The following is a 57,671-nucleotide window of genomic DNA, read 5'->3' as shown; positions in this document are numbered from 1 at the left end:
CTGACCTTGATCGCCAGGCCCGCGATCTGTTCATTCAATGGTGCGAAGGAGCCGGGTGCGTGGTCACGCGCGATGCCATAGGTAATCTCTTCGCGCGGCGGCCAGGCCGCAATCCAGCTCTTGCTCCTGTCATGACGGGTAGCCATATCGATACCCAACCCACAGGAGGCAAGTTTGATGGCTGTTTTGGTGTCATGGCGGGCCTGGAGGTCATTCGTACGCTTAACGACCATGGTATTGAAACCGAGGCACCACTTGAAGTCGTCGTCTGGACCAACGAGGAAGGATCACGGTTTCCCCCTTGCATGATGGGGTCAGGGGTGTTTGCTGGGAAGTTTTCCGTAGAAGAGACCTATTCCAGGTGTGACGCCAGTGGCATCAGCGTCAAGCAAGCACTGGAAGCCATTGGCTATGCTGGCCCGCGTTCCGCTGTGGGTCATCCGGTGGGTGCCTATTTTGAAGCACATATCGAACAGGGTCCGATCCTGGAAGACCAGGGTAAAACCATTGGCGTGGTAACAGGGTGCCTGGGACAGAAGTGGTTTGACCTCACCCTCACGGGTGTCGAGTCCCACGCAGGTCCTACGCCCATGCACCTGCGTAGAGATGCTCTTGTTGGAGCAGCGGCTGTCGTGGAAGCGGTAAACCGTACAGCACACCTGCATCTCCCCCATGCATGCGGTACCGTAGGATGCCTGCAGGTGTACCCCGCGTCGCGTAACGTGATTCCAGGGCAGGTTCAGATGACGATTGATTTCCGCCATCTAGACAGCACTCACCTTGATGCCATGGTGGCCGACACGACCGAGGCGATAGAGAATGCTTGTCAGCGCCATGGGCTGAGCTACACCCTGACGCCAACAGCGGACTTCCCTCCCTTGCACTTTGAGCCCGGCTGTGTAAACGCGGTTCGCAGAGGCGCGCAGCACTATGGATACAGCTATCAGGATATCGTCAGTGGCGCGGGCCACGATGCCATATTCGTAGCGGAGCTGGGTCCGGCTGCCATGATCTTTGTACCGTGTGAAAATGGAATTAGTCATAACGAGATTGAGAATGCCCAGCCAGAACACCTGGCTGCTGGTTGCAACGTGCTGCTGAGCGCAATGCTGGAAATGGCTGGTTGCAGCCAACCTGTGTTTGAGGCCTCCGTCTTCCCATACCAGTAGCGCGAATCTGGAAAGTCGAACGTCTTTCCCTATCGTGCACTGCATCCTATAAGCCGGGCTAACCCGGCAATGTGACAGGCCTTTATCCATGGCCTACCTACCCGCTATGCGGGATGACCTGCCCCAACCTTAGCAGCAAGGGTTCGATCTTATGTGTTTAGCCTTATCAGGTTTTAAGGGCCGCTTGAAAACCTCATTTGCCCTCACCGCGACAATCGCTCTCTTCAGTGGCGCAGTGGCTGCGGACACTACCCTTCGCATTGGCATGACGGCGGGCGATATTCCCCTTACGTTCGGTCAGCCCGATCAGGGCTACGAGGGCAACCGTTTCACAGGAATTCCTATCTATGATGCGCTGATCGAATGGGATCTTTCGCAGAGCGAAAAGCCAGCTGCGCTGATGCCGGGCCTCGCCACCAAGTGGGCGGTCAGCCCAGAGGATCATACCAAGTGGACTTTTACGTTGCGTGAGGGCGTGAAGTTTCATGACGGTACATCAGTAAACGCTGATGCCATCGTCTGGAACGTCCAGAAGGTATTGGACAAAAATGCTAGACAGTACGCCCCGGCGCAGGTAGGCAATACGGTGTCACGCATGCCTACCCTAAGATCGGCCGAGAAGATAGATGATCATACGGTAGTGCTGACTACATCCGAGCCAGATGCGTTTTTGCCCTACAACCTGACTAATTTATTTATTGTCTCCCCAACAGCCTGGCAAAAGGATTTTGATGCCATACCGGCCTCTGTGACAGACGCAGCTGAGCGTAGCAAGCAAGCCTGGTCGAATTTCGCGTCCCACGCCGTTGGCAGCGGTCCGTTCAAGATAGAAAGGCTTGTCCCGCGTCAGCAGCTTACGCTTGCCAGAAATCCTGACTACTGGAACCCCAGCCGCGTCCCAAAGATCGACCACGTAGTGCTCCTTCCACTGCCAGAGGCCAATGCACGGACCGCCGCCCTGCTCTCTGGGCAGGTGGACTGGATAGAAGCCCCTGCACCCGATGCCATTGACCAGATCAAGAGTCGTGGTTTCAAGCTTTACGCCAACGCACAGCCTCACCTCTGGCCATGGCAGTTCTCCTTTGTCGAGGGCTCGCCCTGGTTGAACAAGGATGTACGTCATGCGGCAAATCTCTGCCTTAACCGTGCCGAACTCAAGGAGTATCTGGGTGGCTACATGGAAGAGGCAACCGGCACCTATGAACAAGGCTCACCGTGGCGAGGAAATCCTGACTTCAAGATCAGTTATGACCCTGATCAGGCTCGGGCGCTGATGACTAGGGCCGGCTACAGTGAGGCCAAACCGGTCAAGGTCAAGGTGCAAACCTCGGCGTCTGGTTCGGGGCAGATGCAGCCGCTGCCGATGAACGAGTATATCCAGCAGAGCCTCAAGCAGTGCTACTTCGATGTCGAGCTGGACGTGACCGAATGGAATACGCTCTTTACCAACTGGCGTCTCGGTGCAAAGGATCCTGCGGCTAACGGGGCGAACGCTATTAATGTGAGCGCTGCGGTAATGGATCCCTACTTCGGCATGGTGCGCTTTACCAGCTCCAAAGCGTTTCCTCCGGTATCTAATAACTGGGGCTACTTCAGCGACCCAGAAATGGACGCGCTGATTACCAAGGCGCGTAACGCCTTCGACCCCAAGGATATGGACGCCGCCGCAGCGCAGTTACACGCAGCCCTGGTAGATGCAGCGCCCTTCCTCTGGGTGGCGCACGATGTGGGTCCGCGAGCGATGTCGTCCAGGATCAAGGGTGTAGTTCAGCCTCAAAGCTGGTTCATCGATTTTGCCACCATGTCCATGGAGTAACGCCGTATGGGTGCCTATATCCTCCGCCGGCTGTTGCTGGCCATTCCCATCATGCTGGGCGTCGCACTGGTCTGCTTCATGCTGGTCCAAATCGCTCCAGGTGATCCATTGGTCTCGGTTCTGCCACCGGATGCCTCCCAGGAGCTTCGTGCACAGATGATTGCCGCATACGGCTTTGATCAGCCGCTCCCGGTGCAATTTACGAAATGGCTATGGCATGCCGTGCAAGGTGATCTGGGCACCTCGATAGCAACCAGCCGGCCAGTGTTCTCCGAGGTGATGACAGCCGCAATACATTCGCTGCGGCTGGCTTTTCTGGCCACACTGATTGGCTTCTTCTTTGGATGCCTGTTTGGTTTTGTTGCGGGCTACTTCCAGGATACATGGCTCGACAAGCTCGCCTCGGTTTTCTCGGTCGTCGGGGTCAGCGTACCGCACTACTGGCTCGGCATGCTGCTGGTGATTGTCTTTTCCACACAGCTGTATCTGCTACCGGCTACGGGGGGTGGCCCGTTGGGCTCTAGCAGCTGGGCATGGGACTGGGCACATATCCAGTTCATGATCTTGCCGGCTATAACCCTCTCGGTGATACCAACCGGCATCATTGCCCGAACCGTTCGGGCCCTTGTGGCCGAAACGTTGGCCCAGGAGTTTATTGTTGGCCTTCGCGCCAAAGGCATGAGCGAATCTGGCATCTTTCGGCACGTGGTCAAGAACGCCGCGCCCACCCCCGGTATCCATCAATTCCTCGATCCGCAAGGGGAAAGTCGCCCTGCCAAGTGTTAGCTTGTGGATGTTCATGATCCAGTGGTTTGTCACCCCAAGCGTAGTCCGCTTCCACTAGGCCGCCGCGGGCGGCGTACTCCAACTGCGCCTCGCTTGGCAATTCTCGCCCCAGCCAGGTGGCATAGGCCAGAGCATCATCAAAGCTGACATGAACCACCGGATGATTGAGTCGAGTTTCGATGCCTGAGCGAGGGCCCTCCGGGTGCCGCCAGTTTGCTCCAGCAATAAACTGCCATCCCGGATGCTCTTTTGAACGGACAAATACCAGCGAGCCGGGCAGACGCACCGCCGGAGGAAGTCCTCTGGCCGCTTCGCCACTGAGCCCGCGCTCCGCCTGCGTCTGATAGCCGGTTGCCCTTACAAATGCTGCGTACTGCGCATTGGTGACAGGGTGACGGTCTATCCAGAAACCTTTGATGCCAACGGGGACCGCTGGCCGCTCTTCGGGATAGAAGCGCTCGGACCCCATCGTAAACCGGCCTGCGCTTAGCTGGATCATTCCATGCTGCTCTCTGCCCTGCCGCGTCAGGGGCAGCCCGTCGTAGGTTTCACACAAATAGCCTGGCACTGGCGATGAATCCGCCACGGCCAGGTAGCGCAAAAGCCCTCCGGTCATAATCGCGAGCAAAAGAGCGCCGATAGCGATCAGGTGATTACGCCGCACGCTCACAGGTCTGGTGCGCTGTCGGCCGGGCGCTGCAGTGCAGGAAAGCGCGGCACTCCTGCCTCGTCTATAGAGATGTTGTTACTGCCTGCATACTGCCGCCAGTCCATCAGGAGGTCCTTAACCTGCTCAGGATGTTGCCCAGCCAAGTCCTGTTGCTCGGCGGGATCGGTGGCCAAGTCATATAGACGCCAGGTTGCGCCTGTTATCTTGGGCGCATAGACCAGCTTCAGGTTGCCTCGACGAAGCGCTGCTGCACCGTCCTGCTCCCACCCCATCGGCTGCGCGGCGGCATGAATCCGCGGCTCCTCTCCACTAAGAAACGGCAATATCGTGCTGCCCTGTGACGGGATGACCGCCCTACCCTTATAGCGAATACCGGGATGTTCTATACCGGCTACCTGAAGAAAGGTCGGCATGACGTCACGGACACTGGCAAACTCCGTTGTCTGGCCCTTGAGGACCCTGGCCGGAAAATGTACAAACGCAGGTACCCGTATTCCACCTTCAAAAATGGTCTGCTTATAGCGCCGTCCCGGCTGAGCACTAACTTGCGCCCAGGCCGGACCGTAGGTCACAAACGAGTTGGCTCGCCCCAAATTATCCAGACGATTATCAAAGTGTTCGGCTACCCACTCTTTGATTGAATCCTCTCGGTTCACCGACTCCGGGCCGTTATCGGACATGAACAGGATAAGTGTATTGTCATACTCGCCCAGGTTTTTAAGATGAGTGACGAGGCGGCCAATCTCCTGATCCAGAGACTCAACCATTGCCGCATAGGCCTCCATTGAGCGTGCTGAGCGCATTTTTTCTTCCGCGCTTAAGGAATTCCACTCAGGCACGCCTTCCAGTACCGCCCGCGTCTGGAAATCGGCTGGAAGCAGGCCCAGCTCTTTTTGGCGAACCAGGCGTTGATCGGCAATCACCTGATATCCCCTGTCATAGAACCCACGGTACTTGGCAAGATAGCTATCCGGCGCCTGGAGCGGCCAGTGAGGCGCCGTGAAGGCTGCAAATGCAAAGAAAGGCTTGTTTTGCTCATGCGCCGCCCGGGTCGTCTCGATCAGCCGATCGGTAAAATAGGTGGTCGAGAAGTAGTTTTCGGGCAGAGCAAGCGGTTCCCCATTATGGACAAAGGTTGCCGAGTAGTTGGCCAGGATAGACATTTCCTTTTGCTTGAAATGAGCAGCCCCTCCCTCCAACACCACATAGGACTCAGCAAACCCTCTATTCTGAGGCTGTTGTTCCGGCAGCTTGCCCAGATGCCACTTCCCTGCAATGGAAGTCTCATAGCCGGCGTCTCGCAGTAGTTCAGCCAGCGTAACAGCCTCACCTTGTAATACGCCCTCATAGCCAGGACGGATGGCTTGGTGAGCAAACAGCCGATTACGTGTCTCGGCACCTGACAGGTGCTGGTCGTTGCCAGTAAGCAACATGGCACGGGTAGGAGAACAGCTCGGCGCGCTATGAAAGTCCAGCAAGAGCTTTCCACCAGCAATCAACTGATCGAGGTTAGGTGTGCTGATTTCACTGCCCATTGCGCCAAGGTCTGCATAGCCCAGGTCATCAGCAACCAGCAGAGTATATTAGGCTGATGAGGTGTTTGGGCGTTTTCAGCGAACGACGTTGTGCTCGATAAGAGACAAAGACAGGTGGCAAATACACCTGGTAGAAGTTTCATGGGTTTTCCTTGTTGTTGTATGCCCATTTTTTGAGCTTGACCTCGATATCGGCCAGCATCTAAATAATTATGATAGTTAACTTTGTTTGTCAAATCGGTCTGCGTCTCGACGCAATACTCTGACCGCTCCTTACAGGCTCAGCCGTAGCTTTTCAACCAAACGCAATGTGGTGCGATGGGGGTAGGCCTTATCGATTTAAAAGTTGCCAGTCAAAAGTTCCGTCTGCCGATGGTTCTAGCTAGATAATCGTAGCCTACGAGACAGGTTGCTATCCTTTTGCTAGCCTTCAAAGGTTTGAGTAAGGCGAGACTCCACGTTTGTATTCGGGGCAAGGCTGGCAGTATTAGATGGCAAGCTTTGGTCCGACTTTGGCTTCTAGAGCAATAGCGCTTAACACAGCATTTCACGACGCTGCGACTGCTGCGTCATGCCGCCACTCGACGTTTTTAACCGTGCCAATTCCGGGCTGTATTACCAGAAGTCTTTCAACCATTCGACCTAGTAGAAAAGTGCTGCACAGCTATAGTCACGCTTGCAGTAACTAACGCCTAGATTAGCAATTGAAGATTTAAGCCCTATGGATTAGAGGCTCAAACACAAAGCTGCCTCGTCGATCGGCACCCCAGTAGAGCATCTAATCACAGCTGATTCAGTCCAGGCCATAGGCAGGAACTTTTGTTAGTAGAAAACCACGCAGGAACTTTCTCTATATCCAACAGGCCTGTCCATCATGTATCCGATTGGTACTCCTTCTGTTGTTACCATTCACTCTCCAACACCTGAAGAGGATGTTCGGAAGAGTGAAACTGCTCCGCTGCCTCCTCAGAAATTGCCAGTAAAACCGCCTCGGCCAGATGCTCCACCATCAAGTCCGCGTGCCTCTTCGCTGCAAGTAGCACGATTTTCAGGTGCTTGGAAAAAGGCCAATAAGGATATTGTCAGCGAGGTGGCAAAGCACTTGGCTTTCCCTGATCGCTTGGCATTGTCACAATCTAACGATGCCTTATGTCAAGCCATGATTGAGCACAATGACATCAAGGTTCCTGACAACGTTGTAGAGGCTTGGACGACCTTACAAAAAGCTCCAAATATCAGGGCGATGGATACGTTACTTCAACATCTACCCAACGCAAATAATTTAGACAAATCGTCTATAGCAATGGAATTTGTTAAATATCTAATTAATTTTCAATCAGAGTCTGAATCCAAACTTGAGCAGTTGGATCATTTATATAACGCACTGCCAGATATAAATGTCGAAAATCCAAGCATCGCGATGACGCTTAGTGAAGCCCTTTTCGTTTATGGAATCGCTCGATTACCGCAGGAGAAACATACTGCAGGTTTAGAGCGCATAACGAACACTCTTTATGAGATGGCAGCAAGGCCAGATGAACTTACTACCTTTGGTGATTTAGCAGCAAAGCGCGAAAAATCTAAAGCGCTAACAAACTTGATAACTATTGCATCGAATAAGTTTAGTGTCATGCCGCTCACTGGCAACGATAGAGAGGCTATTGGCAAAAAAATAGTCGAGACGTTTCATCTTGTTCAGGCTGGTGACTGGCTGCATGATTTTTCACTCGTCGATAAGCGGCCTGATTTAAAATTACCAAACCAGCAGGCTGAAAGCGTTTTGAATACTATGCGTGCTTTAGAAGATGTTCAAACCAAGCTGGGGCTAGCGAGGGAATGCATCGCTCACTTTAATAGATTCGAGCTAAAAGACGCCCCAAAATTTATCTCCGACTTAGAGGAACAATTAAGCTCCTTACAAAGCTGCGAAGAGCAGCATAGTGCCGTAGGCAACCTTTTAAATGAGCTCAAGAAATTAAGTTCTGTCTTAAAAACAAGCTAATAGAGTGGCATCTTGTATGCTTTCTAGCAGAAATCAAAGATGAACAAAGGCGGCGTAGTATCCTACGAAAGATCGACTGTAGAGAATAAATCAACCATCGAAATGATTTATTTAATAAGGTTGATTCAGCTATCAAGATGTCAGGATCAAATATACCTTTTGCCTTACTCTGCAAAGCTTCCTGACAGGAATCCTTGACAAGGACTACGATAGTGAAAATTTACGTCATTAACACAACCGCTATAGTATGCGATCGGTAATCATTCAGCGCATCATGTGTCTAGGCGTGCCTCAACGGTTTGACATACACGTAAACGAGCTGCTATTCAGCTAGTTGAAGAAAAACACCTGCTTTGACAAACTGGCCAGTAGCTTCGAGGCTGTGGTTATTCTGGCTTGTATCGAGCGATGCATGTGGATGGACTGTTCAGACAGACCCTAGAGTTCAATTTAAGAAAGCGTTATAAAGAGACTACTTACAGTTAGGCAACGAACATTTCAGGGGCCTTATAGCGAATGGAATCTATAAGCACTTCGGCTGGGTTATCCGAAGCAATACTACTCGTGTATTGGTTCATCCGCACATATCTTCCAAGACGAGGCAAATCAAAACAAACTTTTTTCCATATTCCTGGGCATAAGCAAACCTTATGACCAGATCACACAGATAGCTGTGTTGATCAAGTATCTGGAAACGCGACATGCCTCTTATGACAGGCTTGAAGCTCAGAGAGAGGCCATGAGAGCTCAAGGTTCTCATCGCCTACTTTGTTGGCTTACTGCTGAATAATGGCCGCTGTATTCATCATGCCTGTTTGAGATACCGTAGCCTGATTACCCTGGCCGGTACGCTCAAGTGTTACAGACAAACCTGAGCCTTCCTGGGTGAGCTTAAAGACATCGTTGACAGTCTGGCGCTGAGTAATACTCATGTAGTTATCGTCACCTAACTGAGCGACTTCCAGTGAGCTATCGATCACTCCGTCTTGTACCAAATCCATGGTATTGCCATTGCCTTCCTGATTAGAGGTGATTTCGTTAGAGCCTTGTGAAGATGATTGATCAACATTTAGGATGTTGTTGTTGCCCGTTTGGTCTGCCCTAAGGCTAACTTCAGAATTAGCAAACAAGCCTGCTGTGCCTGACTGATTGGCCGTAATACTATTGTTATTCCCATTCTGAGTAAGCAGAGCACCTGTGTTCAAACTTTGCTTAATGGATATACTGTTAGCATCGCCTTGTTGAATAAATCTAGCACCGTTACCCCCAACATCCAGTTGAGGACTACTACCGTCCTGATCAATGACCACAGTATTCGCATTACCAACTTGCTCGCCAGTAATAGAATTATTCATGTAGCGCTGGGTGGCAGTAATGGCATTATTATCACCATTCTGAGTGACGGAGAATCCACTACCCACACCTCCCGTGTCCTGCTCTACCGTGATGTTATTCGCGTTGCCAGTTGTGTAGGCAAAAACGGGAGCATAGTACAGCCCGGTCTGGACAATGTTATGTACGTTGTTATTACCAATCTGCTCGCTGGACGCTACGCCTATTAAGCCACCTGTACCGTCATAGTTATAAACGTTTGCATTACCATTTTGCGTTACATCAGCATAGCTACCGCCTTCCTGGTAAATGGTCGCAAGGTTATTGTCACCCGTCTGGTACACCCTTGATTCAGCGTCGTTGGTACTTTCTGCCTGAAAAACAGTAGCCGAGTTTGTGTTCCCATTCTGCTCGACGATCTGCCTGCTATTGATGCCCATTTGATTCTGTATTGCCTCATTAGAGCTTCCGGTTTGGGTAAGCTCAGCAGTATTGCCATCCCCAGCCTGGTTAATCTCAGACTCATTCATTTCAGCCATTGCAGTAGCAGTTGCAAGGGTTAGGGCTGTGGCAGTGAAAAGGTGGTGAAGACGCATATCGATTTCCTTGTCGTTATACCTAATATATGGCCTTAAAGATGGCAGTAGGCCAGTTAACCAGAGAGACCGCATCCTTCTTCTGATCTTGATAGTTACCAGTTGCACTGGTAACAACAGCGTAGATTCAGAAAAACTGATTGCCATCAAATCCGACAAATGGATAGGTACGTTTATTACGTCATGAAACCCTTAGTTTTTTTATAACCAGATCAGCCACGACCAACCTTTTAATAACTGCAACAAGATTCTTATAAGTCTGCAACACAAGTTATGAAAATGCGGATTTAATCGGTATCTCAAAAGCAATAACGTTATGACCCGCCAATGTCATAATGTCCTTCCCAGATATTGCAAGGAAAGATAAAAGCGCTGGCAAGTCGAATCATTTAGTCCGTTATGCGTTACTAATTAAAGCCAAACGCTTAATCTTCAAGTTATCATCCAACACGCTAGACGCTACAAAGATGGAACTATTCCTCCTTCCTATGAATATTTAAGCTATTTGTTTCTATAGCGGTACCGAGGAATCTTAAATGTTGGAAATCTAGCCGGATCTTGTTAATCCTTTAGTCCAGCATATGATCAAACTTACACCAAGTAGTTTTTTCAATCACCTCAACAAAAGCTACTCCTTGCTATAGACCTACAAATTTAGGCGATTTGATCCTACTCTTATAGCCGATCCGCATGCTTCGAATGCTCTACGTGGTATAGCCACTACGCGACAAATGTACTCAAGCGTGAACATTCAGAACTGATGTATTCCAGCATTCTCACTCACAGTTACGGATCATTTGGGAGGAACGCCTCAACTAACCTAAGGGCGAGAGGGTTAGCACATAACGGCGCGATTAAGAGCTGCATCAAATTATGCCCATAAAAGCGGTTTGCCATATCTATATCCGATAATATATGTCTATTACTCAGCACAAGTTATGTGAGTACGATGGCCGTCAACTTCGACCTAAATGATCTTCAGGCATTTTGTGCTCTGGTTGAGCATAAGAGTTTTCGTGCTGCTGCCGATGCGATCTACATCTCTCAACCGGCTTTGAGCCGTCGCATCGATAAACTGGAGGGGGCGCTCGGGGTAAAGCTGTTCGAGCGAACCACACGACGAGTAAGCCTTACCATGGTAGGTCGGGCATTTGCACCGCGGGCCGAACGCCTCCTCAATGACCTGGATGATGCGCTGCTGGGAATAAGCGAAGTGGCTTCCAACCGTACGGGGCGGGTAACCGTGGCCTGCGTTCCTTCTGCGGCGTATTACTTCATGCCAAGTGTTATCGCCCGCTACCATGCTATCTATCCCAAGGTACGCATAAAGCTGATTGATACCAGCGCCAACAAGGTATCTGCGGCTGTTATCAGCGGTGAGGCTGATCTGGGCCTAAGCTTTTCCGGCAATCTTGATCAGGACGTAGAGTTTGAATGGCTGGTACAGGAGTCTTATGTCGCGGCCTGTCGGTGTGATCATGCGCTGGCAGGTAAAAAAACGGTACGTTGGGATGAGTTCTACCGCTACGACTACATTGTGGTCGACAAGACATCAGGTAATCGTTTTCTGCTGGACCAGGCACTTGCTCATATTGCACCGGAGCGTCTTAGTATTTGTGAGACCCGTCATGTGACGACCATGCTGGGTATGGTTGAAGCAGGACTTGGCATCGCAGCGGTCCCTGCCATGGCCCTGCCGGCTGGCCATCATCCGGTTCTCACCAGTGTGCCGCTTATTGATCCGGTTGTGGAACGTCACGTAGGTATTATCAAACGGCGCGGCCGCGCCCTTTCCCCAGCCGCAGCCGCTTTGGAAAAGCTGCTTATCGATATGAAAGCGCAGCCGTAAAACAGGCCGGCCTAAGGTACTGAATCCAACCCCGTCGAGCGGACCTGCTGCTGAACCTCCTTGGATGAGAGGTATTGCAGCAATGCTTTAGCCTCCTCTGGATGCGCTGCGCCTTTGGGAATAGCACCTGCAAAACGGGTAACCGACTGAACCGATTCAGGGATTTTCCCTATAAAGGTTACGCCAGGCACAGGCAATAGCTCACTCACCTGTTGAAACCCCAATTGGTAATCTCCCCTGGCAACCATGGAACCTACCGGATCCTTTTCAATCATCTTTGCCTTCGGTTTTACCTGGGTTTCAATACCGAGTTTCTTGAACAGCTGATTTTGAATGTATACACCACTGGCGCTATCAGAATACGCGATAGAGTCGGCCTTCAGCAGTGAGGCTTTCAGCTTTTCCACGGTATCGATCTCAAGCTTGGGGGAGCCCTTTCGAACCACTGCACCTATACGGGAATCGGCCAGCTCAACTCGAGAGCCCTCCTGAATCTTGCCCTGTTTGATCAGCTCATCAAGAGCATATCCGACCATGATGACTACATCGGCCTGTTCACCTCTTGCCAGGCGATTTGGAATAGCCTCGGGAGACTTGCCCATCGAAGGACCGCGGCTCGTTTGTAAAGTATCCCCGCGCTGGGCGGCAAATTCTGGTGCCAACTGTTGATAGGCGGCAGTAAACCCACCGGATATCATTACCTTTAGATCTGCTGCCTGAGCCGTTCCCACTAGGCTATATCCCAGCAGAGCTACTGCGAACACACTTCTCTTGATAAATCCCGTCATGATTATTCTCGCTTATAGACGATACAGGGGTATTTCAGGCGGTCTGCAGCTGCAGGGAGCTGCGGCGATAAAGGTAGCACGTCGCCAACAGTGCGCAGATAGCTGCAAAACTCATCCAGTAACCAGGCGCGGCCCTATCGCCCGTCGCTTGGATCAGAGCAGTTGAAATGGCTGGGGTAAATCCTCCAAACACAGCGGTAGCCAAGCTATATGCCAGCGAAAAGCCTGCCACCCTGACCTCAACCGGCATAATTTCGGTTAACGCAGGAATCATGGCGCCGTTATATAAGCCATAAAGAAACGACAGCCACAGCAGAACGCCTAACATAAGCCCAAAGCTGGGCGCATCCGCCAGATATGATAGGGCTGGATACGTGGTCACGATAGCAAGTGCAGTCATCGCAATGAGTAATGGCTTGCGCCCGAACCTATCGGATAGCGCCCCGCCAATAGGCAGCCAGATAAAATTTGAGACGGCGACGAGCAGCGTTACCAGCAAGCTGTCCGAGGCACTTAGCTTGAGTACCGTCTTGCCAAACGTAGGCGCATAAACGGTAATCAGATAGAAAGCCGTGGTGGTCATGGCGACCATCAGCATGCCAGCTACTACTACCGTCCAGTTATCCAGCAGAGTCCTTAAAACCTCGCGCATTGCAGGATGATGACGGCGGGTGTTGAACTCCTGAGTTTCCTCAAGCTTGCGTCGTAACACGAAGATAAACGGAACGATCAAACAGCCCAGCAGAAACGGGATGCGCCAGCCCCAATCGGCAATTGCAGACTCGGAAAGCCAGTGGTTGAGTCCAAAACCCAAAGCCGCAGCCACTACGATGGCAACCTGCTGACTGCCTGACTGCCAACTTGTATAGAACCCCTTTTTACCTGGAGTCGCAATCTCGGCCAGATAGACCGATACACCACCGAGTTCGGCACCTGCGGAAAAGCCCTGGAGTAGACGGCCAGCTAGCACGAGCAGTGGGGCCCAGAACCCTATGCTGTCATAACCCGGCACCAGGACGATCAAGAAGGTCCCGGCAGCCATAATCGAAAGGGTTACGATCAAGCCCTTGCGACGCCCTACCTGATCGATGTATGCACCCAAAATTACAGCCCCCAGAGGGCGCATTAGAAAGCCAGCGCCAAAAACTGCAAAGGTCATCATCAGAGAGGCAAATTCGCTGCTAGCTGGAAAGAAGGCCTTGGCGATATAAGTGGCGTAGAAGCCAAACAGGAAGAAATCAAACTGCTCAAGAAAGTTGCCCGACGTCACGCGGAATATTGCACCAATCTTTGAGCCAGAAGCGGCACGGTGGCCATGAGCAGGAACCATAGAACACTCCACGTCTTGTCTCATATGCAGAAGGCATATGTCTTTTTGTAACAAGAAGAGTGGAGAAAAAATATTGATTTGATAAGTGCATATTAGTGATCGACTAATGCATACATCGCATTAATGGCATTGCACTGGAGCACACATCTTTAACAGTGCATTACCTGCTAAGCGATGCGCCAGAGGATCAGAGTGGTAGATAAAGGATAGATAACGAGACGTATCCGCTGACTGCCCCTGATATTTCCTTGGTGGGTACGGACGGCCCTATAGGACCGTCCTGCGCAGAACCAACTACTGCGTCCGCGTCACCCGCCATACGGTGTTAGACAGATCATCAGCGATGATGAGCGCACCGCGCGGATCGACCGTTACGCCCACCGGACGGCCACGGGTTTTCCCGTCATCTCCACGGAACCCTGTTGCAAAATCAACAGGATCACCGGACGGGCGTCCGTTGCTGAACGGTACGAAGACCACCTTGTAACCGACCGGATTCTTTCGGTTCCAGCTGCCGTGCTCGCCAACAAATACGCCATTGGCAAACTTGTCACCCATTTCCGGTATTGAGAAATCCACACCCAGCGCGGCGACATGGGAGCCCAGCGCGTAATCTGGCGCGATGGCAGAAGCAACTTTTTGCGGATTCTCTGGCTTCACTCGAGGATCGACGTTCTTGCCCCAATAACTGTAGGGCCAGCCATAGAATTGGCCCTCACGAACCGAGGTCAGGTAATCCGGAACCAGATCAGGGCCCAGCTCATCCCGTTCGTTCACCACGGCCCATAATTGCCCCGTCTCCGGCTGAATGGTCAATGCTGTCGGGTTACGCAGACCGGTCGCATAGGGTTTGTGAGCGCCCGTTTCAGCGTTGACTTGCCAGACCATTGCGCGATCTACCTCGGCTTCCATGCCGCGCTCGGTAATATTGCTGTTGGAGCCGATGCCCACGTAGAGAAAACGACCATCGGGACTGACCGTCAGCGATTTAGTCCAGTGATGGTTAATTTCCGCAGGCAGATCGGTAATCTTGGTCGGTGGACCGCTGGCCTTGGTTTGACCATCCACATAGTCGAAGCGCACCAGCGCATCCTGATTGGCCACGTACAACTTGCCCTCAAATAAAGCCAGACCGTACGGTGCGTTCAGGTTCTCGGCAAAAACCTCTTGAACCTCGTAGGTACCGTCACCGTTTGCATCGCGCAGTAATGTAAGGCGATTGCCCCCCTTTACCTTGGTATTGCCTTCCGCCTTGATGACCCCGGCAATAACATCTTTTGGCTTGAGTTTCGCTGCGTTACCGCCCCGGCCTTCCGCCACCAGGATGTCCCCGTTGGGTAGTACAAGGGTTTGCCGTGGGATTTTAAGATCCGTTGCGATCGCTCTGACGTCGTAACCCTCAGGCACTTTTGGCTTTTCATCACCCCAGGGTGCTGGGTCAGCAATCTTCATACTCGGCAGCAGGCCGCGCTCGGGATCAGGTAGCTTTGGATCACCGCCGTGTGATTGGGTGGCTTCCCCCTCGCCACCGCCACACGCGCTTAGCATTACCGCCATGCTCAGTATCGTCAGTGCATTCGAATTTCTCATCTTGCACCTCCTGAGCGCAGGTTGGTCAGGCCGATCCAGGCTGCAACAACGCTAAGCAGCGTTACGACTACCGAGAGGGTCAGCCCCATAGGCATCGACGCCCAGGCATCCTTTGCATGCTCGAAGGCATTAACCAGCCCTAGTATCCAGGTAATCAGCAGGAGCAGGAAATACATCAACGGCCGCCCGGCCTTACGGTCGGCACGGATCAGATTGACCAACGCGAACAATAGCGCCAGCCCGCAGAAAAGTTCACCTCCGGCAATCAGCCAGGACGAAAAGTTGTTCCACTGGATCTGGTATGTCTTGGAATAGGCAATGTCGCTGAGCAGTGCGCCAAGAAACAGCGGCACGGTTCCGGCAAGCAGTATTGCATGCAGCGGACCGGGTGTAACTCTATAGGTCGGATGAAGTGCAGTGGTCACGGGAGCTCCTTTTCTCTGTTATGTCTTGCAAAAGCCGTATGCAGGTGTACCGGTGGTCAGATGCCTGCCGGCGATGCCATAGCAAGGGAACGCAGCGCTTATGTGTTAGTTCACGGCAGCCCATTGAATGAAACATATTGAAACCTCTGAAGGCGCTCTACGCCGGGGCTTCTGCCGATCCGACCCTTCGACATGCTCCAGCAGAAGGAGGCGACCTATACGACAAGAAGGATGTTCTGCACGGCCTGCTTCATCGCAAGTTTCGAAACACACATCCTGTAATCAATGGTCGGAAAACGTATGACTATTGCCGGACCTTTCTGTCCTGAAGGCGGTCCGTCTAAAGCGGCCTTGCTGACGCAGAAGCGGTGAGCCGTCTGTGACCACTCCTGAATGGGCGTGCCCGTGATCGCTGCGAGCCAGCCCCGTCGGCAAATGGATAACGCATGTATCAGGCATGCGCGGCCGTTTTCGAGCGGGTCGAGTCTTGTGGCGAGACGGAACGTCCCAACGATGAGGACTTCCATGAGCGACTCGATATCCCCCAACCGCCGCAGCTTTCTTAAGTCTGTGGGTGTATCCAGCCTAGCCGTCGCCTCGGCTCCAGTTTGGGTTCAGGCCATTCAGGCCGCACCTGTCGACGATACCCAGCAACCTCTACAACCTGGCGAGCAAAGGATCACCCTGAAGGTGAACGGCCAGGCTCACACACTTAATGTTCCTGCTAACGCCATACTGCTTGATGTACTGCGTGACCGTCTGCAGCTGACCGGTACCAAGAAAGGGTGTGACCACGGTCAATGTGGTGCCTGCACCCTGCATGTGAACGGGACGGCAGTGAATTCCTGCCTGTCGCTGGCTGTCAGCCATGACGGTGATGAGATCACCACTATTGAAGGTCTAGAAAAAGACGGCAAGCTACATCCGGTCCAGGAAGCTTTCTGGGAACACGACGCTTATCAGTGTGGCTATTGCACTTCCGGGCAGATCATGAGTGCCGTGGCGATCCTGAATGACCCTTCCATTGGCAGCGACGATTCCAGCGTCCGCGAAGCCATGAGCGGCAATATCTGCCGCTGCGGTGCCTACAAAAACATTCTTGCGGCCATACAGTCGGCCCGCGGCAAGGTGAAGGGGGCCAGCTGATGCGTAGCTTTCAATTTGATCGTGCAACCAGCACCGAGCAAGCGCTAAAGGCTGGCCAGTCAGACCAGGCGATGTACCTGGCTGGCGGCACCACGCTCCTTGATCTCGTGAAGCTTGACGTTATGCAGCCCGAACGGCTAGTGGACATCAACCGTGTAGGCCTCAACAGACTGGAGCGCCAGGACGATGGCAGCGTGCGTATCGGTGCCCTGGTCACCAATACAACGTTGGCTCAAGACAATTACATTGTCCAGGCCTATCCCGTGCTGTCTCAGGCACTGTTAGCAGGCGCCACTACACAATTACGTAACAAAGCCACCACGGCTGGCAACGTCATGCAGCGGGTGCGCTGCCATTATTTTCGCGATAACGTTTCGCCCTGCAACAAGCGCAAGCCTGGCAGTGGCTGCTCGGCGATCGAGGGTGACCATCGTTCGGTCCACGCTGTCCTAGGCACTAGCCAACACTGCATCGCTATGCATCCATCCGACATGTGCGTGGCGATGGCGGCTATTGGTGCGACTGTTCATGTACAAGGTCCCAAGGGTGAGCGGACGATCGACTTCCTCGATTTCCATCTGCTGCCCGGTGACACCCCCGAACGTGAACACGCCTTGGCGCCCGGCGAACTGATTACTTACATCACGCTTGCACCGCCACTGGCCAGCAGCCGTTCGGGCTACCTAAAACTGCGCGATCGCGCCTCTTATCAGTTCGCGCTGGCGTCGAGCGCCGTCATCGTGCAGATGCAGGGTGATCGCATAACCGACGCGCGTATTGCGCTGGGAGGCGTCGGCACCAAGCCCTGGCGAGCCCATGAAGCGGAACAGTCATTACGCGGTCAGCCCGCCAATGACGAGACCTTCCGCCGTGCAGCGCAGCTAGCGCTACAGGGTGCCACGCCTTATCGGCACAACGCCTACAAAATCCCCCTGGCTCAGCAGGCCATCGTACGTAACCTGCAGACACTTACCGGAGGTATGGCATGAACGACATCATCGGCGCGGGTCCCAGGCGAGTCGACGGGCGACTCAAGGTCACCGGCCATGCCCAATACACTGCCGATCATGGACTTAAACGCATGGCGTATGCCTATGGCGTCTACAGCACCATCGCCAGCGGCCGTGTCACCCGTATCGATACCGATGAGGCTCAGCGCATGCCGGGCGTACTCGGGATCTTCCACCACGGCCATTTCACTGAACTCTATCGCCCGCCCAAGATGAAGCTGAACCCAGCTAAGATTGACCGGCTTGTGAAGGTTGATGAAAGCCGTCTGCCGTTCGAGGACGACCGCGTTTATTACGCCGGTCAGTTCGTGGCCATGGTGGTAGCCGACTCCTTTGAACAAGCCCGCGCAGCGGCCTACAGGGTCAAGGTTGAATATAAGGAAGAACCCACCTTAGCCACACTCGCGCAAGCAAAAAAGGAGCAGTCGCCCAAAACTGCCGGCTCGGATTACTCACGCGGAGACCCACAGGCTGGTTTTGACAAGGCAGCCCATCGCATCGATTTCACGTATACCACGCCTGTCGAAACCCATAACCCAATGGAGATGCATGCCACGACTGCTTATTGGGAAGGTGATCGATTATTCGTGTATGAATCCACGCAGTCGGTAATCGTGCACCGCAACACCTTAGCCCGTATCTTTGGTTTGAGCCCGGACAAGGTTGAACTGCAATCGCCCTTTATAGGCTCGGGCTTTGGCAGCAAGCTCTGGGCGTGGCCGCACTCCCCTGCTACTTGCGCTGTCGCGCGACTTGTAGGTCGTCCCGTACAGTTCGTGGTGCCACGTCCACAAATGTTTACTACCACCGGCCATCGTCCAGCCACCGAGCAACGACTGCGGCTCGCCACGGACGACCAGGGAAAGCTACTGTCGGTACGACATGAATCGGTCAACAGCACGTCCTTTACTGACCAGAACACTGAAAGCTGCGGTAGCGTGACCAAGAGCCTCTACAGCTGCCCGAACCTGGCTGTTACCCATGCGACCTTGCAGGTCAACCACGGCACGCCTACCTCCATGCGTGCACCGGGCGCTGCACCGGGTCTGTTCGCACTGGAGTCAGCCATGGATGAAATGGCGGAGGCCGTTGGCATGGACCCGCTGGCATTTCGCAAACTCAATGCCTCGACTCGGGACGAAAGCAAGGACATGCCTTGGTCCAGTAATCACCTTCAGGAAGCCTTCGACAAGGCCGCAGCCAAATTTGGTTGGGACAAGCGAACCCCAGAGCCCGGCTCGATGCGAGACGGCCATGAGGTAATCGGCTATGGCCTGGCGGCCTGTAACTGGGATGCCATGCGCTGCGCCTGTGAGGCCCGGGTATCACTGCGTGCCGATGGGACGGCTTACGTCACTTGTGGCGCGCAGGATATCGGGACCGGCACCTATACCATCGTTGCCCAGGCCGTGAGCAAGATCACCGGCCTGCCACTGGAGAAGATCACTGTACAGTTGGGTGACTCATCCTTTCCGCCCGGCCCCGTTTCTGGCGGCTCCTGGGCAACCGCCAGCGTTCTACCCGCCGTGGCGGAGGCTACCCGGGACGCTATTGAGCAACTAAAGAGCTTTGCTATAGAGGACGGGCCATTCAAGGGTGCCGACCCCAAAGCATTGGAGTTCGCTAATGGCCGGCTGGTCAAGGATGGCGACGCGCTGGATTTTGCCCACCTGCTTACTACACGGCGTTTGAGCAGTGCTGAAGGCGAAGCCCGAACCGAGACAGCGGATAAAAGTGATGTTTCGATCCGCTCCTTTGGTGCTCATTTCGTGGAGGTACGTTGGGACCCGGGTATCTCTCGTCTGCGTGTATCACGGGTGGTCAGCGCGATAGATGTCGGTCAGGTCATTAACGCCAAGGCCGCTGCGAATCAGGTGGAGGGTGCGATCGTAATGGCTATTGGCATGGCAATGTTCGAGGCTACCAGTTACGACGAGCGCAACGCCATGCCCACCAACAATGACTACGCCGAGTACATGGTGCCGGTACATGCCGACCAGCCGCCGGAACTGGACGTGATACTGCTTGATTATCCTGACTATGCCCTCAACGAGTTTGGTGCACGCGGTATCGGTGAGATCGGCATTACAGGGTTGGCGGCTGCTATCGCCAACGCGGTGTATCACGCTACCGGCAAACGCATCCGCGACCTCCCGATTACCCTAGACAAGCTGATGGATGAGATTCCCCAGGCTGTATAAGCCGCCACGGCCCAGGGATGGGCGCCGGGGTTACGAAATAAGGTATTTCCTGCACGCAGTCGGATCAGCTCTTGCCATCAATACCAAAAACCTTCTATCTCGTACCCATTAAGGTGGTAATAAATAGGCGGCATTATTCATCATCAGTGCGCACGGCTCTCTGGCGAGACAATCAATCTTTACCTTAGACTCACGTCTTACTAAAGCTATGTGCAATCATTGCTGAAAGTATGCGATACACCGCGGTTGCTTTTAAGGTAGTCTTAGACCATAGGCTTTAAATAGACGACTCCGCGCCCTACTTGATGATGTTATTTTTGCCTAAAAATAACTAACCTACCCTGATGACACACCATCGACTTCAAAGCAGCTGGGAAACAGTGGCAGGCGCTATTGAGTAATCAGCTCTCGCCTGAAACGGGTCGCTGATCCGTGCTTTAGTGACTTGCTTCAAAAAGATGTTCATTAATCAGGTGAGCAAGCCGGTTACTTAAGTTTGAACGACTATACTTTTGACCACATTAATCGCGTAGACTAGCGCCAGCTTCTTATTATATTTTAAGTCATCCAGACGTGCCGGCTAAGGCGTATCCGGGTGAAACTTTCACATCATAAACGTTAAGGTATTTATGTCCAAGCTTGCAGAATTTCGTGCTGCCGAAGAACAATTAAAGGCCCAGCTACAGCTACTCGAATCTCTCAAAAACGATGAATCTCTACAGCGTGAAATCGAGTTTGAATCCAAGCTTCAAACATTGATGAGCGATTATGGCAAAAACCTGGGCGACATTATTGCCATTATTGATCCGGGTTATTCTCGCAAACCACATGGCTTGGTTGCGCACCCAGAAAAGGCACCCCGCCGTGCACGCTCCGTCAAGCGTTACAAGCACCCGGAGACAGGCGAAGTGATCGAGACCAAAGGCGGCAACCACAAGACGCTCAAAGCCTGGAAGGCTGAGCATGGTGCTGACGTGGTTGAAGGCTGGCTTCAGTAAGTACCACGCTTATACGGCTGCCTATTCAGCAACCTGCAGAGTAGGCGGCCGTAACGCCCTATAGTGCTACTGCTAGAGCAAAGAGGGGTTAATACAAGGTATTTTCGCAAGCCGGCCAGGCAACGCACGGTCATAGACGTCGCCATCAATTTCCGACCTGGATAACACTTTCAATATTTGACCCAGCGTTGGTAATGTGGCCCGGCCGATATGGCTGGCATCGTCCCAAAGCCCAGAGCGAATAATAAATCTACTGTACTGAAAGTAGACAGCGTTAACGCTGCCCCGGATTACTGTTTTGGGTGCCTGGTTGTTTACAGCAAAATGCGAAAGAAGATCAAGCTAAATAGTGATTTGAGCTGTCCCGTTTACACGAAGGGTCTCGCCTACACCAGGGAGAAGAAAAAGTAGTGCTACACATGGATCCTGAATGATGTTGCGCAAGCTGTCGATTCGGTTATTCCCTCTTCGGTCCGGTAGTAATGGCGTTCAACTATCTTCAATATGTGTGACTCTGCGCGGTGAGGCATCAAGCCCCCAGGCACGGCAGTAGTATGGTTCGAAATAGATATAGCACTAGCGGCTTCAAAGATGGACGTAGCTCGTCCGAATGAGCACAGAACGATTTGAACACGCTATTAGAACCTAATCGACAGACCACCAAAGTTCTAGACAATAGAGATTGTTTTTGGCCTGCTGAATCATTTCAATCTGGACCCTCATTCCATAATCTTCGTCCTCAACCTGAAGAGCAGCAAATTGGAATTGGAGGTCATGCTGAAGGTGCTCAATTAAAGCATTGGCAACTGCTAGTGCGTTTCGAGATGGTTTTCCTTTAGTGTACTGACCAAGCGAGCCTTGGAAGAAACGCGCCAATTCTTCGATAGCCTCATCGCTTAAGCCTAAGCAGCGCACACTTGAAGACTCATCCAAACCTCTATGCGCCTGTTGGTGAGCGAACTTGAAGGTAAACAGAAGACCGCCTTCTTGATATACGGTATTAGACGCGGCTGCTAAACCTTCCAAAAAACCAAGCGTACGGTCGCTAAGCATAAAATCTCTAATGTTTTGGCTAAAGGGCGAGCTTTAGCCCGTCCTAGTGAGCGAAGCGAACGACCTTGAACATTGTTAGGCTAAGCTACCGCCGTGTGCGATAGGCAAAGACAAATAGAGAAATTCCGATTGCAGACCAGATAACTCCAACGACATAAGCACCTGTTTGAGGACCGAAAACTAGAGAAAATATCAGTCCTAAGCCACAGACACTTCTACAGCTTGAGTCAGAATCTGCTGGTAGCGCCTGCATACCAAAAATGAACTTGGCGCCTAAGAGCAGGAACAGTCCGCCAAATAGGCAAATGAACAAATATGGGCTCATTTTCATCTTTTTGCCTAACGTTTGAGCTCAGCGGCCCGATTTAGCGGGTCCGCTGCAGTGACTAGTTAGGTGGTACGCATCACTGTCGTTAGGAAACAACGGTTCATACGCAACACCCGCCTTTTGTAGGGCGGACATTGATCTAAAGGCGATATCGCTCCAGCATTCCTTTACTTCCGGCGACGCATTGTTGGGAATTTTTCGCCATTCATTAGCGATAAAGGCGATCTGCTGTGGGGAAAGCCAGAGAGCAATTCTGCCTTTTGCAATTTCGTCATTGGGATCTATCGGGTCCATGCTACGTACACCTAACTATTACTAGACGTCATGTGAGGGATAACACGCTAGGCGCGTTTGACGGATAACCATCCTTGTCATCTTCATTATTTCTGTCTAGGGAGAACGTTCGCGAGGTGCGCAGACTGTATAAGGGGATTATCCATCATGCAAGAGGAGCCCTCCTCCTGTAGTAAATTACCTCACTCAACCGGAACGAAACGTGTCTATAGCGACAAGCAGATAGGCGTTCGTTTAAAGCAGAAGCACCTGAACATACTGCACGGCTGGTTCGTGATGTGTAGATTTACTCAAACGAACTGCTTAGCCATACCTACTCAACGCAGTGCCCTAACCCTAACGCACTGATCGTCAGGTTTGTGTCGAAGCGTGGTGCAGGTTATCTGACTAATCTGCACCAGCATTTCTTGCGATACGAAACGGACAGTCTTTATCGCATCGCGGCCAGGCTTTTAAACCATGTTGCCTTTTACTTACCCAACACAACGCTACGCGCCGCGAGCCTCGCTTTCCTGAAGTCAAAGTGGATTCCCAAGGCTTTTGCCTTGGCCCGCGACTCTTCCATTAGAGCATTCAACTGTTCACGGCGCTGCTGGAGGGTAGTTGTCATTATTCTCACCTCTATTGATGTTATCCATTCCCTTGGCGACTTTTGCTATCCCTACGTTCAATAGATAGGTAATTAGTGACTGGCCGCTAGATGGTAGGACAGAGCCAAATTAAAAAGTTGCCTTGCTGAAAAAATAAGTTACGTAGCCTTTGATCGGAACCTGTACGAGTAAGCAGCTAAGGCTTACCTGCGACTGACTTTAAAGTTGTCAAATAGGGTCATGACTTTGCTATCAGATTTTCTATTTGGCTTATGGCCAGCGCTTAACGTCACTTTTAAGTCCCTTCCGTGACTGATTGTTCCTCCTCTTGCATTATCCGTTTGCCGGTTCACAAATGCTGACACGAAGACTTGAGCAAATCAGAGGTTTTCTAAAAAGGTAACTCACTGGCTAAAGCTATCCCTAGCTTTTGTATTTAAGGCTTAATGAGGCTGTGGTGTAAAACCTACACAAGCAGTTCCTGCCGCTCTATCTCAGGCCTTTCATAAAGGCTTCATGCGACGAGTCTAAAGTGTGGATGTGCTGACTTGCGGTCAGGCGCAGGCAGTTCATGTGCTTAAAGCAACATGGTAACTCCTGGCCACTTGTCCTGTAATAAACCCATGTGGAGAACATCAGTGGACAAGGCTTACGAAGGAAAGAATGTACTGATCACCGGCGCTACGGGCTTTATTGGTTCGATGTTGCTCAAGACCCTGTCGGAAAAACTCGAAGGTGTCGGTCGGATTTACTGCCTTTATCATACAACGCCTCCTTCCCAAGCTTATGCTCATGACAAACGAGTCGTATGGATAAAGGGCGATATCAGAAAGGAAAATTGGGACATTGCCACCTCTTGGCTGCAGGAAATCAGGAAGGATGTGGACATTGTTTTCCACCTGGCTGCGTATACCCGTTGGGATACCAACATACAGGATCAGGTACACGCCAACACGCTGTCTGCTCTACAGGGTGCAACGCTTGTCGCTACCTTTGAAAAACGTGCACTATTTTTGGTTACATCCAGCTATTGGGCGCTATGTAATCGCTCAGCGACGGAGCATATCGAGGAACGAATCTATCAGGACTCAACAGCGGAATCTGAACTGGAAGAGATCGTCACGAAAGGAGGCAGCGCAAGGCTTTGTGAATGGCCTAATGCTTACGCCTATTCAAAGAATCTGATGGAACGCCTATTACACCAGCGCTACCCTCACCTCCCTATTATGGTCGCGCGCATTACCTCAGTCACAGGCGCCTGGGCCTATCCAAGTAAGGGTTATTGCAATTTCTCCATCTCTTTGCCCGCTTTCATCCGATCCATTGCGCTTGGAGGCGTTAAACATTTTCCAGCATCCATGAAAACGGCGATCAACGACATGATCCCCGTGGATATTTGCGTCAATATGCTATTGGCAAATGCCGTAGACCCTTCAAATAGTCTGTTTCAGGTTATCCATTGTTCATCCGCTACACGCAATATTCCTACATTGGGTCAGGTGGCTGAAATGGCTGGCCATATCAGCTATTTCGAGAATCAGTACGAGTTTGACGAGGCGTTGGCTCACCTGAATGAAAAACAGGCAAAGCTTAATAGAGTCATCGTTGAAGCGTATGGATTCGCGATGGAGAACCGCTTCATTTTCAACGATGCCCAGGTACGTCGGCCGTTGCAGTGGATGTCACAGGACGCTCTCGCCAAGTTTCCTATTGATGTCGAAGAGCTGGAATGGACTGCCATAATTGCAGCGATGAAAAAAGAACTGTCCCTACTGGCGACTGCTAGGGCCGCGTAATCAGGGCTGACAGGACTAAGGCGAGAGGACTTGAGTAATAGCCTCTCGCCTATTTTATTTTCATATTGATCGAAATCGGGCCTGCAACGGATAGAGAATTGCTACGCCGTTAAACTCATTCATTCAATAACGTAGCGCGCTTCATGCCTCACCTAGACTCCATTGAGGACGCGCCCTACTCCGTAGCTGATCCGCTCCTGGTGCAGCTCAAACAACCAAGCGCTTAGAGCTTCCCTTTGCATCAAAACCGCTGTTCATCCATCACGAACTGAACGAAGCCACACCGGAACGGGTCAGCTAAATAGCCTCGTCGTATAGACCAGGCTACACCTATTTGAACTGCCTGGAGGTAATCTTTATGGATAACAAAGCGGTAATTTCTGAGCTGAACGACTTGATTGAAACCTGTCTGGATGGCTACAAGGGGTTTCAGGAATGCGCCGATGACCTGAAGGATCCGAAACTCAAGTCAACCATGGCAGCCCGCGCACAGGATTGCAGCACAGCTGCAACCGAGCTTCAGCAACTCGTAACCAAGCTAGGCGGTGATCCGGAGCAAAAGGCCAGCGTATCGGGCGCCCTCCACCGCAAGTGGGTCGATATCAAATCATCAATTACAGGTAAGAGTGACGAAGCGATTCTTAATGAATGCGAGCGCGGCGAAGATGTCGCTCTCAAGAGCTACAAGCAGGCGCTTGAAAAGGATTTGCCTGCGGATGTTCGCGCTGTCGTAGAGCGGCAGCTGCAAGGGGTGCAACGAAACCATGACCAGGTCAAGGCACTCAGAGACGCTGCACGAGCAAGCTAAGCCCTTAGGCGCCGCAAAGAGATGCCTTGCAAAAGGCTCTCTTTCGGCTCGGCTTTCAGCGGTGATGAGCACCTTCTACGACGCGTATATCAAGCAAAAATTGCTAGCATTAATCTACGTTCCGCCAGCTCAACAGTAACCTGGGAGGCTGGGTATCAATCACTGGCGTAGTTATAAAACTTGCTCAAGCGTCTCGCTCGTTCACTCTCGCTTTCTAGGGCATAAAGCCTGCGGTAGAACTGGCTGCGGTTTACCCCATTACTCTCACAGGCCTCGGTTACGGGTACACCTTTTATCAGAAAGTCTTCCAAGGCGCGAATAACCCGTTCCCCCCGTATGGAAGTACCTTCCAGCAACAGGTCAAAGTGCTCACGCTCAAGTGCTCCAGGTTTCAAGAAGGACAATGTACGGGCGCGCATGGCTCTCTCAGCATTCTCATGATAGGTATACGTAACAGATAGGCGAGTAATCATTGGGATAGAGACCGGTCGCCTCTAGATACCACTACACCTGAGTTACCTTAATAGGTGATCACTAGTATAGCTCGTTTTTAGCAGATGGAACCTCCAATTTTCTGCTCTTTTGGTGTATCGAATGTTCAAGCCACAATGTGGGTTAGAGGCTTGGTAAACCGCTTATAGCCTCGCAGACTGAGATTTATACCTTAATATACGAGTTGGAATTTATCTGAGCGCTCATCACCAATAGTGAAGCAAGGCGTAATTAGCTACGCCTTGCTTCACTAGCCCATAATGGCTATGTACATAATCCTCAAACTTGATTCGTCTGGGATACGCTCTCCGTTACCGATGAGCTATCAACTCCACAAAACGAGTTGAAACATGACTTGCCATGCCCTTCGCCAGTTCCTCTTCCCCGAAGAACACCGTACCGGCTCCATCCCGCCGCAGGAGCTGTGATTCATCCTCACTGTGAGTACGAACGACAACCTCTACTTCTGGATTTAACGTTTTGGCGGTTTCTACCATTTGGCGCGCGTTGAGTGGATCAGGAGTTGCGATGACCAGCATGGCAGCCTTGGCAATATGGGCCTGGATAAGCACAGCAGGGTCCGCAGCATCGCCGGAGACAGCCGCTTTGCCTTCCTTACGCAACTGATCCACCATTTCCCTGTTCTGCTCGGCAATGACGTAAGGAATCCCCTGTTCGTCCAATACCTTCGCTATCCGCCGCCCAACTCGTCCATAACCAACCAGAACGATTTGGCGCTCCAGGTATTTGCGGTCCGTATCCATGGGAAGTTCAGCATAAGGGTCCTGCCTGCTTTCAAGCTCGCGTGCAAACGACGAGCGCGCCAGCACCCAACGGCGTACGGGCTCGATCAGGGTAAACAATAGCGGATTGATCGCAATCGAGACGAGCGCACCGGCCAATACCAAGCTCATCCCCTCCTGCGGTAGCAGCCCCAGCGTCAAACCGAGACCGCCTAATATGAAAGAGAACTCTCCTATCTGGGCAAGACTCGCAGCTACCGTCATGCCGGTAGTGAGCGGATAGCGTAGCGACAATGTGATAACCAGCGCTGCCAGCGATTTTCCCAGCACAATGATAGCCACAACGGCCAGCACATGGACCGGCTCCTGGACCAGGATCATGGGGTCGAACAGCATCCCTACGGACACAAAGAACAATACCGAGAAGGCGTCACGCAATGGCAAGGACTCTTCAGCAGCCCGATGGCTGAATTTGGACTCCCTCATTACCATACCGGCAAAGAAAGCACCCAACGCAAAAGATACATTAAAGAGCTTGGATGCACCGAAGGCAATACCGATGGCAATCGCGACGACCGCTAGCGTGAAGAGTTCGCGAGAGCCTGTTCGCGCCACTTGCCAGAGCAGCCATGGCAGCGCTCGGCGTCCGGCAATGAGCATCAGCGCGACGAAGGCAACGATCTGCAGGAGGGTTTTCCCAAGCGTTACCCAGAGTAGCCCGTCCTGCGCGGGCAATGCTTCGCTGGTACTACCGAGCATGCCTGCCAGTGGAGGTAGCAGTACCAGCACCAGTACGGTTGCCAGATCTTCAACGACCAGCCAACCGACGGCAATACGGCCGTTCATGCTGTCTAGCACTCCGCGCGCCTCCAATGCTTTAAGCAGCACGACAGTACTGGCACACGACAGGCAAAGACCAAAGATAAGGCCGTTACCCCAGCTCCAGCCCCACCAGTGAGCCAGTACAGCGCCCAGTACCGTGGCGAGACTCATTTGTACGATAGCGCCAGGAATGGCGATGCGCTTGACCGAAAGCAGGTCACCAATGGAAAAGTGCAGCCCTACGCCAAACATCAGCAGCATCACACCAATCTCGGAAAGCTCCGAGGCGATGTGCATGTCAGCAACAAAACCGGGTGTGGACGGGCCAATGAAAATGCCTGCCAACAAATAACCAATCAGTGCGGGTATTCGCATCTTTTCGGCCAAAAAGCCCAGTATCAACGCGACAACAAGTCCCGCAGCAATCGTCGTAATAAGGGGAATGTTGTGCTCCATAGAACTCCTTCTAACGTGTCCAGTATTCAACCGCTAGATATGAGCATAACTGGCCGGACTTTCATTCACCCTTACTGGTTGGCTAAAAAAATGCCCTTTCATTACAGGATGTTAATGGCATCCTTTCGGTATGGGTAATAGTTTGATGGACAATGCTAGGCTCCGTGCCCGCGTACGGGTTCAGGCTTGAGCGGCCTTTACTTCCTTATAAAGATGAAGATTGGAACAAACTACGCTGCGATAGGTATTTTGAGCGCTGTCATGTTTGCTTTTGGTGGTTATCTTGACTACAGGAATTTCCAAAAGGAAAAGCAATAAAAAGTTAGCCGAGACCTCTAGTTAGGGGCGAACAAACTCAGCGACTCCAAGAGGCAAGCAGATTGCCCCTTGGAGTACGTTAGATGTCGGCTCAATGCGTGCGTTTAGATTGGGTAGAAGGTAGAAAGATCGTAAGAATCCCCAAGAGCGGCATGAATGAGCACAGCGTGTAGACGTACTCGATACCACGCAGGTCCGCCAGATGGCCCAGCGCTGCGGCTGCGATCCCACTAAAGCCGAACATAAGCCCAAAGAATACACCGGCGATCATGCCTACGTTGCCGGGCACCAGCTCCTGGGCATAGACCACAATGGCGGAAAAGGCCGACGCCAAGATAAATCCAATAATCACGCTCAACACGCTGGTCCAGAAGAGATCAACGTACGGCATGGCCAACGTAAACGGCGCGGCCCCCAAAATGGAAAACCAGATTACCGCCTTGCGCCCGATCCTGTCGCCAATGGGCCCACCAAAGAACGTACCTGCTGCCACCGCGCCCAGAAACAGGAACAGATGCAGCTGGGAGCTAGCCACCGACAGGTCAAACTTCTCAATTAGATAAAAAGTGAAATAGCTGGTGATGCTGGCCATATAGATATACTTGGAAAAAACCAGCAAGGCCAGGACGACCAAGGCTCCCGTGATCTGACGCCGAGAAAGTCCATGCGTAGCTTCACGCCCCTTCTTTTTTTCCGCCGTATTTAAGTGGCCCCGATACCAGAGGCTAAGCCGATATTGCACGCCGATGGCAAAGAGTCCGAACAGGCCGAACCACACGATATTGGATTGACCAAAAGGAATGATGATCGCTGCAGCGAGCAATGGCCCTACGGCGGTTCCTGCGTTGCCTCCTACCTGGAAAGTAGACTGAGCCAGACCAAAGCGGCCACCGGAAGCCAGACGGGCAACCCGCGAGGTCTCAGGATGAAAGGTGGATGAGCCAACCCCAATCAGCGCCGAGGCTACCAGTATGGTCGAAAAGGTATCGACAAACCCCAGCATCAGGATACCTATCAATGTACAGACAGCGCCAGCCGGAAGCAGAAACGGTTTTGGATGGCGATCCGTATAGAAACCAATCCACGGTTGTAGCAAAGAAGCTGTGACCTGAAAGGTCAGCGTAATCAGCCCTACCTGGGTAAAGGTCAGGCCGTAATTTTCCCTCAGCATGGGATAAATGGATGGGAGGACCGACTGGATAAGGTCATTGATCAGGTGCGCGAGCGCGCAAGAGAAAACAATGCTCATCACAAGGGGATTGGCGGCAGAGGCTGAACGGATGGAAGTGTCAGCCTGGGCAGTAGGCACGGACATGAACGGTACTCGTTATACTCATTGTTTGGTACCGTACTGTGCCATTTCGTAAGCATGGTATCTAGATACAATTCGAAACAGTGTGCAGGTCCGGTTGCGGTTTACTTATAAGCAAGGCAAATACGGCACCTTAAAAGCCACATGCTATCCAGTATGGAAGACCACCGGCAGGAAGACCTCACTGGCACCAGCGAGGCGGATCAATTCAGTACTCAAGGCGTTACCCGGACCAGAGCCACGACGCCGCTCCATCACAGGCACATCAGTTGGGATTGATTGAGGCTACCATCCTGCCGTTTATGAAGGATCACTTTACAAGACGCTGAGCCTCTTTTAGCAGGTCTCACATCAGTGATTTATCGTAAAAAGGGCAAGTAAGGCAAAACTACCCAAGGCCGACATCCCAGCCTGCATCTTCTTCAATATTCTCTGCAACAACCTGCTTTGTATGCGCATGCCACACCTCCTGCAAAGAACGATTACCCATTTCTGAAAGTACTTCTAATAGACAGCCGTAAAACGCTGTATCACGACAGGACCGGCTAAACGGTATAGCTGTTTGTCAGACTGCAACCCTTTTCTAAACCAAGAAATACCGAGCCGATATCAAAGTAGAAGCGTTGCAATAGCACGGGCTATTAGAGGCGAGCTGAAAAATAGCCCGGACGGATATCTGTTCTTAAAGGAATAAGACAATACAACGTCCATCCAGGCTAAAGGCCTAGCTTCAACTTACTAGCAGGACCGCTAGCACGGTAAAGATACTCAATTAGGGGATGAGAAGTTCATCAGATACGGTAAAGGTAAGTAAATAATGGATACAAGGGATTAGGTCAGGATGTAGCTTCCAAGATTCTTGTAAGACAAGCCGCCTTGAATCAACGGCTGAGCAGGAAATGACCTCTTGTGTAAACCTCAAATCGGCCCTTGTACCAGAATGCCCTGTTTGGCCTTGCACAGATCGGATACAAAGTTGATACCCAGCAGGCGCATCAGGATGCGACCCGCCATCCTTAAGTGAATTATTACTCGCGGAGCCTCAAACTATTACTCTGCTGTATCGGGAACCCAATTTCTCAGATGCCGTTATTGAACGACCTACCTTAAAGACAGAACGTTGTGTCCTCTTTAGGATGAGGGATAATCAACAAAGCGTTTGCTCTAGGGCGCCCTAGCGAGGAAAGACGCCGCTGCGATGCTGTAATGGAATATGGCCGCGTTGCTTCTTCCACTCCAAAGCATGTGTTTAAAGCATCATGTGTCCGCACTGTGCCTGCCGGGCACTAAGTTCTATCAGACCGTGGGTCGTAAAGGTAAAACGTACGGCTAGACAGCCTACGTTAATGCAAATGCTGACTATACTCATGGGAGCCACATTCCGCATTAGTAAAACAGGTAGACACCAATGCGCAGAAACAGGGAAGAAATGATTGCCATGCTTGAATCCCGAGTTCATCACGAAGCTCTCTGGTTCAGCCGCATCCCTTTGCTCATTGGCATCGTAGCGGCGGTCGTTGTTTGCTTGGGCTACGCTTCATCTCATTGGACGTTCATGGCAGTTGGGCTTTTTGTCCTGATTATCGGCTTTAGCACCCAGGCGGTGCTCTGGTTTGGCCTGAGAGATTTGAATCGTCGTCGCTAGCACTGTCTGCAAAAGATTTAACGAAAGCCCTAGGCACCTCGGGCTTTCTGTACTTGTATATCGCCACACGGTGCGTCACCGACTTTATTTATGGCTTCCCAAACGTGACATCCAATGTCATCGAATCAGTATGGCGCATCGGATTCTGTCCAGTGGGCAGACGATCATCATCAGGGTGCATGTAAGTCATGCCTGTACCGAGCTTCTCGGTCATGAACTGGCCGCCTTTATTCATGGTTTCTGTCGAACCATCGTAAAAGCCAGCAATGGTCTTGTTACCAGCAGAATCGACTGTAACGATATTGCCGGGCGCAGCGTCAGCAATACTCTTGTTATCACCAATCTCGAATCCCTTGTTATCCGTGGCATGGATCGAAGCGTTTCGGCCATCGATGTCACTGGTATTGATAAAGCCGTTGAAGAATTCCAGCCGGCTGGCATCAGGGCGGTAATATCCGTCTGCATCCGCCTGCTTGAGCAGTCCGGTGGTATCGTTCTCGAATCTCATAACGCCTGTCTGCCCTGGCTCAAGCGTTAGCTCAGCGGTCAACTGTTCGTTCTTATCGAATTGGCCTATTTTGATCGGATGGTCCTGAGTATTGGTTATATTGAATGCACGCGGACCGCTACCGGCAGTGGGCCCGTCACTACTGGCTGGGCTTGCAGACGTTACCTTTTGCGGGTGAGTTTCGGGAGTTACAGCAGGGCCAGAAGCTACAGAAGGTTGTTCCGGACTACCAGCCGCTGGTGCGGTGGCTTTTCCTACCTCCCTACCCTTACTTTGGCCCTGAGAGGATGCTCCCGTGTCGTTCTGGTTTTGCTGTAACCGTTGCGCAATCATCTGAAGGATTTGCTGCACCAGGTCACGCACCAATGCCATCAAATCTTCTTCGCTAGCTCCCTTGGCGCCACCTGGGGAATGACCAGCCCCAGCCTTGCCGAACGTAATTTCCCTTCCCTGGCTGGCAAGCTCAGAAGGCGAACCGAAATTAACCTGTCCGCCGTATGGCTGAGCCAGGCCACCGTTGAGCCCAGGCGTTGGGCCATAATCATTGCTGCCAAGGCTAAAACCTGGCTCAGCGGGCCCAAGCACTTTTACTGACATATCAGCCTCCACAGAACAAATAGGGTATTGCCTGTGTGGTCAATTTAAGTTTCGGGTTCCTACTTAATCATCTTGACAGCTTTGGCAGTACGCGAACTGGAGAGGAGAAACGCTAACCGCTCACGGTGCAGCCAGCGTTTTTCTCCCTTGTACTACAACTGCCTTTGCTTGAGATCTGAAAACGAAGCCTTGAAGCCCAGAATGAAATCCACCGCTAGAAACACAAGCAGGCTGGCGCCTAATACAGGCAGACAGATCCCCAGTACCGTCGAGATCACAATCGCCAGGATTCGTTGAACCAGGCCCAGTTCACGCCATGCATCGATAAGACTCGGTTGAGGAGCATCATTAAAGGTCGGACGCCGACGCCACCAGAGCAGGTATCCCCAAACCACCATGACCACAAGGCCACCCGCAAATCCAATCAACAACAGCTGATTGGCAAGGCCGAAAAGTACCCCCATATGCGCATCTATACCCCACCGGGTCAGTTTGGCTGGCAGAGAATACTGAGCAAACAGGACATGATCCACCACCGCCAAGGAGCCGGGATCGATAGCAACCGCATCCACATGAGTAGGCCAGCGACGGTCGATTTCATTAACCGTCCAGGCTTTTCCCGGCCGCATGGCAGGTTTGATTTCCACCTTTGCCGCGTCAATGTGCTGGGTACGTGCAGCGGCCATCACGTGATCAAACACGTCGGGATCAACCGCTTCCATCTTCGGCATGTTATCCATGTGCATATGATGTTCGGCATGCTCATCCATGGGCATCTTCATGGTGGTTGAGCTACCCAGCTCCGTCGAAACAACAGGCGTCGACCATCCATAATATGCACGCAGAATGCCGATATTGCTCCCTGCATACTGTGACCATGTCAGCCCCGTGGCCGAAAAGAACAGCAGCCCTGCCAGCAGCCATACCCCTGTGGACCCATGCAGAGAGCGTAGACCCGCCGGCGTCTTACCACGCGTACGACTCCGTCGTGACGCCCATAACACCAAGCCGCCCAAGGTGGCGACCCATAGCCAGGATGCCGCCAGCTCACTATAGATTCGCCCCACATCACCCAACAGAAGGCCCCGGTGAAACTGATCCAGCCAGGTGCGTAATGGCAGGACACCACTCGTCCCGTATACCTTCATATCGCCTTTGATCTCACCGGTCACCGGGTCGATAAAGATGGCACGGCTCTCTGAAGCGCCCAGGCCCGGCGCGTTGAACATCACCCGGGTAGTATCACCGGCTGCAGGCGCAGGGCGTACGGCAGTGATGCGAGAGGACGGATCTACCGCTGCCTGGGCCGCACGCACTTGGGCGGCAAGGCTGAGAGGAGCGCCCTGGCTATCCGTATGCAGGGCATCGGCATAAAGGTAGTCCTCAAGCTGAGGGGTTAAAGCGTAGACAATACCGCTCAGCGCCGCCACGAGAAGAAAAGGACCAACAAAAAGCCCGATATAGAAGTGCAATCGTCTGAGTAATTGGATAAACGCGCCCGGTCTATTCTGGACCGACGCTGGCGAAGAACCTGACATGAGAATTCACCACGGCTAAGCACGACGACAACACATGGCTGCCGCCAACTAAGGGTTAGTAAGTAAATGCCGCCAGTGGCTGTCAGGGCGCGCGGGGATTGAGGCAGGGAAATGCGTCACGGGGAGGTCGTCGACAACCGGCGTCCAGATGATACAGGCGTTGCCGTTTATGACGCAGCAGCCAGCTCAGCGCCGTGAAAACCATGAGCGCCAGTGGAAGCGTACCAGCGAAGGCGCAATCGCTCATGGCAAGCTGCTTGATAGCTGAATCATGAGATGAGTCAACCATGGGCATACTGCCCTGGTGCGTATCAGGCGCGGCGGTCATAGCATGGTGATGTACGTGATGGTCCATCACCACCGTTGTTTCGTGGGGCGACGGGAGACGGTATGTCTGGCCATGCATGATGCCGTGACCAAAACTGCAGGCGAGACCATTGAGCAGGACGGCGGCAACCAGCATCCAGGCAAGAGAAGTAAAATGGGCTCGAACTGACTTCATACCAACCAATTTAGCACTGATGGCAGGCACAGGCCAGATGCGGGATTTGTTGTCGAGCGGTGGATATACACGTAAACGCCGGGCTGCAGCCACATGGCGCAACACCGGCTTTTGAGAGGTCAGGCCTGTCTGGGCTGCCCATTGGAGGCTGAGAGCCCACCATCGACAGGAAGATTCACGCCGTTCACGAAACGGGCATCATGACTGGCCAGGAACGCAATGACATCAGCGACTTCTTCAGCCTCGGCTGGTCTACCCAGCGGAATCCGCTCCCTGAAGCTGGCCATAAGCGACTCATTGCCAAGCATATCTTCTGTCAATTCGCTTTTAGTGAGGCTGGGGCAAACGGCATTGACCCTGACGCCTTCTTCACCAAAGTCCATTGCCAAGGCGCGGGTGAAATTGGTTACTGCCCCTTTGGCCGCGTTGTAAATACTCATCCCCCAGTCACCGCCCAAGCCTGAGACCGAGGAGACATTGACGATGCAGCCCTTCTGCTTGATCAGTTCAGGCAAGGCGCTTCGGCTACAATAAAACACACCGTCCAGATCGGTGGACATGACCTTGCGCCAGTCGTCGACATCAGCCTCGGTAATCTTGCCCTGGGCCACCGTACCCGCATTGTTCACCAGCACATCCAGGCGGCCATACTTCTGGATAACATCCGCGATCAGCTGCTCTACTTGAATCCGGTCCGAGACATCAGCGGTCTTGATGTAGCTGCTATCCGCTGGAAGCGTACGCGCCACGTGCTCAAGCTTTTCGGTCGTACTGCCCACCAGCACGACCTTAGCGCCCTCTTCCGCAAATCGTTTGGCAGTTGCTTCACCAATACCCGATCCTGCCCCTGTCACGAGCACCACCTTGTTAGTAAAACGAGTCATGTCAGCCTCTCTGGATCATGGAAGGTATGCACCAGTAGAACCGCAGCAGCAAACCCAAGTTCATCAGGAGGTGCATTGCAGAGCCAAGCGATCGCTAGTTAGAAAGTACATTCTGGCGAGGGCACGCATACCACTTTACAAGCGATGCTTATCGAGAACACAACGAATGAAACACAAGCGGCCCGCTAGTGCTTCGAGAGTCACTTAGACGTCGTCTATGCAAACCTTCATTAATTTGACTGAATATTGGTTTCTCAATGCTATGTCGTTCACTTGATCGCTTGGGCGGTTCAATGCCGCGATTACATGTAGCGCCGACAACGCCTCTACTCGAAACGGCATGCAATAAATTACACAACGAAAACAAATTTTGAATCGCTTTAAAAGCATTTAAATTTTTCACAGAATTCAAGGATTGCTATTCGTTCCGCTTGCTCACGACCCTTAAAACTTTCATTAGGTACAGCCTTGTCTGCATATCGTACGACTGCAGAAAACCTCGGGCAAATCGGCCATATCAGGCTACGTTCAGTTATTAACGCAGAGACGAATAGAAGTCCAAATAGAAGTCCAAACCGCCTAATTTCCTGACACTTTGTACGTGAAAGATCTAATCCAGTGTTTATCGCACTTTGGCAACGAACGAGTTGTAACATTTTGACTCTGACCTGTATTGCTCAATTAGGTGGACTTATAACAATGCGGGCTTCAGGTTTGTTCGTAGCTGCTTTAGGCATATTCGCCAGCCAATACAGCGCTGCTTCGACGTTGTCTCAGGAATCTTACGGCACCACGCGAGATGGCCATTCTGTAACGCGCTACACCATGACTAACGACAAAGGCATAAGCGTCTCTTTTTTAAGTTTTGGTGGTGTTATTACGGAGATCATTACGCCTGACCGACACGGCAAACGCGCCAACATTGTGCTGGGGTACGATGATCTGCATGGTTACGAAGTCGTGGATGCTCGTGAAGGCATCCACTTTGGCGCTCTGATTGGCCGCTACGCCAATCGCATCGCCAAAGGGCAGTTCATACTTGACGGAAAAAACTATCAGCTCGAACGAAATGATGGTCCTAATACGCTGCACAGCGGTAGCAAGGGCTATGACAAGCGCATCTGGCAGGTCACGCCACTGGTGACTGAAGGCCCTGTGGTCAAGGCTGCCCTGAAGCTAAACAGCCCAGAGGGCGATCAGGGGTTTCCAGGCAACCTCCAGCTAACTGTTACCTACAGCCTTTCTGACGACAATACATTTCGTATTGACTATCAGGCCCAGACGGATAAGAACACGGTCATCAACCTGACCAACCACAGTTACTTCAATCTGACCGGACCTGACAGTACCCATGGAGTCCTGGATCAGGTGGTGCAGATAAATGCCGATCATTATCTTCCCACCGATGCTCAGTCGATTCCTACCGGTACCCTGCAACCTGTGGAAAACAGTGTTTTTGACTTCCGAACGCCTAAAGCCATTGGCAAAGACATTCGCGCCAACGACCCACAGCTCCTTTATGCCCATGGCTTTGACCACAACTGGGTATTGAACAAAGGCGCTGATCCAAAGGCGTTACAAGATGCGGCCAAGGTCGTTGATCATGGAACGGGTCGCACACTTGAGTGCCTGACTACAGAACCCGGCTTGCAGTTTTATACCAGTAACGCTCTCAAGGGGAACGTAACGGGCGCAGGCGGCAAGGTATATCGGCAGACTGAAGCGTTTGCCTTTGAAACCCAGCATTATCCAAACAGCCCGAACCAACCGGACTTTCCTAGTACGGTATTAAAGCCTGGGGAGGTATTTAATAGCACGACCGTATTCCGTTTCGGTATTCAATAACGCCTTTGATAGTTCACTAAAGGATCCGCGCGTTTTTACAAAGAGAGAAACAGTTGATGAGCACTTTATCGACAAGGTCTGGATTGAGAACTTTCACTGCGGTTATCGCCGTTAAATTCGCGGTAATTTTAGTGATTGGAGGGGCCTGGCTTGCAGTATTAGGCGGCTCGTATTATTACGTGATCAGCGGTATTGCTCTGCTGATCAGCGCTATTCTGCTCGCGCGTCGCTCTACCGCCGCGATCTGGCTTTATGCGGTACTGATGCTCGTGACGCTCGTATGGGGCCTCTGGGAAGCAGGCACCGATTTCTGGGCTCTCGTACCACGCCTGAATATTCTCGGGCTATTGGGCATCTGGCTGTTGATTCCTGGAGTAACGCGTGGCATTGGCGCAGGTCTTAGAGCCAGCAAAACCTTTTTATCTGCAACGCTGGTGCTGTCCATTGCCGTACTGGTGTATTCGATCTTCAATGATCCGCAGGAGATCAATGGCAGCCTGGCGTCTACCCAGCCTGCCCAGGCTCAGCCGGTAGAGGGTATCAGCCCGGCGGACTGGCCTGCCTACGGCAGGACCCAAAGCGGTACGCGCTACTCGCCGCTGAATCAGATTAACGAGAACAACGTCAAAGACCTGCAGGTCGCTTGGACATTTCGTAGTGGCGAGTCCAGAACCGAGAATGATTCGGGGGAAACCACTAACGAACTGACCCCAATCAAGATTGGCGATAACATGTATATCTGCACCACGCACCAGATATTGGTAGCGCTGGACCCGGCTACAGGCAAGGAAAAATGGAGGTTCGATCCCAAGCTTAAATCGGAACCCTCCTACCAGCACCTGACCTGCCGTGGGGTATCCTATTATGATCAAGCCAACACCACGGAGTTTGCAGCCAGCCTCGCCGGTAAACCCCAGGCTCGAACCAGCTGCCCACGCAAGGTCTTCCTGCCCGTCAATGATGGCCGTCTCTTTGCCATCAACGCAGACAATGGCCAACCATGTAGCGAATTTGCCAATAATGGCGAGCTGGATCTTAAGGAGATGCATCCTTATACCTATCCAGGTGGTTTACAGCCCACCTCACCGCCGGTTGTAACGGGCACTACAGTAATCATTGGTGGCTCAGTTACTGACAACTTCTCTATCCATGAGCCATCAGGCGCTATCCGGGGTTATGACGTCAATACCGGCGCGTTGCAGTGGATATTCGATACGGGTGCAGAAGATCCCAATGCGATCCCGACTGACGGCAAGACCCTGGTTAACAACTCACCCAACGCCTGGGCACCCTTGGCCTATGATGCCGCTGCAGATGTAGTCTATGTACCGACAGGTAACGCCACGCCTGATATCTGGGGCGGCCACCGTACGCCGCTTATGGAGCGCTATGCCAGTGCTATCGTTGCGTTGAACGGCTCGACCGGTAAACTGGTCTGGTCTTATCAGACTACCCACCATGACCTCTGGGACATGGATGTACCTTCCCAGCCTACTCTTGCTGATGTAAAGGTAGAGTCTGGCGACACAGTTCCTGCTGTTTACGTACCGACCAAGGCGGGTAATTTGTTCGTACTGGATCGTCGTGACGGCAAGCCCATTGTGCCCATTACAGAGGTGCCGGTACCACAGGGTGCCGCAGAAGGCGATTGGGTAAGCCCGACGCAACCTCGCTCCGCCTTGAACCTGACCCCCATCCAGACACTGACTGACAAGAACATGTGGGGCGCCACCATGTTCGATCAGCTGATGTGCCGCGTGATCTTCAAGCGCCTGAGCTATAAGGGTCAATACACGCCACCGTCCGAACAGGGCACGATTGTTTTCCCCGGTAACCTTGGCGTCTTTGAATGGGGTGGGATCTCCGTCAACTCCGATCGCCAAATAGCGCTAATGAATCCTATGGCGCTGCCCTTTGTGTCAAAGCTGATTCCGCGCGGCCCGGGTAATCCCATGTGGCCGGAAGAAGGCGCCAAAGGGACCGGCACCGAAACGGGCATTCAGCCCCAATATGGTGTGCCGTTTGGTGTAGAGATCAATGCGTTCCTGTCACCGCTGGGTCTTCCGTGCAAGCAGCCGGCCTGGGGCTATGTCGCCGGGGTCGATATGAAAACCCACGAAGTAGTTTGGCGTAAGCGAATCGGTACGATTCGGGACAGTCTGCAGGGGCTTCAACTGCCACCGTTGAAAATTGGTGTCCCTATGCTAGGAGGCCCGATCTCGACAGCAGGTAACCTAATGTTTATTGCCGGTACTCAGGACAACTATATCCGCGCCTATAACGTGACCAATGGCGACAAGGTATGGGAGGCACGTCTACCGGCTGGTGGCCAGGCCACACCCATGACCTACGAAGCCAACGGCAAGCAGTACGTTGTCATCATGGCGGGCGGGCACGGCTCCTTTGGCACCAAAATGGGTGATTATCTGATTGCATACGCCCTTCCCGATACGAAGTAAAATTCGTAATCAGAGCTGACCTCTACGCGAAGCCCGGAAACCTTATCCGGGCTTCGCTATTTCTGCATTATGCCTAGGAATTGGCCTGCCAAAATGAACGTCATTGTTGGCAGAGTTCATTGCCGCTGCGTTATGCTTGGCAATACAGCTTTCGGGCAGATGAGACCTGTCTCACTTGCTGCATCACTATAAAACAAGAGCCCCCAACCGATGCGAGCACTCTTCAAATACTGCGCCGCCGTCCTGGCCTTTGGCGTTCTGGCAGGCCCTATACAGGCTGCAGACAAGGTTATTTTCGATACCGACTTCAATGTACTCAATGATGACGGTCAGGCATTCATCATGCTGGCGCAACTGCATGCGCAAAAACGGATCGAGCTATTGGGCATGACGTTGGTGAGCGGCAATGCCTGGGTGGATCAAGAGCAGGTAGACGCCCTCAAGGCCGTCGAGCGTATGGGCGTGGAAAAGGAGGTCGGCGTTTATTCTGGCGCAGCTTACCCGCTTCTACATGACCTCTCGACGTACCCGCAAGAACAGGCACTGTTTGGCGCGGGCTGGCCTGGCGCCTTTAAAGGTCCACGACCGACTTCAGCCGACGCGCTCATCGCGCCTCCGGATGGCCGCGCCACCCATACGACGGTACGCCCTGAATCAGCGACCCAGTTCATTATCGATAGCATCAAGCAGCACCCTCACGAAGTCACAATTCTGGCTGTCGGCCCGCTGACTAACCTTGCCCTGGCCATCCGCAGCGCACCTGAGATCGTGCCGCTGATCAAGCGGATCGTGTACATGGGCGGCGCCATCGAGATTCCAGGCAATACCACGCCCGCAGCAGAATTCAACTGGTGGTTCGACCCGGAGGCTGCACGGATCGTTTTACGCTCGCCGATAGAGCATGTGATCTTTCCCAACGACGTCTGCGAAAAGGTCATCTTCAACGCAGGCGTTTACAAGCGCATCGTGGCCGCTGAAGGGGTTATCCCTGACCTGTACAAGACAGTCCTGGGCTCTGAGTTCGACAAGGACCCTGCCTACCAGAGTTTTACCTGGGACAGTCTGCCGGCGCTCTTCCTGGTGCACCCAGAACTGGTAACCGAATCGAAAGACCTTTGGGTTGACGTTGATACCCACTTTGGCCCGAACTACGGCAGGTCACTGGGCTACTACAAGAATCCCCCATTAGGCACCCAGAAAGCCAAGGTGGTATTTGCTATCGATCAACAAGCCTTTTGGAATGATTATGTAAAGCTGGTTACGTTGCCTGCCCCAGTCAAACGACCATGAAGTGGTGCCTAGGGTTGCCAGCTGTATTGTTGCAACCCTGTCCTTGCCTCCACACAGGTCTGCGCTGCTGGCGCATCCTCCGCTGCCAGAAATTCTAAATAAAAACTTAGCGGATAGTGTTAGATCCCTTGCTGCTTTAACCAAGCCCCCGTGGTACTAGGGAAGTTGCGTATCTACAAATCATGCTAGTGAGTCATAAGCAGATCACCCTGCGCGGGGCGACCTAAATAAAACCCTTGTGCCTGATGGCAATTAAGCCGAGTCAATAATTCAAGCTGCTCCTGGGTTTCAACGCCTTCAGCCGTAACAGTGAGCGATAAGGCACGACCCAAACCAATGATGGCTTCGATAATTGCCTCGCCACTAGACGAGCCATCCAACGCGGCAATAAAGCTACGGTCGATCTTGATGCCGTCGAAGGGATAAGTATGGACGTAGCTTAATGAGGAGTAGCCGGTGCCAAAATCATCCATGGCTAGCCTAACGCCCAGCTCCTTGAGTGCTCGCATAATAGCCAAGGCATCGTTGGTATTATCAAGCATAACGCTTTCGGTAATCTCAAGCTCCAGGCGCTCAGGCGCAAGCCCGGTTTCCTCTAGAACCGCTTGTATGCGAGCTACCAAGTCACTGCGCTTGAATTCTATTGGTGAAAGATTGACTGAGACAAAGGCCGAGTCCTTCCACTGCATAGCCTCTAGGCACGCCCTGCGTAATACCCAGTCACTCAATGGCACGATTAGGCCGGTTTCTTCCGCAATGGAAATAAAATGGTCAGGGCTTAAATAGCCGCGTAGAGGATGCTGCCACCGTACCAAGGCTTCGGCCCCTGTTAGATGACCACCTCGTATCTTATAACGGGGCTGAAACTCCAAGCGCAATTCGTCTCGGCGTAAAGCCAGTCTAAGATCCGTCTCGAGTTGCCGCCGAACCAGAAGACGACTACTCATCCGTGAGGTGTAAAACTGCCACGTGTTCCGGCCTGACGCTTTGGCTTCGTAAAGCGCTATATCGGCAAAACGCAAGAGATCGTCAGCCTGACAGCTATCCTCCGGCGCCGAAACGATCCCTATGCTGCATCCTACACTCACTTCATGCTTATTGATCAACACAGGCTTTCGCAGACTATTAAGGAGTCGCTCGCAGAGTTTTTCAATAAAAGCCCGGTTTGGCAGACCGCTGGCCACAATGACGAACTCATCGCCCCCAATACGGGAGACAAGATCATCCTCACGCATACATTGTTTCAGGCGGTGAGAAACCTCAACCAACATCTGATCACCAGCCGCGTGCCCAAGGGTATCGTTTATGGGTTTGAAACCATCCAGATCAAGGTATAAGAGCCAAAGCGGATTCTCCGCGGTAGGCTTGGCCTCCAACCTCGCCTTGAGAAAGCGATACATCATACGCCGGTTGGCCAGGCCCGTCAGAGCATCCTCCTGAGCATCTCTTAATCGCGCTTTTTCCTGGAGTTTGCGCGGCGTAATATCCTGTACAAAGGCGCTGAAGATCGTACGGCTGTCAATCTGGATCGCCGTGATGCGTGTCTCGACGGGAATCAGCATCCCATCCTTACGCAACGCCGAATGTTCGACAACCTTGCCCACATTGTTGCTTTCCCCTTTGGCGAGGAAGCCTTTCAAATCGTCACGATAAGCCTGACGCATCATCGGCGGAATAATCAAATCCTCTATAGACGCGCCTATTGCTTCTTCTCGACTCCAGAGAAAGATCTCTTCGGCTTTGCGATTCCAGGCGGTAACAGCCCCCCTTTCATCCGTACAGATGTACCCGTCACTGGTATTTTCCAGGATGGCACTCAGTTCGGCCTCACGCTTATGCAGCGTTTGAATGTGCTCTTGCGCCTCTTTGGTTAGCGAGTCTTTCCTGGCAAGGAGAACCTCCTTATCGACCAGCATTTTCTGCAGCTGCCCGTTCAGACCTTGGAGCATGTCTTTCATGCGCATATCAAGAAGCGCCCGGCCAAACTTTCGGGCTGAATCTATTTCAGCCTTTGACCAGGGCTTGGCTTGATAGCGAACCGTTTCTTTCCAGTCTTCAAATGACTTTCGCGGCGTCAACTGCCCAGGAGTAGAACCTGGCTCAACTGGCTTATGGGGATTACCTGCCCAATTAATGGTTTCAAGATATTCGGCCCTGAACCATAGCAATACAAACGGAGGACTGTGCGAGATTACAACCGCCAGTAAGCCGCTGGCCTGGGTGGCATACACCTTTGCAGGCTCATAATGATCTACAAGACTTTTGGTCGCAAAGGTAGTCGGCATGGATGGCTCCAGAAGCCACTCTATCAATGCTCGGGCCTGCTCCTCAGATGGCGTACTGCCCAGTAGGGTAAGCTTACCGTGAAGAAGCAGTGCTGCACCCTCTGCGTGAACAAGGTGCTGAACATCCTTCAAATAGCGCCGAATACTTTCTTCAACAGCAGACAACCCTGTCAGCCTATTGAGTAACTCTTCACGAGCAAAAGCCAATTGCTGCGCCTGATTGTTAATCGCTTTTTCCAAATGCGCCTTAATCGATTGGCCCAGCGTCTGCCCTAATAGTTTACAGGTCTCGCGCATATCATAAGAGACCCGTTTGGGAGAGGTATGATGGCAGGAGACAAGTCCCCATAGTTGCCCATCCACGACTATCGAGACGGACATAGAGGCTGTAACGTTCAGGTTTTTAAGATATTGAACATGAATGGGCGAAACGCTGCGCAAGCTGCATCCGCTCATGTCCAATGGCTGACCTGTAATGGGGTTCAATACCGGAATGAGCGGAGCAGGTGTATACCCAGCATCCGCTATTGTTCTGATGGGATTCCGAAGATAAAGCGCTCGCGCCTGCCTGGGAATGTCGGAGGCGGGATAATGATGATTGAGGAGCGCGTCAAGACTATCGATCTTGTCTTCAGATGCGACAAGCCCAGTCCCATCCTCTAGAAACCGATAAATCATTACCCGATCAAACCCGGTCAGGCGGCGAAACTCCTCACTTGCACTCTTAAGCAGAGCGTGCAGACTGGTTGTGGCACTCCAAATTGTAAGAACCCGATGGATCTCGCCGACCCTCTGCGCCGCAGTGATTTGATGCTCTGAGGAAGGCTCCAGCTCTAGAAACAACACACCATTGCAAATATGTGCTGTCAGATCTACGGGCATACCAAGGTTGCCTGCTGGCGACAACGAGCCTAAATACAAAGGTTCAGTCATATCAGGCTCGAGCGTCAGAAGAGATGTCGCGGCCTCGGCCCCAAAAACCGTATCGACTGGCTGCCCCAGCAAGCCAGTAGGGTTTCGTGTTAAAAACCGCACAGTATCACCGGCAACTTGTTGAATAGTCTGGGTATCAGGGTCGATAGCAAGCAATATACCGTGTGGCTGAATCGATCCGGGAATATGAATCGGTTCCCTGTCACACTGCGCAAGATCAAGAGGCTGGGTCGTTTGATCCATAATTAAAAGGTACGCCTGAAGGTCAGTATGCGGGTAGAGCAACAACCGCTCCACGATAGGCTACGGCTTGGCTTGTTATAGGTCTGAGCCAATACACCGCCATTGGTTCGTTAGAGATTCCCCGCTTTACTTGATTAAGAACAGGCACGCCCTGAAACCACGTAGAGAGCAAACCATGTTTATCGTAACGGGTGGCACCCAGGGCATTGGCGCGGCGGTGGTTGAAAAACTGGTTGCTGAAGGGCATCAGGTCGTTTTTACCGGCCGGGACGAAAATGCAGGGCAAGCCCTGCAGACACGGCTGAAGACAGCAGTTTTCGTGGCAGGCGATGTCTTAAGTGAGCAGGACTGCCAAAAGGTCGTATCGCATGCAATGACATTGGGAGAGGGCCGACTGTCCGGCCTGGTCAACAGTGCCGGCATGTCCAGCCGTGGTGAGTTCGCCACGATGACTCAGGACACCTGGGATCATCTTTTCGCGGTAAACACGCGCTCGGTGTTTTTCTACATCAAACATGCGCTTCCGGGCCTGCGGGCAGCACATGGCGCGGTCGTTACAGTGTCTTCCATTGCAGGCAAGACGGGTGAACAAGGACTTGCAGCATACTGTGCAACCAAGGCCGCTCTGCTGGGACTCACCCAGGCGCTGGCGTTGGAATATGGCTCAGAGGTGCGCTTCAACGCGGTGTGCCCTGGGCAGATCGCTACGCGCATGATGGACAAGGTTATTCAGGACGCCGCTCATCTTGCTGCGCTTACCTCACGGATACCCGCAAGCCGCCTGGGCTCGCCCCAAGAGGTAGCCGAAGCGATCTACTGGCTGCTGTCGCCTGCATCAAGCTATATCAATGGCGCTACGCTCACCGTTGACGGTGCTGAGACCGCTGGCCTTATGAGCCCAAAACGGTAACGAACAACTCATCCTTCAGCAGGCGTCAGCCTTTACCCCGCCACGTTTTTGGCGGGGCCTAGGCACTAAAAGCGCTTGCCAAGTCCGGGCGGTATGCTTAAGTTAGCGCTATCTCGAAAATTAAAGCAGTTAATCGTCATTGTTTTCGAGATGCATCATCTGGCAAACAAGAGCTACAACATACGAAGCCGCTATCTATTCAGATTTTTTAAGTAAAGATAGCGCTATCTTCGGCTGGAGAATCCTATGAATACGTATATCCCTGCTCTGGTTGTGATGGGCGTGGCTGGTTGCGGCAAGAGTTGCATTGGTGAGGCCATTGCTCAACGCAGCGGTGGCGTCCTGATCGAAGGTGACCAGTTTCATCCTGCTGCAAACATCGCCAAGATGAGTGCTGGCATTCCGCTCACCGATGAAGACCGCGCCGACTGGCTGACTCGCCTGGGTCAGGAAATGGCTGATGCCGTAAACGCAGGTATCAAGCCCGTTCTCACCTGTTCCGCCCTCAAACAGAAGTACCGTGACAAGCTCCGTTCCGCCGTTCCAGGCTTGGGCTTTGTATTTCTGAATCTTACCCGTGAAGACGCAGCCGTGCGTGTTGCCAACCGGCCTGGGCATTTCATGCCTGCAAGCCTGGTGGATAGCCAGTTTGCAGCGCTGGAGCCGCCTCTTCAGGAAGACGCGACCCTCGTTGTGGACGCGACACTGCCCATCGAGGTGATCAGCCAGCAGGCGTCCGACTGGTGGAACGATACGTTTGCGGCTGTTAAAAGCGCCTGATCGGCCGGACTCCCGTTAACGCTTCATCTATAACAATAACATGTGAGGCGACATGTCCGCATGTATGGCTTTGCTCCTTACCTCACCCTCACTGCATGTTGCAGCGAGGGTGTTGACGCTCTGGTAGTCCTCAGGCGTCAGGCGCACACATGTATGGCTTTCGCTAACGACCAACAACAATAGAAAGTGGCCCACCATGACTGAACCTACTGCGCTCAGCGCCAGTATATTGCTCCTCATAGCAGCAGGCGCTGTAATTCTGTTGCTCCTCCTGATTATGCGATTCAAGGTCCATGCTTTTCTGGCGCTTGTGCTGGTAAGTATCCTGACGGCACTCGCGACGCAGATCCCTTTTGACAAGGTAGTCCCGACACTATTGACCGGCTTTGGTAATACCCTTGCCTCGGTGGCATTGCTGGTTGGCTTGGGCGCCATGATTGGACGTCTTCTGGAGATTACAGGCGGTGCCCAGGTTCTCTCCGACACCCTGATCAATCGCTTCGGTGAACACCGTGCGCCCTTCGCACTTGGCGTAGCATCGCTGCTTTTCGGCTTTCCCATCTTCTTTGATGCGGGGCTGATCGTGATGCTGCCGATCATCTTCAGTGTGGCCAAGCGTCTGGGCGGCTCTACGCTGAGCTATGCATTACCGGCGGCCGGTGCATTCGCCGCCATGCATGCGCTGGTTCCGCCGCACCCAGGCCCGGTTGCTGCCGCAGAACTTCTGGGTGCAAACATCGGTTTGCTGGTTATCGTTGGAGCCATCATCGCGCTGCCTACATGGTATTTTGGCGCTTATCTGTTCGGCCTGTGGTCGGGCAAGAAATTTCATGTTGGTATTCCAGCAAGCTTTTTGACCGATGCTGACCGTGATACGACAGTTATCCCGCCCCGCTTCTCTACCGTACTTGCTATCCTGTTGTTGCCCTTGATCCTGATCTTTCTGGATACCGGCCTGAATACCTTGAGCGTTATGGGTACAGTCGATGGCAAAAGTACATGGGTCCAGTTCCTGCGGATGCTGGGCAAGACGCCAGTAGCCTTGCTGATCACCGTGCTCTTTGCATTGATCGTCTTTAGCGGTCGACACAGCCGCAAGCATCTGGAAAAAGTATGTGACGGCGCACTCGGCCCTATCTGCTCCATCGTACTGGTGACGGGCGCAGGTGGCATGTTTGGTGGTGTGTTGCGTACAAGTGGCATTGGCGACGCACTGTCTCAAATGCTGGCAGATACCGGACTTCCGGTAATCGTTGCGGCCTTTGTGATTTCGGCGGCGCTACGGGTAGCCCAAGGTTCGGCAACCGTTGCCCTCACAACCGCAGCCGCGCTCATGGCACCGACCGTAGCCGCAACCGGTGGACTGAGCCAGTTCGATCTGTGCTTTATCGTCGTGGCGATTGCCGGCGGCGCTACTGTGCTCTCCCATGTAAACGACTCTGGCTTCTGGCTGGTGGGTCGCTTCCTTGATATGGACGAAAAAACCACGCTCAAGACCTGGACCGTGATGGAAACGCTCATTGGTACTATCGCTTTCGTGCTGGCCTGGATAGGCAGCCTGATACTCTGACAGAGCGTAAAACCGGACAGGTAAGCAACCACCTGTCCGGAAGACTATCCCAGTCTTGTCGTAAAGCCTTACTGCGCGTAAATCTCGATAATGCTGCCCAACAAGCGGTGCAAGTCGTCCCGATGCCCTGAGCGCGCAGCCGAGGCGCTACCATCTGAGGTCATGACGACCGTCAGCTTCTGGCGGGGCACGATATACAGCATCTGCCCACCGAATCCCCAGCCGTAATACACCTCCTGGTTAGCGATTCGCGTAACAAACCAGCCATATCCATAACCATCCCCGGTATAGCGTGAGTAGGTACGAACCTGCCAGGATTCTTCTACCCAACGGGATGAGATCAGACGGCTACCGTCCTGGGTTACACCCTTCCTCCGGTACAGTTCGCCAAATGCCAGCAATGATCGTGGACTCATGGCCATTTCGTTACCACCGATATAGATACCCTGCGGATCGCGAATCCAGCTGGTAATGGCAAAACCATCAAGAGGTTTCAGCCAGAGTTGGGCCAGTTGCAAGGTCGAGCGCCCGGTTTGTCGGGTCAAAATAGCCGAAAGCAGGTGAGTTGAGCCGGTGGAGTAGATCATGGGACCACCAGGGTCGTTTTCAAAAGGACGCGCCAGGGCAGCTTTCACCCAGTTTCTGCTAGCAACCCAGGCACCATAGTTCGGCCCTGAGGTAGACGCCAGTCCCGCCTGCATGGACAGGAGATTGCCAATCGTAATGTCCTTCAGCCGCAAATCTGGTTTTGCTGGAAGGTCTTCTGACAACAGCGGAGCGATTGTTTGATCAGTCCCTTTGAGAATCCCTTTGTCAATGGCGATACCGATCAGCGCTGATACCACCAGCTTGGAGGCAGATTTGATATTGGTGGGTGTAGTTGTGCGGTGCCCTCGATAACCGCGCTCAGCCATCACCTGCCCATCGTGGCTGACAATCACCGTTTCCAGCTGCCCAAGGGCTTGAGCACCATCCAGTACCTGGGACAAGTTGGGATTGGCAGAGGCGCGGATAGACACCCAGCACAAGACAATAAGCCCCATAGACCTGAAACGTGCCAAACGCCGAACAAGCGGAAGGATCGGAGGCATGACCAGAACCACACTGACCTGAATGACAAATCCGACCGTCATTGACGGACAAACATGCCCTTCAACTCGTTACGTAGCATTTCATTCAGACGTTATATGAGAGTAGAAAATCTTGTGAAGCCTGAACCATCCAGTCACCTAAATTACACTTGGAAGACGCCGACTCGATCCGCTAGCTGACTTGCCAGGCCAGCAAGCTGACGACTGGCATCTGCGATATGTTGTGAGCCTTTTGAGGTTTCCAGGCTTGCCCCATGAATACGGTTGATATTGGTGCTTACCTCTTCTGCCACCACGCTCTGCTGTGCAGACGCTGAGGCAATCTGAGTGTTCATGCTGTTGATTGCGCCTACCTCACGGCTTATACCTTGAAGCGCGGCAACAGCATCCGTTGTCAGCACCTCGGTGTCACGCGCCATGCTTCGGCTTAACTGCATTTCCTTGGCAGCGGTAGCCGTGCCTTCCTGTAGGGTTGCAATCATGCTTTCAATTTCGCGGGTGGATTCCTAAGTACGCGGGGCGAGTGAACGTACCTCATCGGCTACCACTGCAAAGCCTCGTCCATGTTCTCCCGCCCGTGCTGCCTCGATTGCCGCATTGAGTGCCAGCAAGTTGGTCTGCTCAGGCACTGACTTAATGACGGCCACGATTTTCTCGATATCTGCACTGTTGGTAGATACCATCTGTACCGTATTGGTGGCTTGTTCCATAGTCCTAACCAATGCCTGAACCGCCTTGCCTGCATTGACGATCAGCGTATTACCCTGCTCTACCTGTGCCTGTTGCTTGGGCTGCGGAGGCTCCATAGTCTGCAACCTCACCCACCTTCGTCATTTCGTTGACCGCAGCGGTCATCTGTTCAACCTGAGTCGATTGCGTGCTTGGTTTTACGCCCTCGTGGAGACAGGGATAGTAATGCTCATCCAGATCTTACAGATGATGGTGTGCATCAATGATCGGCAAATCGCTCATTGCTATTCTTCTTCGGAGGCCGGTCCTAGATTCAGACGCAGCCTCTTGATTACCACAGCCGACAGGGTCGGCTGTGGTAACTGTAATTAAAGAGATACCTTCAACATGCGTTTGAGCGCGGCACTTATGTCGGCACGGCAGGTGTCGGAACGCTGGCCAGGAAAACGGTCAAACCCATGGAATACGCCCAGGTAAACATGAAGCTCCAGTGGCACACCTGCACGCGAAAGCCGCATACCGTACTACACGTCTTCTTCGAGGAAAAGATCCAGCGCGCCTACTGCCATGAACGTAGTCGGCAGACCGGACAGGTCATCAGCCAATGCGGGCGAGAAGTAACTCATCTGGCTGGCGCTTAGTTCATATGCGCCTTGCATGCATTTCCAGGCAAACTGGTTATCTTCTGGCGTCCAGTAGAATTCTCCCGTACTCGAATTCAACAGAGGTGCCTCATCCGTACCGGTTCGGTAGTCCAACATAGGATAGATCAACACCTGCCCAGCGAGAGGATAACGGCCTCTGTCGCGTGCCAGGAGCGCCAGTGCAGCGGCAAGTCCTCCGCCAGCACTATGCCCCATCACTAATACTCGATGCCTGTCGATCTGGAGTATATCGGCTTGCTTGAAAAGCCATTCCAGACCGGCATAACAGTCCTCCAGCGGCCCAGGAAACGGCGTTTCAGGCGCAAGGCGATAATCAACGCCAACGACCACTGCACCCAATGTTTGGGCAAGCTCAGTCAGGTAATCGTCAACCATGGCCGTGTCGCCAACGACGAAACCACCTCCATGCAGGTACAAAATGGCCGGTCGGTTAGTGTGCAGCTTGGATTCAGGTCGATAAACACATAGCTGAAGACTGATGCCTAGACTCGGACCTGGAATGGCAACTGGGTCATAACCGCGAAACGCTGGGCTCGAGTAACCGGCTCGCAGGCGATCGCGAATCGCGGGTAGCGCTTCTTGGGTCCACGGCTCACCGGGTGGCTGGGCATAGGCCAGATAGTCAGGATCAACTAAAGCATGAGTCTTCATAAGGGAGCATATTGGTCAGGGATTGCAGGAAGACAGAATGACAAGGTAAGGATCAGTGATCCGCACCTTGTCGCTTCAACTACAGCCAACCCTTGATCTGCGCTGCGACCGCTTGGGTGGAAATCCCGTAGCGATCATGCAGAGTGGGCAGCGCGCCAGCATCGAGAAACGCATCCGGCAGCGCGATCTGCCTGAACGTCGGCGTCACACCGTTGCGTAGGAGCAGGCTGGCGACCGCCTCCCCCAGACCGCCCATGATGGAATGGTTTTCCACTGTTACCACAAGCCGCCCCGGCTTTCGGGCCTCCGCCAGGATAGTCTGTTCATCGAGTGGCTTGATCGTTGGTACATGAAGGATGGACGCGTCGATACCGTCTGCACGGAGCTGATCAGCCGCCTCTACTGCACGCATGGTCATGAGTCCTGTCGAGATGATCAACACATCCTTGCCTGGACAGAGCGTCTTGGCCTTGCCGATTTCAAACTTATAGTCGAATCGATCCAGCACGATCGGTACATTGCCACGCAGCAAACGCATATATACCGGGCCATTATGGGCTGCGATAGCGGGTACAGCCTGCTCAATCTCCAATGCGTCACACGGGTCGATAACCATCAGGTTGGGCATGGCGCGGAAGATCGCCAGGTCATCGGTGGCCTGATGGCTCGGGCCATAACCTGTAGTGAGCCCTGGCAAGGCACATACGATCTTGACGTTGAGATTTTCCTCGGCGATGGCCATGCAGATGAAATCATACGCGCGGCGGGAGGCGAATACGGCATAGGTGGTCGCGAATGGCGTGAAACCCTCACGGGCCATTCCTGCAGCGGCGCTCATCAGAAGCTGCTCAGCCATGCCCATCTGATAGAAACGATCTGGATGCGCCTTGGCAAAGATATGCAGATCCGTGTACTTCGCAAGGTCAGCCGAGAGTCCGACGATGTCCTTGCGTTGCTCGGCCAACGCCGCCAATGCATGACCAAAGGGGGCTGGGCGTGTGGGTTGGCCCTCGCTGGCAATGGATGCGATCATGGCCGATGTAGTCAGGCGCTTCTTGGCCGGTTCGGCCGTTACAGTTGCAGAGGTTGGCGTATTCATCAGACTCTCCCGACTTCAAGGGCTTCCAGGGCTTTTTCCCATTCATCCTCGTCCACCCGAATGAAATGGGTCTTGTCACGTGTTTCCAGGAACGGCACGCCCTTACCCATGCGTGTGTCGCAAATGATGACGCGAGGCTGGGGGCCGGAGTGTTGCCTGGCATTATCGAACGCTGTTACCAACGCACCGAGATCGTTACCGTCCACCCGCTGCGTGTACCAGCCGAAGGCCTGCCAGCGATCGACAATCGGCTCGAACGCTAGGATCTCACTGGAACGCCCGTCGGCTTGTTGGTTGTTTACATCGATCACGGCAATCAGGTTATCGAGCTTCCAGTGGGACGCCGACATTGCTGCCTCCCAGGTAGAGCCCTCATTTAGTTCGCCATCAGAAAGCAGGTTGTAAACAAACGCCTCGGAGTGCTTGCGCTTGAGGCCCAGGCACGCCCCTACGGCAATCCCTAAGCCATGTCCCAGAGAGCCGCCTGTGATTTCCATACCGGGGGTGTAGGCAGCCATGCCGGACATCGGCAGACGGCTGTCATCGGTACCATAGGTTTCCAGTTCATCAAGGGGAACGATGCCCGCCTCGATCAGTGCGGCGTAAAGCGCAATGGCGTAATGACCGATAGACAGGTAGAAACGGTCACGCCCTTCCCACTCGGGGTTTTCCGGCTGATAACGCATTGCATGGAAGTAAGACGCGGCGAGCAGATCGGCTGCCCCCAATGCCTGACCGATATAGCCCTGACCCTGCACCTGCCCCATGCGTAAGGCATGGCGGCGAATGTTGTAGGCGCGCTCCGCGAGATCGGGCGCGCCTGTCGGAGCAGATTGTGTTTGCATGGTATGACTCCTTGCTTGAACTCAACGATTGACCAAGGCAGCAGGGATACGGAAGACCAACAGGGCCCCGAATGCCAGCACACCGGTAATGAGATACATGCCAATCGCACTGGAGCCTGTGGACGTGGTGATCCAGCCGATCAGATAAGGTGAGCAGAAGCCCGCCAGGTTGGCGAAGCTATTGACGGCGGCAATGCCGGCAGCAGCCGAAACACCACCCAGCAGATTGGTAGGCAGCATCCAGAACAGTGAGGAGGCAGAGAGAATACCGGCAGCAGCGAGGCAAAGGCTCAGGATGGAGGCGCTGATATGACCACCCAGCATCGCGGCGAGTGTCAGACCTGTCGCACCGGCCACCATGGGAACAGCCAGATGCCAACGACGCTCACGATGTCGATCCCCGCTTCGGCCGGCCAGCAGCATCGCCACAATGGCGCAGCAGTACGGCAAACTTGTCAGCAGGCCGATATGCAAGGGGTCAGCGATACCGGCGTTGCGTACCAGGGTAGGTAGCCAGAACGTGATTGCATACTGGCCCATCACCACACAAAAGTAGATGGATGCCAACAGCCAGAGCCGACGATCACGGATAAACGCACCTGCCGAGGCATGGGTGACCTTATGCTGCTCATCTTCAGCCAGTTCGCTGCTGATCAGTTTCTTTTCATCGTCATCCAGCCAATGGGCATCCTTGACGCCATCCTTCAGGTAACTCAGTACCATCAAACCGACCACAACGGTAGGAACGGCTTCGATCAGAAACATCCACTGCCAACCGGCCCAACCGTGCACGCCGGCGAAACGCTCCATGATCCAGCCGGACAGCGGGCCGCCTACCATGCCGGACAATGGGATGGCGATAAACCACAGTACCGTCATCTTGGCGCGGCGGTAGGACGGGAACCAATACGTGAGGTAAAGCAGCAGGCCCGGAGCTAGCCCTGCCTCGGCAATGCCCAGCAAGAAGCGAAGCACATAGAACTGCCATGCCGTTTCGACAAAGGCAAACAGGGCTGAGATGATGCCCCAGGTAATCATGATCCGGGCGATCCAGCGCCGGGCACCCACCCTGTGCAAAATGATGTTGCTTGGGACTTCGCACAGGAAGTAACCGATGAAAAACATCCCAGCGCCCAGCCCATAGACCGCCTCGCTCAAGGCCAGGTCATTCATCATCTGGAGCTTGGCAAACCCGACGTTCACCCGATCCAGGTAGGCGCAGAGATAGCAGAGCATTAGAAAAGGCATCAACCGCCAGGCTGTCTTGCGATAGGCGTTTGAACGCGCGGTCGCAACCGCGTCGAGGGTAAGTGTCGTCATGGTGTCTGATCTCTTGTTCTTATAGTGGCCGGACGAGTTTTCAGAGACTCGCCGGAACGTCAGAGGCAGCACGAGGGACGAGCCACCCGCAGGCTCGTCCTTGAAACGTCAGTGAATTAGCATCCCGCCATTCACATCCAGTGTGGTGCCGGTCAGGTAACCGGAGAGATCGCTGGCCAGGAACAACGCAGCATTGGCGACATCCTTGGCTTCGCCCAGACGACCCAGCGGAATGCCTTCGATGATGGCGTGACGGCGCTCGTCATGCATCAGACCACCCGTAATGTCGGTTTGGATAAGCCCGGGCGTAATGGAGTTGACGCGTACGTTGTCTGGTCCTAGTTCACGCGCCATCGCCTTGGCCAGACCCAGCACCCCTGCCTTGGCAGCGCTGTAATGCGGACCGCCAAAAATACCGCCGCCGCGCTGGGCCGAGACGGATGACAGGCACACGATACTGCCGGACTTTTGCTGGCGCATGGCAGGAATAACCGCCTGGGACATTAGGAGCGTACCGCGCAGGCTAACGTCCAGCACCTTGTCGTAGTCCTGACGCTGGATATCCAATGTCTTGAGAGGCTGAGTAATACCGGCATTGTTTATCAGAATATCGATACGACCATACTGCTCCAGCACTTTGGCTACCGCATGCTTGACCTGAGCTTCATTCGCTACGTTAGCGGCAAGCCCCAAGTGTTCGGTACCCAGGGACGCCGCCGCAGCAGCCGAGGCGGCCTCATCCAGATCGAGAATAACGACGCGGGCACCGTGCTCAGCAAAGGTTCTAGCAGTAGCTCTGCCGATACCGCGTTCTGAAGCTGCACCGGTGATAATGGCGATCTTGCCTTCGAGTAGCATAGGACTGCTCCTGAATTATTTTTATGGATTCGGCTCAAGGCGGGCCGTTATGTGCAGATTCCTTGGTTCGCAGTGCGCTGGCAATCCTGAAAAAGTCACTCTATGCTGAAAAAAATTCAGCATATAGCGTTGGCACGCTTCAGTATTCACAGGAGGGAACAGACATAATGCCCAGCGAAGGAAATCGCCTATTATCGCTTCCGCCCTTTAAGGCCATCCAAGCCTTTGAAATGGCAGCGCGCCTGGGTAACGTTGCTAGGGCGGCCGAACAACTGGATCTAACGCCTTCCGCGGTCAGTCATCAGATCGCCAATCTGGAAACGTTAATTGGCCGTCCGTTGTTTCGGCGGACAGCCAAAGGCGTGACGCTAACGCCCTGTGGCGAGCAATACCTGAGGGACGTATCTGGAGTCCTCGATACGCTTGCAACAGCCACCCAACGGGCCAGCAGTGATCTCAGTCAGGATTGCCTGCGCCTGCACTCCTCACCTAGCTTCGGCCTGCTTTGGTTACTGCCTCGCCTCGAAGCCTTTCAAGCCAGCCATCCTGACATACAGATCAACCTGTCATGCTCCTACGAGGCGCTACATTTCAGCCGGGACAAGGTCGATCTGGATATCCGCCACGGCGTACCCAACTGGAATACGCTCGAAGTACGAACGATTCGCCATGAGCATGTAGCCGTCATGGCTTCTCCAGCACTGCTGCAGAAACAGCCGATAGCGGCTCCTCACGATTTGCTGACATGCAATCTGATTCTGTCTGAGGCAACCCTGGTCCAATGGCCTCAATGGTTTGCCCAACAAGGTCTTTCACTTCCCGAGGCTCCGTTTTCACTAAGCTTTGACCGTTCCTACATGACACTCGAAGCGGCCAGCCATGGATTGGGTTTCGCACTGGAAAGCACCCTGCTGGCACGTGAATATCTGGAACAGGGCAAGCTCGTCTCGGTATTTGGTGCTGAATTCTGTAGCCCGGTCAGCGCACACCATCTGGTATTTCCCCGCAGCCACTCGGACTTTCCTCGTGTTAGGCGCTTTCTCGCTTGGCTGCAACAGGAGCTTGGTCATGACTTCAGCTACTAGATAAGCGGGGTTATGAAATCCGCCTACACCACTGGAGAACAGGCCGCCGGCAGCCACTATAGGCGGCCCGATGCAGGCATGTGCAACAACTGCTATTCGGCAGTGACACCTGCGAATTTAAGACAGTAGGTGTGATCGATCTGCATACCGATAGGTTGCTGCCCGTTTATGAGCAGACGCCCAAAAACTTCATGATCACCCAGGGAACTCATCTGGGAAACCGTAATTGTTCGAATCCTGAACCACTGACTGCCGTACGCCAGACGGACACCGGCGTAGCACGCCTGACTTCTTGAGAGATTAAGGATGTCTGATGCAGGCATGCTTTCGTTGATGATGATGGAGGCTGCCGCGAAGGGCGGATAGTAAGAGCCCTCGCTGTTTTGAATGGGCTCCAACTCACCGTTCAGATAACGAACAAGGTCACCCATAAGCACAGGTGTCTTCGCAAAGAGTGCCTGCAACAGATCCTTTTCGCTCATCCAATAATAAAAAGCGACCTTTTCTCTGGAGATGATCGCGCCTTCATCAACGGCCACCGTAACCTTGTGCAGCGATATACCGATCTCCTTCTCTCCCGCCGCGATGGCATGAAAGAGTGGGTGCTTTCCCTTATAGGTTGGCAGGTAGCTCGTGTGAATATTGAAGAAGGTGAACCTGCTTAACAGATTGGGCTTGATGATCCGACTGAAATAACAAATGACGCAGAAGTCAATGTCATTAACACCTGCCAGGGCCGTTTCGATGTCCTTATGGGAAGAAGCTACGCTGAGTGGAATATTTCTTAGAACGGTACAGGTTAGAAGGTCGTCATTCAAAAGCTGACTTTCGCAAATGACACCCACAACCTCAAAATCTTGACTGCAACAAAAATAATCTAGAACAGCGGCATTACTGCCCAAAAAAACCATCTTATACGTCATAAGTACTTGCCTGATCGCCATGCCCATATGCTGGCATTTTTAAAACAAGTGACTGTACCGATATACAACAAGCGCTGTAAAGGCATTAATACCTGGATAATAAAAGGATTAATTATTTATATATTAAAACGGACGTTTAACTTTTTTCACCCGGAATATTTTCAAGCCATTTCTCATAATTAAGGAAGTTCTGAAAAAGA

47 protein-coding genes and 1 pseudogene (1 of these 48 running past the window's edge) are annotated in these 57,671 nt (G+C 52.9%); 19 read left to right on the top strand and 29 right to left on the bottom strand.

Translation table 11 applies throughout. The annotated features are described in order from the left end of the window. The 3 genes from B3729_RS16870 to B3729_RS16860 form a co-directional block, all read left to right on the top strand. Positions 1-1,169: the 3' portion of a Zn-dependent hydrolase gene (locus B3729_RS16870; protein WP_286788469.1), read on the top strand. It extends 130 nt beyond the left edge of the window; the window shows 1,169 of its 1,299 coding nt (coding positions 131-1,299); its start codon lies beyond the left edge, outside the window; its stop codon occupies positions 1,167-1,169. Between the two features lie 184 nt (positions 1,170-1,353). Beyond that, the gene (locus B3729_RS16865; protein ID WP_286788468.1) at positions 1,354-2,985 is read left to right on the top strand and encodes an ABC transporter substrate-binding protein; all 1,632 of its coding nucleotides are present in this window, start codon (positions 1,354-1,356) and stop codon (positions 2,983-2,985) included. 6 nt (positions 2,986-2,991) lie between these two features. Further along, entirely contained in the window at positions 2,992-3,771 is a 780-nt protein-coding gene (locus B3729_RS16860) for an ABC transporter permease (RefSeq protein WP_312124786.1), read from the top strand. On the opposite strand, the gene B3729_RS16855 is transcribed toward B3729_RS16860, so the two are convergent. Together B3729_RS16855 and B3729_RS16850 are read right to left on the bottom strand one after the other, a co-directional pair. Next, entirely contained in the window at positions 3,695-4,435 is a 741-nt protein-coding gene (locus tag B3729_RS16855) for an SUMF1/EgtB/PvdO family nonheme iron enzyme (RefSeq protein ID WP_312124784.1), read from the bottom strand. The two genes, B3729_RS16860 and B3729_RS16855, sit on opposite strands and share 77 nt — an antisense overlap. A 2-nt stretch (positions 4,436-4,437) precedes the next feature. After that, positions 4,438-5,976: a sulfatase-like hydrolase/transferase gene (locus tag B3729_RS16850; RefSeq protein ID WP_286788467.1), complete on the bottom strand. Its 1,539-nt coding sequence runs from the start codon at positions 5,974-5,976 to the stop codon at positions 4,438-4,440. A gap of 874 nt (positions 5,977-6,850) precedes the next feature. Between B3729_RS16850 and B3729_RS16845 the strand changes: the two genes are divergently transcribed. Next, the gene (locus B3729_RS16845; RefSeq protein WP_286788466.1) at positions 6,851-7,978 is read left to right on the top strand and encodes a hypothetical protein; all 1,128 of its coding nucleotides are present in this window, start codon (positions 6,851-6,853) and stop codon (positions 7,976-7,978) included. Between the two features lie 776 nt (positions 7,979-8,754). On the opposite strand, the gene B3729_RS16840 is transcribed toward B3729_RS16845, so the two are convergent. After that, positions 8,755-9,906 (bottom strand): hypothetical protein, encoded by a 1,152-nt coding sequence (locus B3729_RS16840; RefSeq protein ID WP_286788465.1) that lies wholly within the window; start codon positions 9,904-9,906, stop codon positions 8,755-8,757. A gap of 949 nt (positions 9,907-10,855) precedes the next feature. Between B3729_RS16840 and B3729_RS16835 the strand changes: the two genes are divergently transcribed. After that, positions 10,856-11,755 (top strand): LysR family transcriptional regulator, encoded by a 900-nt coding sequence (locus B3729_RS16835; RefSeq protein ID WP_286788561.1) that lies wholly within the window; start codon positions 10,856-10,858, stop codon positions 11,753-11,755. 11 nt (positions 11,756-11,766) lie between these two features. On the opposite strand, the gene B3729_RS16830 is transcribed toward B3729_RS16835, so the two are convergent. From B3729_RS16830 to B3729_RS16815, 4 genes are all read right to left on the bottom strand, one after another. Continuing rightward, complete coding sequence (locus B3729_RS16830) at positions 11,767-12,543, bottom strand: substrate-binding domain-containing protein (RefSeq protein ID WP_286788464.1); 777 nt, start codon at positions 12,541-12,543, stop codon at positions 11,767-11,769. A gap of 34 nt (positions 12,544-12,577) precedes the next feature. Continuing rightward, on the bottom strand, positions 12,578-13,873 hold the full coding sequence (locus B3729_RS16825) for an MFS transporter (protein WP_286788463.1): 1,296 nt from the start codon (positions 13,871-13,873) through the stop codon (positions 12,578-12,580). Between the two features lie 294 nt (positions 13,874-14,167). Beyond that, positions 14,168-15,463, bottom strand: coding sequence for a PQQ-dependent sugar dehydrogenase (locus B3729_RS16820; protein WP_286788462.1), 1,296 nt, complete (start codon positions 15,461-15,463; stop codon positions 14,168-14,170). After that, positions 15,460-15,888 carry a DUF2231 domain-containing protein gene (locus tag B3729_RS16815; protein ID WP_286788461.1) on the bottom strand — a complete coding sequence of 143 codons (429 nt, stop codon included), beginning with the start codon at positions 15,886-15,888 and terminating at the stop codon, positions 15,460-15,462. The genes B3729_RS16820 and B3729_RS16815 overlap by 4 nt, the downstream gene beginning before the upstream one ends. A 525-nt stretch (positions 15,889-16,413) precedes the next feature. Here B3729_RS16815 and B3729_RS16810 point away from each other — a divergent pair. From B3729_RS16810 to B3729_RS16795, 4 genes are all read left to right on the top strand, one after another. Continuing rightward, complete coding sequence (locus B3729_RS16810) at positions 16,414-17,034, top strand: (2Fe-2S)-binding protein (protein WP_409438629.1); 621 nt, start codon at positions 16,414-16,416, stop codon at positions 17,032-17,034. Further along, positions 17,034-18,023 carry an FAD binding domain-containing protein gene (locus B3729_RS16805; protein ID WP_286788459.1) on the top strand — a complete coding sequence of 330 codons (990 nt, stop codon included), beginning with the start codon at positions 17,034-17,036 and terminating at the stop codon, positions 18,021-18,023. Before B3729_RS16810 ends, B3729_RS16805 begins: the two co-directional genes overlap by 1 nt. Beyond that, positions 18,020-20,245 carry a xanthine dehydrogenase family protein molybdopterin-binding subunit gene (locus tag B3729_RS16800; protein WP_286788458.1) on the top strand — a complete coding sequence of 742 codons (2,226 nt, stop codon included), beginning with the start codon at positions 18,020-18,022 and terminating at the stop codon, positions 20,243-20,245. Before B3729_RS16805 ends, B3729_RS16800 begins: the two co-directional genes overlap by 4 nt. Positions 20,246-20,874: 629 nt before the next feature. Then, positions 20,875-21,243, top strand: coding sequence for a histone-like nucleoid-structuring protein, MvaT/MvaU family (locus B3729_RS16795; protein ID WP_286788457.1), 369 nt, complete (start codon positions 20,875-20,877; stop codon positions 21,241-21,243). 342 nt (positions 21,244-21,585) lie between these two features. Here the strand turns inward: B3729_RS16795 and B3729_RS24815 are convergent, their stop codons facing one another. The 4 genes from B3729_RS24815 to B3729_RS16775 all read right to left on the bottom strand — a co-directional run bounded on the left by B3729_RS24815 (position 21,586) and on the right by B3729_RS16775 (position 23,528). Next, the gene (locus tag B3729_RS24815) at positions 21,586-21,687 is read right to left on the bottom strand and encodes a pyridoxamine 5'-phosphate oxidase family protein (protein WP_409567382.1); all 102 of its coding nucleotides are present in this window, start codon (positions 21,685-21,687) and stop codon (positions 21,586-21,588) included. A 201-nt stretch (positions 21,688-21,888) separates the two neighbouring features. Next, positions 21,889-22,296 (bottom strand): hypothetical protein, encoded by a 408-nt coding sequence (locus tag B3729_RS16785; RefSeq protein WP_286788456.1) that lies wholly within the window; start codon positions 22,294-22,296, stop codon positions 21,889-21,891. 352 nt (positions 22,297-22,648) lie between these two features. Continuing rightward, on the bottom strand, positions 22,649-22,918 hold the full coding sequence (locus tag B3729_RS16780; protein WP_286788455.1) for a hypothetical protein: 270 nt from the start codon (positions 22,916-22,918) through the stop codon (positions 22,649-22,651). 469 nt (positions 22,919-23,387) lie between these two features. Continuing rightward, a complete protein-coding gene (locus tag B3729_RS16775) occupies positions 23,388-23,528 on the bottom strand; it encodes a hypothetical protein (protein ID WP_010799109.1) in 141 nt (46 codons plus the stop codon). Positions 23,529-24,146: 618 nt separating this feature from the next. Here B3729_RS16775 and B3729_RS16770 point away from each other — a divergent pair. Beyond that, positions 24,147-25,304, top strand: a complete 1,158-nt coding sequence (locus B3729_RS16770; RefSeq protein ID WP_286788454.1) for an SDR family oxidoreductase — start codon at positions 24,147-24,149, stop codon at positions 25,302-25,304. A gap of 358 nt (positions 25,305-25,662) precedes the next feature. Next, the gene (locus B3729_RS16765) at positions 25,663-26,112 is read left to right on the top strand and encodes a PA2169 family four-helix-bundle protein (protein ID WP_010799107.1); all 450 of its coding nucleotides are present in this window, start codon (positions 25,663-25,665) and stop codon (positions 26,110-26,112) included. 155 nt (positions 26,113-26,267) lie between these two features. Here B3729_RS16765 and B3729_RS16760 read toward each other — a convergent pair whose 3' ends face one another. The 3 genes from B3729_RS16760 to B3729_RS16750 all read right to left on the bottom strand — a co-directional run bounded on the left by B3729_RS16760 (position 26,268) and on the right by B3729_RS16750 (position 30,258). Beyond that, positions 26,268-26,531 carry a PapB/FocB family fimbrial expression transcriptional regulator gene (locus B3729_RS16760; RefSeq protein WP_010799106.1) on the bottom strand — a complete coding sequence of 88 codons (264 nt, stop codon included), beginning with the start codon at positions 26,529-26,531 and terminating at the stop codon, positions 26,268-26,270. 384 nt (positions 26,532-26,915) lie between these two features. Continuing rightward, positions 26,916-28,625: a YbaL family putative K(+) efflux transporter gene (ybaL, locus tag B3729_RS16755; protein ID WP_286788453.1), complete on the bottom strand. Its 1,710-nt coding sequence runs from the start codon at positions 28,623-28,625 to the stop codon at positions 26,916-26,918. 409 nt (positions 28,626-29,034) lie between these two features. Next, positions 29,035-30,258 (bottom strand): MFS transporter, encoded by a 1,224-nt coding sequence (locus tag B3729_RS16750; protein ID WP_286788452.1) that lies wholly within the window; start codon positions 30,256-30,258, stop codon positions 29,035-29,037. Between the two features lie 1,405 nt (positions 30,259-31,663). Here B3729_RS16750 and B3729_RS16745 point away from each other — a divergent pair. Then, positions 31,664-31,900, top strand: coding sequence for a hypothetical protein (locus tag B3729_RS16745; protein ID WP_010799101.1), 237 nt, complete (start codon positions 31,664-31,666; stop codon positions 31,898-31,900). 88 nt (positions 31,901-31,988) lie between these two features. On the opposite strand, the gene B3729_RS16740 is transcribed toward B3729_RS16745, so the two are convergent. The 4 genes from B3729_RS16740 to B3729_RS16725 form a co-directional block, all read right to left on the bottom strand. Next, complete coding sequence (locus B3729_RS16740; RefSeq protein ID WP_286788451.1) at positions 31,989-33,005, bottom strand: hypothetical protein; 1,017 nt, start codon at positions 33,003-33,005, stop codon at positions 31,989-31,991. A 152-nt stretch (positions 33,006-33,157) separates the two neighbouring features. Beyond that, the gene (locus tag B3729_RS16735; protein ID WP_286788450.1) at positions 33,158-34,543 is read right to left on the bottom strand and encodes a PepSY-associated TM helix domain-containing protein; all 1,386 of its coding nucleotides are present in this window, start codon (positions 34,541-34,543) and stop codon (positions 33,158-33,160) included. Between the two features lie 82 nt (positions 34,544-34,625). Continuing rightward, on the bottom strand, positions 34,626-35,045 hold the full coding sequence (locus B3729_RS16730) for a DUF2946 domain-containing protein (protein ID WP_286788449.1): 420 nt from the start codon (positions 35,043-35,045) through the stop codon (positions 34,626-34,628). 119 nt (positions 35,046-35,164) lie between these two features. Then, positions 35,165-35,929, bottom strand: coding sequence for an SDR family NAD(P)-dependent oxidoreductase (locus tag B3729_RS16725; protein ID WP_286788448.1), 765 nt, complete (start codon positions 35,927-35,929; stop codon positions 35,165-35,167). Between the two features lie 699 nt (positions 35,930-36,628). Here B3729_RS16725 and B3729_RS16720 point away from each other — a divergent pair. The 3 genes from B3729_RS16720 (at position 36,629) to B3729_RS16710 (ending at position 41,523) form a co-directional block, all read left to right on the top strand. Then, positions 36,629-37,774 (top strand): aldose epimerase family protein, encoded by a 1,146-nt coding sequence (locus B3729_RS16720; protein WP_286788447.1) that lies wholly within the window; start codon positions 36,629-36,631, stop codon positions 37,772-37,774. Positions 37,775-37,857: 83 nt separating this feature from the next. Then, the gene (locus B3729_RS16715) at positions 37,858-40,233 is read left to right on the top strand and encodes a glucose/quinate/shikimate family membrane-bound PQQ-dependent dehydrogenase (RefSeq protein WP_286788446.1); all 2,376 of its coding nucleotides are present in this window, start codon (positions 37,858-37,860) and stop codon (positions 40,231-40,233) included. Between the two features lie 210 nt (positions 40,234-40,443). Next, complete coding sequence (locus tag B3729_RS16710; protein ID WP_286788445.1) at positions 40,444-41,523, top strand: nucleoside hydrolase; 1,080 nt, start codon at positions 40,444-40,446, stop codon at positions 41,521-41,523. 185 nt (positions 41,524-41,708) lie between these two features. Here B3729_RS16710 and B3729_RS16705 read toward each other — a convergent pair whose 3' ends face one another. Beyond that, on the bottom strand, positions 41,709-44,984 hold the full coding sequence (locus tag B3729_RS16705) for a bifunctional diguanylate cyclase/phosphodiesterase (protein ID WP_286788444.1): 3,276 nt from the start codon (positions 44,982-44,984) through the stop codon (positions 41,709-41,711). A 175-nt stretch (positions 44,985-45,159) separates the two neighbouring features. Between B3729_RS16705 and B3729_RS16700 the strand changes: the two genes are divergently transcribed. The 3 genes from B3729_RS16700 (at position 45,160) to B3729_RS16690 (ending at position 48,244) form a co-directional block, all read left to right on the top strand. Continuing rightward, the gene (locus tag B3729_RS16700) at positions 45,160-45,894 is read left to right on the top strand and encodes an SDR family NAD(P)-dependent oxidoreductase (RefSeq protein ID WP_286788443.1); all 735 of its coding nucleotides are present in this window, start codon (positions 45,160-45,162) and stop codon (positions 45,892-45,894) included. A 246-nt stretch (positions 45,895-46,140) separates the two neighbouring features. Continuing rightward, complete coding sequence (locus B3729_RS16695; protein ID WP_219652195.1) at positions 46,141-46,674, top strand: gluconokinase; 534 nt, start codon at positions 46,141-46,143, stop codon at positions 46,672-46,674. 196 nt (positions 46,675-46,870) lie between these two features. After that, positions 46,871-48,244 carry a GntP family permease gene (locus tag B3729_RS16690; RefSeq protein WP_286788442.1) on the top strand — a complete coding sequence of 458 codons (1,374 nt, stop codon included), beginning with the start codon at positions 46,871-46,873 and terminating at the stop codon, positions 48,242-48,244. A 68-nt stretch (positions 48,245-48,312) separates the two neighbouring features. Here the strand turns inward: B3729_RS16690 and B3729_RS16685 are convergent, their stop codons facing one another. The 9 genes and pseudogenes from B3729_RS16685 to B3729_RS16645 form a co-directional block, all read right to left on the bottom strand. Then, positions 48,313-49,377 (bottom strand): serine hydrolase domain-containing protein, encoded by a 1,065-nt coding sequence (locus B3729_RS16685; protein WP_286788441.1) that lies wholly within the window; start codon positions 49,375-49,377, stop codon positions 48,313-48,315. 101 nt (positions 49,378-49,478) lie between these two features. Then, positions 49,479-49,817, bottom strand: coding sequence for a hypothetical protein (locus B3729_RS16680; protein ID WP_286788440.1), 339 nt, complete (start codon positions 49,815-49,817; stop codon positions 49,479-49,481). Positions 49,818-49,844: 27 nt separating this feature from the next. After that, positions 49,845-50,141 (bottom strand): annotated as a pseudogene (locus tag B3729_RS16675) (methyl-accepting chemotaxis protein); the annotation flags it as partial. Positions 50,142-50,393: 252 nt separating this feature from the next. Beyond that, positions 50,394-50,543, bottom strand: coding sequence for a hypothetical protein (locus tag B3729_RS16670; RefSeq protein ID WP_286788438.1), 150 nt, complete (start codon positions 50,541-50,543; stop codon positions 50,394-50,396). Positions 50,544-50,549: 6 nt separating this feature from the next. Continuing rightward, entirely contained in the window at positions 50,550-51,341 is a 792-nt protein-coding gene (locus tag B3729_RS16665) for an alpha/beta hydrolase (RefSeq protein WP_286788437.1), read from the bottom strand. 79 nt (positions 51,342-51,420) lie between these two features. Next, the gene (locus B3729_RS16660) at positions 51,421-52,440 is read right to left on the bottom strand and encodes a transketolase family protein (RefSeq protein ID WP_286788436.1); all 1,020 of its coding nucleotides are present in this window, start codon (positions 52,438-52,440) and stop codon (positions 51,421-51,423) included. Beyond that, complete coding sequence (locus B3729_RS16655) at positions 52,440-53,285, bottom strand: transketolase (protein WP_286788435.1); 846 nt, start codon at positions 53,283-53,285, stop codon at positions 52,440-52,442. The genes B3729_RS16660 and B3729_RS16655 overlap by 1 nt, the downstream gene beginning before the upstream one ends. A gap of 21 nt (positions 53,286-53,306) precedes the next feature. Then, positions 53,307-54,605, bottom strand: a complete 1,299-nt coding sequence (locus tag B3729_RS16650; RefSeq protein WP_286788434.1) for an MFS transporter — start codon at positions 54,603-54,605, stop codon at positions 53,307-53,309. A gap of 108 nt (positions 54,606-54,713) precedes the next feature. Beyond that, the gene (locus B3729_RS16645) at positions 54,714-55,463 is read right to left on the bottom strand and encodes an SDR family NAD(P)-dependent oxidoreductase (RefSeq protein ID WP_019364260.1); all 750 of its coding nucleotides are present in this window, start codon (positions 55,461-55,463) and stop codon (positions 54,714-54,716) included. A 167-nt stretch (positions 55,464-55,630) separates the two neighbouring features. Here B3729_RS16645 and B3729_RS16640 point away from each other — a divergent pair, with 167 nt between their 5' ends. Then, entirely contained in the window at positions 55,631-56,548 is a 918-nt protein-coding gene (locus B3729_RS16640) for a LysR substrate-binding domain-containing protein (RefSeq protein ID WP_026003744.1), read from the top strand. A 92-nt stretch (positions 56,549-56,640) separates the two neighbouring features. Here the strand turns inward: B3729_RS16640 and B3729_RS16635 are convergent, their stop codons facing one another. Continuing rightward, positions 56,641-57,471: a formyltransferase family protein gene (locus B3729_RS16635; RefSeq protein ID WP_167517177.1), complete on the bottom strand. Its 831-nt coding sequence runs from the start codon at positions 57,469-57,471 to the stop codon at positions 56,641-56,643. Positions 57,472-57,671: the final 200 nt, after the last annotated feature.

The organism is Pseudomonas sp. UBA3149, from assembly GCF_002364655.1.
Lineage (GTDB): Bacteria > Pseudomonadota > Gammaproteobacteria > Pseudomonadales > Pseudomonadaceae > Chryseomonas > Chryseomonas luteola.
The sequence above is the reverse complement of the archived record's forward strand: the minus strand, read 5'-3'. Positions and strand labels throughout refer to the sequence as shown.

What these genes read in the sequence shown, in the direction of transcription:
- B3729_RS16845 (WP_286788466.1), top strand. Translation starts at nt 6,851, where the DNA reads ATGTATCCGATTGGTACTCCTTCTGTTGTTACCATTCACTCTCCAACA.
- B3729_RS16740 (WP_286788451.1), bottom strand. Translation starts at nt 33,005, where the DNA reads ATGTCAGTAAAAGTGCTTGGGCCCGCTGAGCCAGGTTTTAGCCTTGGC.
- B3729_RS16785 (WP_286788456.1), bottom strand. Translation starts at nt 22,296, where the DNA reads ATGCTTAGCGACCGTACGCTTGGTTTTTTGGAAGGTTTAGCAGCCGCG.
- B3729_RS16765 (WP_010799107.1), top strand. Translation starts at nt 25,663, where the DNA reads ATGGATAACAAAGCGGTAATTTCTGAGCTGAACGACTTGATTGAAACC.
- B3729_RS16810 (WP_409438629.1), top strand. Translation starts at nt 16,414, where the DNA reads ATGAGCGACTCGATATCCCCCAACCGCCGCAGCTTTCTTAAGTCTGTG.
- B3729_RS16645 (WP_019364260.1), bottom strand. Translation starts at nt 55,463, where the DNA reads ATGCTACTCGAAGGCAAGATCGCCATTATCACCGGTGCAGCTTCAGAA.
- B3729_RS16685 (WP_286788441.1), bottom strand. Translation starts at nt 49,377, where the DNA reads ATGACGGTCGGATTTGTCATTCAGGTCAGTGTGGTTCTGGTCATGCCT.
- B3729_RS16795 (WP_286788457.1), top strand. Translation starts at nt 20,875, where the DNA reads ATGTCCAAGCTTGCAGAATTTCGTGCTGCCGAAGAACAATTAAAGGCC.
- B3729_RS16805 (WP_286788459.1), top strand. Translation starts at nt 17,034, where the DNA reads ATGCGTAGCTTTCAATTTGATCGTGCAACCAGCACCGAGCAAGCGCTA.
- B3729_RS16750 (WP_286788452.1), bottom strand. Translation starts at nt 30,258, where the DNA reads ATGTCCGTGCCTACTGCCCAGGCTGACACTTCCATCCGTTCAGCCTCT.
- ybaL (WP_286788453.1), bottom strand. Translation starts at nt 28,625, where the DNA reads ATGGAGCACAACATTCCCCTTATTACGACGATTGCTGCGGGACTTGTT.
- B3729_RS16730 (WP_286788449.1), bottom strand. Translation starts at nt 35,045, where the DNA reads ATGAAGTCAGTTCGAGCCCATTTTACTTCTCTTGCCTGGATGCTGGTT.
- B3729_RS16655 (WP_286788435.1), bottom strand. Translation starts at nt 53,285, where the DNA reads ATGCAAACACAATCTGCTCCGACAGGCGCGCCCGATCTCGCGGAGCGC.
- B3729_RS16800 (WP_286788458.1), top strand. Translation starts at nt 18,020, where the DNA reads ATGAACGACATCATCGGCGCGGGTCCCAGGCGAGTCGACGGGCGACTC.
- B3729_RS16775 (WP_010799109.1), bottom strand. Translation starts at nt 23,528, where the DNA reads ATGACAACTACCCTCCAGCAGCGCCGTGAACAGTTGAATGCTCTAATG.
- B3729_RS16860 (WP_312124786.1), top strand. Translation starts at nt 2,992, where the DNA reads ATGGGTGCCTATATCCTCCGCCGGCTGTTGCTGGCCATTCCCATCATG.
- B3729_RS16835 (WP_286788561.1), top strand. Translation starts at nt 10,856, where the DNA reads ATGGCCGTCAACTTCGACCTAAATGATCTTCAGGCATTTTGTGCTCTG.
- B3729_RS16690 (WP_286788442.1), top strand. Translation starts at nt 46,871, where the DNA reads ATGACTGAACCTACTGCGCTCAGCGCCAGTATATTGCTCCTCATAGCA.
- B3729_RS16825 (WP_286788463.1), bottom strand. Translation starts at nt 13,873, where the DNA reads ATGGTTCCTGCTCATGGCCACCGTGCCGCTTCTGGCTCAAAGATTGGT.
- B3729_RS16830 (WP_286788464.1), bottom strand. Translation starts at nt 12,543, where the DNA reads ATGACGGGATTTATCAAGAGAAGTGTGTTCGCAGTAGCTCTGCTGGGA.
- B3729_RS16720 (WP_286788447.1), top strand. Translation starts at nt 36,629, where the DNA reads ATGCGGGCTTCAGGTTTGTTCGTAGCTGCTTTAGGCATATTCGCCAGC.
- B3729_RS16705 (WP_286788444.1), bottom strand. Translation starts at nt 44,984, where the DNA reads ATGGATCAAACGACCCAGCCTCTTGATCTTGCGCAGTGTGACAGGGAA.
- B3729_RS16735 (WP_286788450.1), bottom strand. Translation starts at nt 34,543, where the DNA reads ATGTCAGGTTCTTCGCCAGCGTCGGTCCAGAATAGACCGGGCGCGTTT.
- B3729_RS16840 (WP_286788465.1), bottom strand. Translation starts at nt 9,906, where the DNA reads ATGCGTCTTCACCACCTTTTCACTGCCACAGCCCTAACCCTTGCAACT.
- B3729_RS16760 (WP_010799106.1), bottom strand. Translation starts at nt 26,531, where the DNA reads ATGCGCGCCCGTACATTGTCCTTCTTGAAACCTGGAGCACTTGAGCGT.
- B3729_RS16635 (WP_167517177.1), bottom strand. Translation starts at nt 57,471, where the DNA reads ATGACGTATAAGATGGTTTTTTTGGGCAGTAATGCCGCTGTTCTAGAT.
- B3729_RS16665 (WP_286788437.1), bottom strand. Translation starts at nt 51,341, where the DNA reads ATGAAGACTCATGCTTTAGTTGATCCTGACTATCTGGCCTATGCCCAG.
- B3729_RS16850 (WP_286788467.1), bottom strand. Translation starts at nt 5,976, where the DNA reads ATGGGCAGTGAAATCAGCACACCTAACCTCGATCAGTTGATTGCTGGT.
- B3729_RS16695 (WP_219652195.1), top strand. Translation starts at nt 46,141, where the DNA reads ATGAATACGTATATCCCTGCTCTGGTTGTGATGGGCGTGGCTGGTTGC.
- B3729_RS16820 (WP_286788462.1), bottom strand. Translation starts at nt 15,463, where the DNA reads ATGAGAAATTCGAATGCACTGACGATACTGAGCATGGCGGTAATGCTA.
- B3729_RS16780 (WP_286788455.1), bottom strand. Translation starts at nt 22,918, where the DNA reads ATGGACCCGATAGATCCCAATGACGAAATTGCAAAAGGCAGAATTGCT.
- B3729_RS16640 (WP_026003744.1), top strand. Translation starts at nt 55,631, where the DNA reads ATGCCCAGCGAAGGAAATCGCCTATTATCGCTTCCGCCCTTTAAGGCC.
- B3729_RS16725 (WP_286788448.1), bottom strand. Translation starts at nt 35,929, where the DNA reads ATGACTCGTTTTACTAACAAGGTGGTGCTCGTGACAGGGGCAGGATCG.
- B3729_RS16660 (WP_286788436.1), bottom strand. Translation starts at nt 52,440, where the DNA reads ATGAATACGCCAACCTCTGCAACTGTAACGGCCGAACCGGCCAAGAAG.
- B3729_RS16745 (WP_010799101.1), top strand. Translation starts at nt 31,664, where the DNA reads ATGCGCAGAAACAGGGAAGAAATGATTGCCATGCTTGAATCCCGAGTT.
- B3729_RS16700 (WP_286788443.1), top strand. Translation starts at nt 45,160, where the DNA reads ATGTTTATCGTAACGGGTGGCACCCAGGGCATTGGCGCGGCGGTGGTT.
- B3729_RS16650 (WP_286788434.1), bottom strand. Translation starts at nt 54,605, where the DNA reads ATGACGACACTTACCCTCGACGCGGTTGCGACCGCGCGTTCAAACGCC.
- B3729_RS16710 (WP_286788445.1), top strand. Translation starts at nt 40,444, where the DNA reads ATGCGAGCACTCTTCAAATACTGCGCCGCCGTCCTGGCCTTTGGCGTT.
- B3729_RS16670 (WP_286788438.1), bottom strand. Translation starts at nt 50,543, where the DNA reads ATGCGGCTTTCGCGTGCAGGTGTGCCACTGGAGCTTCATGTTTACCTG.
- B3729_RS16680 (WP_286788440.1), bottom strand. Translation starts at nt 49,817, where the DNA reads ATGATTGCAACCCTACAGGAAGGCACGGCTACCGCTGCCAAGGAAATG.